Origin of the sequence: Bacteroides sp. 1001136B_160425_E2, from assembly GCF_015559655.1 — a bacterium.
GTDB lineage: Bacteria > Bacteroidota > Bacteroidia > Bacteroidales > Bacteroidaceae > Bacteroides > Bacteroides luhongzhouii.
On sequence record NZ_JADMQH010000010.1, the window covers coordinates 115,343 to 173,013 of the forward strand.

The window sequence follows — 57,671 nt, forward strand, 5'->3', positions numbered from 1 at the left end:
CGTTTATGAATCAATATGTCATCCGGACGCACGATATGTTTGTAAGCCGCCATTGTTTTCTTTCGCGGAGAATATAAAGTCACTTCTATTTCCACAGGCTGTTTGGGATAGGGAAGAAGAAAGGTATTCTCAAATCCTTTAGCTGTTTCTTTAGCTTCGTCTGTTGACAGCCATTCTTGAAATAAAGAAGAGAAAGAAGTTTTGTAGATACACTGTTTGCTGGCAAGGTCTTTCACAATAATTTGTCCGTTGCCTTCCAGAGGAAGTTCGGAGAGATGGTGTTGACGGCCTGCCCAGGTAGGGAGCTGTGAAAGCTCATCCAGATAAATAGCCTGTTGTGTAGCATCCCCGGTAAAGATATAATCCACTCGCAATGTTTTATTCTGAAAATAATCAGCAAAATTCTGTGCGTAACTTCCTATAGAAATACAGAAACACAGAATGATACAGCAAATATGTTTCATATAAATGGTATATTTATGTTTTTCACAAAGGTACGAACTATTGTTGACTTATCCGCTTTCTGCAAATAAAAGTAATAGATTATAGTATTTGTTGTCGAAAAATCGCTAACTTTGCATAAAAGATTCATTGATAAAAACAATTTGATTCAAAAATGGGACATCATCAATTAGATGCTTTAGATGAGCAAATTCTGAAACTGATTGCAGGGAATGCGCGTATTCCTTTTTTGGAAGTGGCAAGAGCATGTAATGTTTCCGGCGCTGCGATCCATCAGCGTATTCAGAAGCTTACTAATCTAGGAATATTAAAAGGTTCGGAGTATGTCATCGACCCCGAGAAAATCGGATATGAGACTTGCGCTTATATTGGTATATATCTAAAAGACCCCGAATCCTTTGATTCGGTAACAAAAGCTTTGGAAGCTATCCCCGAAGTGGTGGAGTGTCATTTCACTACCGGAAAGTACGATATGTTTATCAAAATTTACGCAAAGAATAACCATCACTTATTGAGTATTATTCACGATAAGTTGCAACCATTGGGTTTGGCACGTACCGAAACATTAATCTCCTTCCATGAAGCCATTAAGCGGCAAATGCCAATTATGGTCGACATAGAAGATGAGGATTAATTATTAGTCAGTATTCATGGTCGGGGTACGGTAAAAATCGATTTCCTTACTTTCTCACGTAATCAACAAAAGCATAGGAGCAGAGATGTTTCTCATCCGCAGGATGAGCTTCTCTGCTTTTTTCTTGCCACAGCTCTGGGGACACTTCTGGAAAATAGGCGTCAGCTTCGGGAGCCGTACTGTCTATCTCTGTCAGGCAAAGTTCGTCAGCGAAGGAAAGAGCCTGCTGATAAATGCTTGCCCCTCCTATAATATAAATGTGTTCATCCTCTTGGCAACTTTTCAAAGCCGCTTCAAGTGAGGGAAACACTTCCGCACCGGGACATACTGTATCCGGATTGGAAGATAAAACGATATTTCTGCGATTGGGCAATGCGCCTTTCGGTAATGACTCGAAAGTTTTGCGTCCCATAAGTATGGTGTTTCCGGTTGTTAACGCTTTGAAACGTTTCAAATCATTCGGTAACCAGAAAAGAAGTTTATTCTCGAAGCCTATAGCCATGCGGCGGTCTACGGCAGCAATGATTGATACTTTACTCATCTTTTTTACACGGCTACTGCTCCTGCAATATGCGGATGCGGATCATAGTTTACTAACTCGAAGTCCTCAAATTTAAAATCGAAGATGTTTTTCACATCCGGATTGATTTTCATTTGTGGCAATGGACGAGGCTCCCTAGATAACTGGAGCTTTACTTGTTCCAAATGGTTCAGGTAGATATGGGCATCACCGAAAGTATGAACGAAATCACCGGCTTTCAAACCTGTCACTTGTGCCATCATTTGCAGTAATAATGCGTATGAAGCAATGTTGAAGGGGACGCCGAGAAATATATCGGCACTGCGTTGATATAGTTGCAGGCTCAACCGCCCGTCTGCTACGTAAAACTGAAAGAATGCATGGCAGGGAGGTAGATTCATATTGTTCAAATCTGCTACGTTCCAGGCGCTAACGATGATACGGCGTGAATCCGGATTGTGTTTGAGTGTCTCCACTACTTCGCTGATCTGGTCGATGAAGCCGCCGTTGTAATCAGGCCATGAACGCCATTGATAACCGTAGACATGACCCAAATCACCGTTCTCGTCCGCCCATTCGTTCCAAATACGTACTCCATGTTCCTGCAGATATTTCACGTTTGTATCTCCTTGCAAAAACCAAAGCAATTCGTATATGATTGATTTCAGATGCAGTTTTTTGGTTGTCAGACACGGGAAACCGTCATCAAGGTTAAAACGCATTTGATGACCGAAGATACTGATCGTTCCGGTTCCGGTACGATCCCCTTTTTCCGTGCCTTCGGTTAGCACACGATTGAGTAAATCCAGGTATTGTTTCATAATGAATAATTTGCAGTGAAAATGATTCTCCGTACAAAATTACAAAAATGGAGTGAATAAATTAGCAAACCAGCCGACGAACTTTTTCCAGGGAGAACGCTTTTTCCAAAACTCCGGTGTCAGCTGGGTGCAATGCTCGATATCGTTTCGGAACATATTATTCAATTCACTGGTTGTTCTTTTATCAAAAATAAAGGCATTTGTTTCGTAGTCATATCGTAGGCTACGACTGTTCAGGTTGGCAGTACCGACTGTGCAGAACAAGTCGTCCACCATCATAATTTTCGAGTGATGGAATCCCCCGTTGTACATGTAGACAGTAGCTCCTCTTTTCATCAGTTTATGTAACTTATAAAGTGCGGCATCCGGGGTAAAAGGGATATCGGAAGCCGAGGAAACCATGATGGTTACATCTACTCCCCGGTCGATTGTCCGGTTCAACGCCTTTTTGATAGAAGAGGTCGGTACAAAATAAGGATTGACGATATGGACATTCTTTTGTGCCGAGTAGATGCTCATGGCATAGGCATGACTTAACATACGGCTATTCTTTTTCGGGGTACGGTCTACGATTGCTACAACGATATTTGTGCTGTCTGTCTGTCCCTCATGTTGGGGAAAATAAGCTTCTCCTCCTATATTCTGTTTAGTCTCTTTGTTCCAGATAGTCAGGAAAATCTCCTGCAAATCATTGACAGCATCCCCTTCGATACGCATGTGCATATCACGCCAGGTTCCGATTTTGGGTAGTCCGTTGATATAATAATCGGCGATATTCATTCCGCCTGTATATGCCACTTTTCCATCGATAACAGCAATTTTGCGATGGTCGCGGTGAGCGGCATGATTGATATAAGGGAAAGTGAACGGGTCAAACTTAACGATTTCGATTCCTTGTTCACGTATTTTCTTGAGGTGTTTCTTTTTAAGGGGCTTGTTGTTCGACCAGTTGCCGAAAGCGTCAAACATGGCTCGTACTTCAACGCCTTCTTTCACCTTTTCGGCTAACAAAGTGAATAACGCATTGGCGATGGAGTCATTTCGGAAGTTGAAATATTCCAGATGAACATGGTGTTTAGCTTCCCGGATGGCTTCAAATAGATCGATAAACTTTTCCCGTCCGCTTTTTAGCAGTTTTACTTTATTATTATCAGAGATAGGGATTCCCGACTCTTCCAAGAAATGCAGTACTAGGGAATCGCTTGTTAGTCCGATTGAGTCTCTGGGCTGCGTCATCAGACTGTCGATGACATCTGCCTGAACATGTAATAAAGACAGGAACAGAAATAAAATAAATATACGTAGTTTCAAAACTCTTCTCTCTATTTTAGTTTACAGAAGAACAAAGATACGATATCTATGTTTGGGCCCCTTTCCTATTAAGGGTAAATTTATCATTCTTTAACGAAAAGAGAAACTTCTAGGAACTAATTATGCCATAGAAGCGACCTTTCGTGTAGCCATAAATAATAGTACAACAGCTGCGATAATTATTGACTTTGGATCAAGGCTGGTAGTGCCATGATTAATCATACCGATAAATACTTCTCTTATTGTTTCCCAAGCTGCTTCCAATCCGCCTAACCATACAAAAAGTACGGCGGCCACAGCCATTACGAAGGCACTCCAGATACGAGCCAAGTGGTTGCTACGACCGGGTAAATGGTGCATGACACGGCGACTGAATCCGTTGTCAGCTATTTCCTGCTTGTTTTCTGCGAAGAAATCACGCAAGAGCTTATCATTGTCTATTTCTGCCATAACCGTTTTGTTTTAAATACGTTGCTAATTTTTCTTTTCCACGTGACAGGTGGCTTTTCACCGTTCCTGACGGTACTCCTACAATACCTGCTATTTTGTCGATGCTGATGTCCTCCATATAGAACAACATAATGCAGGTTCTTTCCACTTCCTTAAGCATTCTGAGTGACTGGTAGACATCCATTTTCTGTCCTACATTCTCTTGTTCGGTACTGTTAATGGCGTCTATTTCTTTTGTATCCAAGTCGGCTGTCTCTTTCCGGCTGCGAATATAATCATAAAAAACATTATAAGCAATACGGTACAGCCACGTAGAGAAGCTTGACAAATTTCGAAAAGAGGCAATGTTTGTATATGCTTTGATAAACGTATCTTGTGCAAGGTCGTCACTCAATTCGCTGTCGCCGCAAGTCAGGTTCAGGAAGAATCGTCGGATGGGCGACTGGTACTTCCCGACCAACTGGTCGAAGGCCCTGGTGTTCTTGAACACCACGACCTGTGCGACTAACGATATATCATTGAGTTGGCTCATTTATTCTCGTCGTTCTTTTCTTCGTTTACTCCATTATCTTTCTCTCCGGATTCGGAAGGGATGATTTCGAAGCCATCGGTTTTGACGTTATCCTGATTCTTTTTTTCATTTTTATGGGTAGTATACATCTGGGGAGCATTTATACCTTGAGTCTGTTGTTTGCTGCCGATAATCCATTGTCCGATACCCATAAATGTAACAAGTAAACCAATAGCTCCAATTCCGAATTCACCGGTGATTGCCCAAAGGAAGATGAAAAGACCGACACCTGTAAAGGTGTTCTTGATGCCTTGTGAACGTGAGTCAACCGTTTTGTTTTCACGAATAAATTCTTCTGGCAATGGCTGACCTGCTGCGAGTGCCTGTTCGGCAAGGCGATAGCGTGCTTTCCGGTTTTTATAACGGAAAAAGAAGATTACAAACAGAATGAATACCGGAAATCCGAATACGGCAATGATCGATATGATTGCTATGAGAATACCTCCATTAATACCAAAACCATGGAATGGGAAATCGTCGTCGTCCGATTCGAATGTAAAACTGGCCTTACCATGACCTGTACTGACATTACTAGAGTTTGCATCTACTTCTGTGGAATCAGTATCCGCTGTATCTACACCGATGACTGTGACAGCAGTATTGTTTGTATTTGCTTTGTTATCCTTGGCCACAGTTACTTTGACTGTTCCGACGGAATCGCGGACAATGGTGGTTTTGTTTTGGGCAATAGCCAGTGTGCAAGTGGTCAGTACAACCATCAATGCTAATAGAAAATTTTTCATATCAATAGTTTTTTTATTTATTTCTTTGTCTGTTAGACGTAGTTAATATCATAGAAAGTTGCAAAGAGACGAAATATTTTTGATATTTGCGGAAATTAATCACGAGAAATGGAATTACCTGCTTCTTTTATAGACTATACCCGCGCCCTGCTGGGCGATGAAGAATACGCCAAATTAGCTGTTGCCATCCAACAAGAACCACCTGTCAGCATCCGGTTGAATGATGGGAAATTGAAAACAGAAAATGGAAAATGCACAATTGTACAGCAAGCAAGTTGTGCTACTGATTTTCAACTTTCAACTTTTAATATTGAATTAAATCAAGTCCCTTGGTCTTCCGAAGGGTTTTATCTGGATGAACGTCTCACTTTCACGTTTGATCCATTGTTTCATGCAGGCTGTTATTATGTTCAGGAGGCTTCTTCTATGTTTGTGGAGCAGGTGCTCCGGCAGTATGTCACCGGACCGGTGAAGATGCTGGATCTTTGTGCAGCTCCCGGTGGAAAGTCAACTCATGCCCGCAGTGTGCTTCCTGAAGGGAGTTTGCTGGTGGCTAATGAAGTCATTCGGAACCGTTCGCAGATCCTTGCGGAGAATTTAACGAAGTGGGGACATCCGGATGTGGTAGTAACTAATAATGATCCGGCAGATTTTTCGGCTTTGCCGTCTTTCTTTGACGTGATTCTTACAGATGTTCCCTGCTCCGGTGAAGGTATGTTTCGTAAAGACCCTGTCGCTGTAGAAGAGTGGAGTCCCGAGAATGTAGAAATCTGTTGGCAGCGGCAGCGGCGGATTATTGGAGATATTTGGGACACGTTGAAGCCTGGGGGAATTCTTATATATAGTACGTGTACATTTAATACGAAAGAAGATGAAGAGAATGCACGTTGGATTCAACAAGAGTATGGAGCTGAACCGTTAACTGTGCAGATACAGGAAAACTGGAATATAACAGGAGATCTCCTGGCGGATAACTGTGATGGTTCTAAATCTTCTATTCCTGTCTATCATTTTTTCCCTCATAAGACGAAAGGAGAAGGTTTTTTTCTGGCAGCTTTTCGGAAACCGGAGACAGGAGACGAGATTCCGGTAGCTTCTTTCTCGAAGGAGAAAGCTTCTAAAAAGAAAGATAGGAAAGGGGGGGCAGCATCTTCTCCTGTTTCGAAAGAACAGCTGAATATAGCAAAAAGTTGGCTGAATAATGAAAATTCGGACCAGTATATTTTGTCGGCGGAAGGAACAAGTATCCGGGCTTTTTCACGGCATTATGCTGATGAATTAATGGCGATGAAACAATGCCTGAAAATCGTATCGGCAGGAGTGGAGATAGGAGAAGTGAAAGGAAAGGATTTGATACCTGACCATGCATTGGCGATGTGTAGTTCACTTTTATGCCGGGAAGCTTTCGCTACGGAAGAAATAAGTTATAAACAGGCCATCACTTATTTACGAAAAGAGGCCATTACCTTGCCGGTAACAGCCCCTCGTGGATATGTTTTGCTTACGTATCGGCATATTCCTCTCGGATTTGTGAAGAACATCGGCAATCGTGCCAATAATCTCTATCCGCAAGAATGGCGTATTCGTAGTGGATACTTGCCGGAAAATATACGCATATTATCGGAAGACACTGTTGATTAAGGCAGTATTCCTGCAGGTATTTCCTGTTCGGAAAGGGTAAAACTCAATTGTCTGCCTGTGCCTGGTTCGCCTTCAGCGAGCTCTTCCAGCGTGTAGGAGGGAGGTGGCGCAGGTGATGTCCGTGTTTCTCCGATGGGGGGAGTATTCCAATTCAAATTTAAGCTTTTATCCAGCCGGTGAAATGCGTATGCATTCCCCCACAAGATGAATTTATGATCGGAAACAGGTGTTGCTGCATCTTTGGAAAAGGTGAGAGTCAGTATGGCTTTCTCATTATTTCCTTCTTCTTTTTCCAGTTTATAACTTCCTTGAGTTATTAAGGTAAGTCCGGATGAAAAAGCTGTTTGTTCTCCCTGTTTGAAAAAATAAGCATCCCGTGCGTGGTTGTTGATTAGAAAAATGTCGGAAATACCAGGCAAAAGATTTGCGTCTCCGTTTGGTAAGTTAGACAAGTAGCTGCGGAGCAACTTTATATCTTCGTAATTGTCGACAACCTTGATTGGCAGGGTGCAGGTCTCTTGTGTAGCGTTATCCGTTACTTTTAGATAAGTTTGCCCGGTGAGAATACCGGTAACATAAATCATACGTCCGGCAGGTACTCCGGTCCAGCCGGTTTCGGTTCCTGCGCTTGCGATGCGTGTGTCTTTAACTTCAAGCGAGTAATCACCATTTCCGCTTTCCAGTCCAAGGTAACGTCTGCCACCCATGGGTACTTCATATTCACTGTTGTAAAAACGAAGTGGATTTTCTTCATCCTCTTTACATCCACTGAATAGTGTAAGGATGCAACATAACATTAATAGATAGAATTGTTTAGGTTTCATAATCTGTATTTTATGTTCGTTGCAAATGTAACATATTATTTTGAAATATTTAGTTGGAACTTGAAGAAAATGAGAGGGGATATATATGGGCACGGATTACATGGATTATGCTGTTGCTTTATGGCAATCATATTTCTAAAATCCGTGAAATCCGTGTAATCCGTGCCTAAAGGGCTTTATGTACTTATTTATAGCTTACTCTTGTAAATCCGTGCCATTGCTTTCTGGTACTGATTTTCCAGTTGCAGATAATTTTGATGGCTTTGGTAGATGACAGAAACTTCAACGAAATATTCGATCATGCTAATCTGTCCACCTGTCAGAGCCTGTTTCAGCAGTGACAGATCTTGTTGCGACTGGAAAGTCTTGCTATATTCTTCCATCGAAGCATGCAGTGTTTTTGCTTCCCGGTAAAGCTGTGCCAATTCAGATTCCACTTGCAGGGTAGCATTATCCTTTTGCAAATCAATGTTAAGAGCTTGTGCTCTAGCGATTTTTACTTTATTCCGATTTTCGAATAGCGGGAAAGAGAAACCTACCACTACACCGTTGAAAGGTACGCCTGTTTCTGTGTTCCGACGGTAGCCGAGTTCCAGTTTTGGCAGCCATTGGGATTTATTGACAGCAATCTGTTTACGGGCGACAAGACTCTCGTTGCCGAGTGCCATAAGAGTACGGTCCGTTGCCATGACTTCCGACTTCAATATTTGATAATCAGTGGGGAAAGGTATAGCCGGATATTGGTTTTCCTCGAAAACTACCGGAATATTACCATTCAGCGTATTCAGCTCCTGCTGTTTGTTGCGGAGTGCTGTTTCGTTCAGAGACGCTTCTGTTCTGACATTCAACAGTTCCAAATTGATTTTGTTGGTTTCGAGAGCATTTGCATCTCCTGTTTGAAGACGTTTGGCATACATCTTTGCAAGTTCTTCCGCATTGCGGAGGCGTTCTTCCAAAATATGCTTTTGCTGACGAAGCATGATAATGTCTAGGCAAAGTTCTTTCGCCTGTAACAGCTTCTCTTGACGGAAAACATCCGACTGACTGTCAAAAGCTCCGGCTTTCAGACGGTTCAACTTGTTACGTGTAGCATATAAACTAGGGAAATCAAAGCTTTGTGAAACAACCAGTTCGCCGATTGTTTCGCTTTTATCTTTCGCTCCCCATAGATGTGCGTAAGAAAGAGTAGGATCAGGCAGGTTATTATCCGTTTTAGCTTCCAGCTTCTGCGAAGTAATCAGTTGCTCGTTTGCCTGCAACTCCTTATTGTTCGTTTCGATATTCTTCAATACCTGTTCAATTCCGTTTTGGGCTTGCACTTCGCCTATGGTTAAGAAAAGAAGTGCAGCGCTTATGGTCATGATTTGTTTCATTTCTAATTTCTTTATTTATTACAAGCTATTGTTGATAGATACTTTATGATAAGGCATCTATTTGTTTGGCACCGAGGAACGCCCCGTTTCTCACCGAGAAACACTTGGTTCCTCACCGGGGAACGATGGTTTCCTCACCGAGGAAAAACATCACCCGCTACAGGCTTTCCTGGGCCTTTTTCCGATGCATCATCAGATAAACAATCGGAACGATAAAACCGTTTAGAAAAGTAGACGTTAATAATCCTCCTAAAATCACTTTTGCCATCGGACTTTGAATTTCGTTACCGGGCAAGTCGCCGCCCAGTGCCAATGGAATCAGTGCCAGTGCAGAAGACAATGCTGTCATCAAAATCGGATTCAGACGGTCGAGAGAACCTTGAATCACACTATCATACACATTCAAACCTTCTTCCTTTTGCAAATGATTGTAGTGGCTGATGAGCAACATACCGTTACGCGTTGCAATACCGAACAAGGAAATGAAACCGATGATAGCCGGAATACTGACCTCTCCTGTTGTAATCACCAAAGCAAATACACCACCGATCAGTGCCAGCGGAAGATTCAGCAAGATGACACCAGACTCTTTCACGCTACGGAACTCATTATACAATAATAGGAAGATTACTACGATGCTGATAAATGAAGTCAGCGCCAATGTCCGGCTGGCAGCCTGTTCACTTTCAAACTGTCCGCCATATTCGATGTGATAACCTTCGGGCAATTGTACCGATGTGTCGATGCGCTTCTGAATATCATTTACGACACTACGCAAATCGCGGTCGGCCACATTGGCAGAAATCACAATTTTACGTTTTACATTCTCGCGGTTGATCGTATTTGGTCCCATGGCTGATACCACTTCGGCTACATAGCTCAAAGGAACTTTCCGGCCGTCGTTCGTGTCTACCATTAAGTTGCGGATTTTTTCTATTTCATCCCGGGCATCATCCTTTACTTTCACGATCAGATCGAAACTCTTGCCTTGTTCATAAACCTGCGAGATCACTTTTCCAGCCAAAGCAACGTTCACATATTCCGAGAACTCCGGCAGAGTAATACCGAACTTAGCCAACATTTCCCGTTTAGGTTGTATTTTCAGCTGTGGACGCTCAATCTGTTGCTCCACGTTCAGGTCGGCAACACCGGGAATATCACTGATAGCTCCTTTAATTTGATTACCGAGTGAGAACATCTTATTCAGGTCGTCTCCGAACAGCTTGATAGCGATATTCGCTTTCGTACCTGATAACATAGCGTCGATACGGTGACTGATTGGTTGTCCGATTTCTATATTTGCTCCGGTGATAGTACTCAATTTCTCACGTACATCCGCTACCAGTTCACTGCGCGAACGATCTTTCAGTTCAAACGGAGCTTCTATTTCGGAAACGTTTACCCCTAACGCGTGCTCGTCCAGTTCGGCACGTCCCGTTTTTCGGGCTACGGTTTGTATTTCGGGAATCGTCATCAATAACTCTTCTGCCCACTGTCCCATTTTATTGCTTTCTTCCAGTGAAATACCCGGTAGAGAACTGATATTGATGGTGAATGACCCTTCATTAAAGGAAGGAAGGAAACTGCGTCCGAGTGTAAAGAACACTCCGAGCGCAACCACAAAGAGTGCGATCGTACTTCCAAGTGTCACTCGTTTGTGTGTCAGCACCCAAGTCAGTGCCTTTTCATACCCCCCTTTCATCCAACGAGCAAGGGGAGCTTCTTTCAGTTCCTTGTTTGTCTTATTGCTTCCTAATAGATAAGAACAGAGCACCGGAGTCAGCGTCAGAGCAACTACTGTCGACGCGAACAATGCCACGATAAAGGCAACGCCCAGCGGAACCAACATTCTGCCTTCCATTCCGCTAAGGAAGAACAACGGGACAAAGCTGACAACGATAATCAGTGTAGAATTAAGTATAGGCATCCGCACCTCTTTCGAAGCATTGAATACCACCTCGAGTGTACTTAATCTTTCCGCTTCTGCTTTCTGACGGTTCTCACGCAGTCGTTTATACACGTTTTCCACATCGACGATGGCGTCGTCTACCAACGAGCCGATGGCTATCGCCATACCTCCGAGACTCATGGTGTTGATTGTCAGTCCCATGTAGTGTAGGGTCAAAATCGAAACGAGCAGGGAAAGAGGCAGTGTTACCAATGAAATCAATGTAGTGCGCACATTTGCCAGAAACAGGAAAAGTACGATTACTACGAAAATACCTCCTTCAAAGAGTGATTTTTTCACATTGCCGATGGAGCTTTCGATAAAGCGGCTTTGACGGAATATGTCCGTTGAAACTTTTACGTCCGGTGGCAGGTTTTTTTGAAGATCTTTCAAAGATGCTTCCAGTTTATCTGTCAGTTCCAGCGTACTGGTAGCCGGTTGTTTGGTAATGGTCATCAATACGGCCGATTTTCCACGCTCGGAAGCAGTTCCCAGTTTCGGAGCTTTCGGTCCGATGGTTACGTCTGCAATATCTTCCAGCGTAACAGGGAAGTTGTTCACTGTCTTTACTACCGCTTTGCCAAGTTGCTCTGTTTTAGAAGTTGAAAGTACACCACGTACGATATATTCATTTCCAAATTCGTAGAGCACGCCTCCGTTTGCGTTCAGGTTCATATCCTGTGTCGCAGCCATCACTTCTCCCATTGAAATACCGTAATGACGCATCCGTTCGGGATCCAGCTGAATCTGATATTCTTTGATATCTCCTCCGAGCACGGCAACCTGCGCCACTCCTCCGGTAGACAATAGACGGGGACGGATAGTCCAGTCGGCAATTGTACGAAGATCGAGCATTGAAGTAGAGTCGGCAGTCAGACCGACAATGAGCATTTCGCCCAAGATGGAAGATTGTGGTCCGAGTGTCGGTTTACCGACGTTGACCGGCAGTGATTCACTGACCACAGCTAATTTCTCGCTAACAATCTGGCGAGCGAGATAAATATCGGTTCCCCAATCAAATTCTACCCAGACAACGGAAAATCCGTTGGTAGAAGAAGAGCGGACACGGCGTACACCCGTAGCTCCGTTTACGGCAGTTTCAACAGGAAAAGTGACGAGCTGTTCAACCTCTTCCGCAGCCATACCGTTGGCTTCGGTCATGATGACTACCGTAGGTGCGTTCAGGTCGGGGAATACGTCTACTTCCGTATGCATGGCGGTATACGTTCCCGCAATTAGCAGGAGGATGGCCGCGCAGACTACAACCAACCGGTTGTGTAGGGAGTAATGTATAATTTTATTAAGCATGATATTTCATTAATTGAGAGTTATAAATAACTTGATAGATGCGCCGCAAGAAAATCCGGCTGCGGCACCTCGCCGCTTTAATGTTCGTGACTATGTGCCGGGATGGCATTGCTTGCGCTTGCCAGTCGAACCTGATAAGCACCTTCGGTCACTACACGGTCGCCAGCCTTCACTCCGGTCAGGATCTGAACACTTTTACCGTTGTCGGCTCCTATCGTTACTTCCTGTTTTTTATAACCCTCTTCGTCCAGTTGCAGGTAGATAAAGAAGATACCTTGTTCCTCTGTCAGTGCCGTGCGTGGGAGAGAAAGTACGTTTTCCATCGTTGAAGAAAGCAAGAACACCTCTACGAATGATCCGGGGATCACTTCCCCTTTATTGTCGAACTCAAAAGTGACAGGCACATAAAAAGAGTTATCTCCGGCAGCTTTTCCAAAAGAGAGAAGTTTGCCGTTCAATGCTTTCAACTCGTACACCTGATTATTATAAGGAGTCTGGAAATTGGCGGAACTGATTGTACGGAGGTATGGATAATACTTTTCCGACACTTCGGCACGGAGGAAAAGACGACGATTCTGCGTTACGCTCACCAGCGGTTGCCCGATGGTCACGTAGTCACCTTCTTTCACAAGAATGCTTTTCACATATCCTGCAATAGGAGCTGTAATACTTTGGCCGATAGCCGAATGATTCTTGGAAAGGGCTTCGTAACTAAGGCGGGCATTTTCATAACTTTGCTCTGCCTGTGCAAAATCCTTGTCAGATACAATCTTGTTTTTAACAAGCTCTTTCATACGTTCGTACTCCTTCTTAGATACCTCGTAGGCAATGCGGGCACGTTGTACCGGATCACCGTCGGCGATATTCTTTGAAGAAATGGTGACTAGTGGCGTGCCGCTGCCGACGCTCATTCCTTCCGTTACTTTTCCGCGGAAAGATACAACGCCGGCCACTGTAGCTACGGCAACCGATTCATCACCTTGAGCAGCCAGCACCTGTCCGCTGGTTTTAATCACTTGCCGGAAAGGTGCAGGTTCGATAACGCTCACCTTAACGCCGGCTGCTTCAGCTTTTGCCTTCGGAAGGATGATTTCATCAGTGTGCGCTTCGACAGACTCGTTATGTTCATCGGCCGCTTCATGGTTGTGTTCTCCGTTACATTTGCCTTCATGAGAATGTTCGGAACCCTCTGCCTCGTGATTATGTCCTTCTGTGGCATGATCGTGTTCATTGTGTGTGTGTGTGACGGTACTATTATTACAGGAACCCAGCACGAATAAGCCTAGGATTCCTACGAAAATAAGTTTTTTCATAATGATATTTTCCTACTAAATTTTACTGTTTTTTGTACGCTACAAAGATAAGGTAACGTAAATGCGACTGATTTGCATTCACGCTTTTACGCAAAAACAGAGTAGGGAGGGGCACGAAGAGGAGTGGCACGGTGTATATCCGTCCCATGCAGAGAGTCTCGGTAGACGTAATAGTTCTTGATCCGTCTCTCTTGTGGCCGTAGTAGATGTTCGATGATTACATCCGTGAACAGGGTAGCGATGAATACGTAATCCGGTCCGCTATCCGTATGTACGGATGGAGTAGGAGAGTAGAAACGAGTCATACATTCGCTGCTGCAACATGAATCGTTTCCCGGGTGATGATGATGCGTGGGACATTGCTGTTCTACAGGCAAGTCCTGCTTCATGCAAATCATTCCGTTGGGATGATGGTGATGGGGAATAACGGCTGCCACCAACATTATAATGTTGATTAAAAACAGCAGAGTTACTATAATTCTTTTCTTCCCTTTCATCCTTTCTTTTAGAGGTTATCAGCTTTTTCAGAGTATTTAAAATGCAAATATACAAATACTTTTATTCCGCCTGCAGCCGATATCCTCTTTTTATTATTTATTATTTCTTTTCCAGTTCTTGCAACGAATCCATTTTCTTCTTTTCGAGGAATTCATAGATACCGCAAAGATGTTCCGTCACCTTTTGATTTCCGAACTCATACACTTTGGTTACCAGTCCGTCGAGGAAATCACGGTCGTGTGAAACAACAATCAGTGTGCCGTCAAAATCTAGCAAAGCCTGTTTCAGAATATCTTTCGTCTTCATGTCCAGATGATTCGTCGGCTCATCCAGAATCAGGAGGTTAACAGGTTCCAACAGCAATTTAATCATGGCAAGGCGGGTACGCTCTCCACCCGAAAGCACTTTTACCTTCTTCATCGATTCCTCGGGACCACCAAACATGAAAGCACCCAGTAAATCACGGATCTTGTTCCGGATATCCCCCTTGGCTACATCATCAATCGTTTGGAAAACCGTCAGGTTTTCATCCATCAATGAAGCTTGATTTTGGGCAAAGTATCCGATTTGTACATTATGTCCGAGAGTCAGTGTACCGTCGTGCTCAATTTCTTTCATGATACATTTCACAAGAGTAGATTTACCTTCACCGTTTTTACCGACAAAAGCTACTTTATCACCACGCTCAATCGTCAGATTGGCGTTGCGGAACACTACTTTTTCTCCGTATGCCTTTCCAACACCCTCCATGATAACCGGATAACTGCCCGAACGGGGTGAAGGCGGGAATTTCAGTCGCAATGCAGAAGTATCTTCCTCATCGACTTCGAGCAATTCCAGCTTTTCCAGCATTTTGACGCGGCTCTGTACCTGCAATGTTTTTGAATATGTTCCTTTGAATCGTTCGATGAACTCCTTTGTTTCAGCAATAAATTTCTGCTGTTCGTCATAAGCCTTCTGCTGTTGTTCACGGCGGTCCTTGCGCAGTTGCAGATATTGGGAGTAATTCACCTTGTAATCATAAATACGTCCCATCGTCACTTCGATGGTGCGTGTTGTAATATTATCCACGAATTTACGGTCGTGGCTGATTACGATAACTGCTTTTCCATTATTAATAAGAAAATCTTCCAACCATTGAATAGATTCAATATCCAAGTGATTCGTCGGCTCATCGAGCAAGAGTACGTCCGGTTTCTGCAACAGCAACTTAGCGAGCTCGATGCGCATCCGCCATCCACCGCTGAAGTCACTCGTCTGGCGTTGAAAATCACTCCGGATGAACCCTAATCCGAGCAATGCCTTTTCCACACCCTCTTCATAATTAGTCGCGTCAATCGAATAAAACTTCTCGCTCAAGGCAGACACTTCCTCGATCAGCGCCATGTAACTGTCGCTCTCGTAGTCCGTCCGTGTTTCGAGCTCTTTGTTCAGTTTTTCAATCTGCGCTTCCATTTCATGCAGATGTGAAAATGCCTGGGCCGTTTCGTCAAACACTGTTCTTCCGTCTTCCGTCATCAGATGTTGAGGCAGATAGGCAACTACGCAATCTTTGGGCGCGGAAACTTTTCCACGTGTCGGTTGTCGTACGCCTGCCAAAATTTTCAGCAGCGTACTTTTCCCCGCCCCATTTTTACCCATCAGTGCGATGCGGTCTTTTTCATTAATTACGAAAGATATATCACTAAATAAAGCAGTGCCGCCAAACTCTACGGCTAGTCCGTCAACAGAAATCATACTATTCTTTTAAATTGAGGCGCAAAGATAGCGAAATATATGAATCTTTTTTATAACTTGCGGGCTGAAAAGGGAGATTGATCCAAAAAAACAGATAAAAAAACAATATATAAGCGATATGGAAAGCGAACAAATGAATGAATTCAGACCCTTAATTTTGGTGGCTGAGGACGATGACAGCAACTTTAAATTAATCAAGGCTATCATAGGCAAAAAGTGTGATATCGAGTGGGCTAAAAATGGGCAGGAAATGGTGCAGTTGTTTCAACAACATCAGGAAAGAGCCAAAGCAATGCTGATGGATATCAAGATGCCGGTGATGAACGGATTGGAGGCAACGAAGATAATTCGTGAGTCTAATACCGAAATTCCTATTATCATGCAGACAGCCTATGCTTTCAGCTCGGATAAGGAAAACGCAATGAACGCAGGAGCAACTGAAGTATTGGTAAAACCTATTACCTTGAGTATTCTCCGCACTACTTTGAGCAAATATTTACCCGATTTGCAGTGGTGAAATTGATTCGTACGGGATTTTTTAAATTTATTTAAAAAGTGCTTAAACATTAAATACGGAATAAAGTAGAAAAAGAGTATGACCGGGTAGAAAAATGGTATGGAACATTCATCTGATGAAATTGGATAAAATAAAATAGGCGAACCTCACGGTTGGCCTATTTTTGTTCGCCTCTGTTAATTTGTTAGAGTACAGAGACGACTCCATGTAAAGTCTCTCCTTTGAGAGATTTTAAGTTCATTATTTGTTTCCGCCAGCCCACCAGACAGCTTCGCTATATACATACTGGCCATCACCGAAAGCTGCTTTCACTTCAGGATTTGCCAATACGTCGTCTGCTCCATAACCGAAGCGCAATGGGAACTTATTGTTGTTCAACGGGTTTTTCAGTACAATGAAATTTTCTCCTGCACCTTTCAAACGACGGTAGTCGTTATAGGCTTCCAGTGATTCGCCGGATGCACCGAAGAAAGCGAGGTATTTCTGTATCATTGTTTCTTGCAAAGGGTTGGCATCGAATAACGGTTCTACTTCGTCCGTGAAATAGGCTTCTGCCACATCTGCACCCAAATCACTGTCACCATCTGCTACCCAAGTATCAACGGCATCTATAATTGAGTTTTCCAGATTCTTGAATCCGGCAGTGATTGCATCCTTTAAAGCAGTCTTAGCTTCGTCCAGTCTGCCTCCTAAGCGGCATAATGCTTCTGCTTCGAGGAATTTCACTTCGTGATAACTGATTAAAAGGGTAGGAGCCGACATTGCCCATGATATCATTGACATACCATAATTGTTCTGCAACTCTTGCGGGGTTCCGTTAGGAGCCGCTTTGATACTTGCGATGTCTGTAGCTTGCGTACCACTTGCATAGCCGGCAGGGAAGTTTCCGCTGGGGTCGGGTTCCAGAAACGCCTGCGGTGCTCTAGGGTCATTGCGTTCAACAAATTTTTCAATCAGACTTGCGCTAGCTGCCAAACTGTTACGGCTGTAGCTAAAGGCCCAAAGCGGATTTAGCTGTGAGTCAGCATCATAAATAGCCAGTTTACATTCTTCACTTGCATTAGCAAATGATTTGCTCACATAAGTGAGAATATTCTGAAGATCTGTTGTCTTGTTGGCACTTTTATTGAGCAAACGCATTGTATAACGTGCTTTTAACGCATAGGCCGTTTTGAGCCACATACTTGCTTGTGTACTGGTGTTTGAGCCATAGATCAAATCTTTAGAACCGACTGCGCCGGATAACCCTGTATCTTTGGCAGTACCGTTATTCAGTAGAGTGATAGCATCATCCAGATTCTGCATCACTTCTTGGTAAATGCTTTCCTGCGTATCTATTTTAGGCTGCATATACATTGGTGTGCCGTCCGGATTGAGGATACCAGTCTGGCTGTACGGTGTGTTTCCGAACACATCGGCTGCCACTGCTCCGTTGTAGGCGAGCAAGATTTTAGCAATCGCTTCCGTCACTACATTTCCTTTTTCCGAGGGATCTTCTTCGCACTTTTTGATAACGATTTTAGCGTTCTTGATATTTGCGTAGACGTTGATCCATGCGTTATTGTAAGTAGTAGCCGTTGTAGGCTCTCCGCTACGTGCTTCCGCACGGTAAAGCTGGTTTGATATACCAGTTTCATGTTCCATGTAAACAGAGGAATAGAGTGAAAAATCTCCTCCCACAGTGCTAAATCCAGTGTTTACACCTAAGTCTGTTATCAAAAACTTAGCGGGTGCATCCAACGGATTGTTAGGGTTTTCATTGATTTTATCCATTGCATCTTCCGTACAAGCAGAAGCAATGGCAGCAGTCAAGAAAGAAACTGCCAGCAATTTTCCTATTGATTTATATTTTTTCATTGTCTTGCAGATTAAAATTTAATGTTGAAACCAAAGCCGAAACTAGCTGTCTGCGGCATTGAATAATCTTCAAATGCTCCTGCCATGTTGTTGTTACCCTGACTGGCTTCCGGATCGAGGTCAGGCAATTGAGCCCAGATTAGGATATTTCTGGCAAATGCGTTTACAGAAAGTTCCATTGAACGTTTTTGAAGAATTTTGTAGTTGACAGCCACTTCACGCAGTTTGATGAAAGAGTTGTCATATACTGAAGATTCGTCGATATCGTTCAGACGGCTGTAATATACCTGTTGTGCGTTTGCACCAGTGATGGCGATATCATTTTTAGTTCCATCGGTTTTGTATCCGTCGAAGATGATGGTACCTTCGCGGTTTTCCGTTCTCTTGCTGACACCGTAGTAGTCTGCAAGTCCGGTTGTTCTACTGTACATCTGACCACCCTGTTTCCAGTCGAGTACTGCACTGATTGTACACTTCCATAAGCGTAATGTGGTGTTGAATCCCATCAGGAAGTCCGGAGAAACTTTACCGATTACCTGTGCTTCACCAGCGATAGGAAGACCGTTTTCGTCCACCAGGCGATTGCCGTTTTCATCTCTCTTGTAACCTACACCATAGATTACAGGGAATTTTTCACCTGCTGAAGCGCGTACCTGTGGAGTAACATAACCACCCAGAGAGATATTTTCTACTCCCGGTGCCAGTTCATCTACGTAGTTGTCGATTTTGGTCCAGTTGAATGCAAAATCCCAGTTGATATTCTTCGTACGGATGGGGTTGAAGCCGAGAGTGAATTCATGCGTATTGGTATGAATCTTACCGCCGTTGGTGAGCAGCTTGCTAGCACCGGTAGAAGAAGCCAAAGGCACTTCAAAAATCTGGTCTTTCACATTCTGACGTGAGTATGTATAGCTGAATGTGATTAAGTTATCGAGGAAGTTTATGTCAGTACCCACTTCATACGAACGTGTGTTCTGTGGTTTCAGTTTCGGGTCAAAAATCGTGTAGTACGGAGTATAGGCGGTAGTACCTTTCATAGGATACATGATTGGAGTCAGCATATAGAAACCACCTCCGTATGTCGGAGTTGAGTAGTAGTTTTCGAGGAAATTTCCTGCTTGTCCTACTTCCGCATAAGATACTCTCAATTTAGCGTGATTAACAACATTGTTTTTCAATGCATCCAGTTCCGTCAGGATAAAACCTGCTGAAATAGAAGGATAGAAGAACGAGCGGTTGTTGCGTGGCATATTAGATACGTAGTCCTGACGTCCGGTGAGGGTCAGATAAAGCATATTTTTGTAAGAAGCCGATACGTTACCGAAGAATCCCACCGTGCGGTTTTTCCACGTCTCTTCCTCTGTCTGTTGAGTAGTGGCATTGTTGATGTGGTTCCATCCCGGGAAGTTGTAGTTCGTACCATATTCATAATACTTCTTTCTGTTGCTTTGGATAATTTCGTTACCCAATACGGCGTTCAGTCCCCAGTCCTCATTGATGTGCCAGTCGTAGTTGATGGTCAGCAAAGAGTTGTATGTAGCGTTCGTCCAACCGTAGTTTTCGATTTGTCCGCGACCGCCACCCGTGTTACTACCGTATCCGTAGCTGTCTACATAGTGAGTGGTGTAAGCATCCACGCCGACCATGTATTTTGCGTTCAACTTGTGGTTAGTTGTACCGAAATCAGTCTGATAGCTTGCGTATACATTTCCGAAGAAACGGTTAGTATCTTCTGTGAATTTGTTGTTTTCCATCGCCCAATAAGCGTTGTCAAAGCTACCACGGAAAGAGTTCTGTGTGTATTGGTTACCGTCTACATGGCTTGGAATCCCGGCAAGATCATAGCTGGGAGGAGCTGCGTAAACCGTTCTCAACAGACCGTTACCGGAAGTCACTGCCTTGTCGATAGAAGTAGTGATATAATTGGCTGTAAATCCGGAACTCCAGTTGTTGGTCAGTTTGGTGTCGGCACTAACTTTTACATTATATCTGTCCATACCGGTGCTTGAGATAATACCGTCCTGATGTGTATTTCCCAATGAGATAGAGTAGGAGCTTTTTTCGAGCATCTGTGCAACATTCAGTGAGTTGCTCCAAGTGATTCCTGTATCAAAAAAATCTTTGGCATTGTCGTATGCTTGTGGAGTGACCCATGGGTCAAGACCGGCTGATGCACGTTGAGGAACATAATATTTTCCTTGTTGCTTACCATACTGTTGAGTGTATTTGTTGTCCGTGTTACCACCGTATGTTGCGTCGTTGGGAAGTTCGGAAATCTTGGGTCCCCAAGAGGTTCCTGATGTGGCACTGAATTTTCCACCCGAACCTTGTGCGTATGTTTTCTGAAACTCCGGCAGACGGCCGACTACATCGAAGCTGACATTAGAAGAGAAGCTAACCTGCGGTTTGCCTTTTTCCAGTCCTTTACCACTTTTGGTTGTGATGATAATCACACCATTGGAAGCACGGATACCATAAAGTGCAGAAGCTGCTTGTCCTTTTAGGATGTTGATACTTTCAATATCATTAGGGTCGATATCTACCGCACGGTTGGCGAAGTCTGCCCCGCTCACACTACCATTGTTCTGTATATCTGTGCTAACGTCCGGCGTACTGGTTACCGGCATTCCGTCAATAACGTAAAGCGGAGTGTTGTCACCCGAGAAAGAACGTGCACCACGAATGGTAATCTGTGAAGAAGCTCCTGGCATACCACTTGAAGGCTTAACGTCCAAACCGGATACTTTACCTTGCAGCGCTCCTGCCAGATTGGAGTTGGCAGCTTGCGTCAACTGATCTGATTTTACGTCCTGAACGGCGTAACCCAGTGCCTTCTTTTCACGCGAGATACCCATAGCTGTCACTACAACCTCATCCAGTGCCTTCGCGTCACTTTTTAATACGACTTTTATTACTCCCGGTTTGATGGAAACGTCCTGCGAAATCATTCCTACATAAGAAATGCGCAAAGTTTTAGCAGAACTTGGTACATGAACGCTTCAGTTTTCATCATTGTTAATAGTTATTTAGTATTCTTGGAGATATAAAATGATAAAAAGATACCGTTTTGGAGGAAATAATGTTCTTTTTTTCTTGGAAAGGCGGCTTTTTGCGATATCTTTATGATAGAGCTTTTCTTTTAAAATAAGCTAATTTGGAAATGTAATATTTGAACTTGTTATTTTTAGGTGGCTTATTGCTTACAGAATGATATTTTTTAGTTAAAAACGTAACGCTTTTTTTAATCTGTCGTAATTAGTGTTATCTTTGCAACCTGTTAGAGAGAAAAAATCTGTTTATAGGTTAAATTTAAGAGAGAATTTATGAAAAGAAAATTGATGTTCTTAATGACCTTCCTTTTTATAGGTATAGGTCTGGTGACAGCGCAGACATCCAGAGTTACCGGTTTGGTTACTTCTGAAGAAGATGGACAACCTGTCGTAGGTGCTTCAATATTGGTGAATGGCACTACCCTTGGTACTATCACTGATATTGATGGTAAGTTTACAATCGCAAATGTACCAAGTTCTGCTAAGACTTATTGATTTTTTTTCTTCCTGTTTTTTCGTACTTTCCTCTTCTATCTTATTGTTTTTCAGTGATTTTGTTTCATTTTTCGCAAATATACCCATTCTTTCGGTTTCTTTTATTGAAACTTTCCTTATCAGTTCTTATTTATTTAGTCGTCTCTGTTTCTCATTAATTTTGAGATGGGGGGTAATATTCTACCCGAATTTTTAATGAATTTCCCGGTTTACGTTCTTTTATTCTGCCACGATAACTTCGACATCGTAACCTATGAAAAGACCGCTCTCTATGACATCGGTAATAGTTTTAAGTTTCTCTATATATAACGAATCGGCGAATCTGTTTGTATGTTCGTTTCAATTTCAGATGGGAAAAGTCTCTTCGACGGCCATTCAATCATTTAAATAGTTGATAAACGATTCGTTAATTTTTAACTTTGTTGCGTTAAACGTTAACGAACCTCTGCTTTTTATTAAACCGTGTTATAAGTTAGGCAGCTTGGCCCCGGAAATTTGGAGATAACCGAAAAGTCCGTATCTTTGTACTGTGTTTTTCATAGTATTAGATTTAAGGTTAACAAAGATTGGCTGTCTGGGATAGATAGCCTTTTTTTTGTCCCTACTATTCCTTATAGAATCAGCCAGATGGCAATGATATGTCCGATGCTGCCTCCCAGACAAAACAAGTGGAAAGTGGCATGCATGTATGGTTTGCGCAACGAATAAAAAACAGCTCCCACGATATACGAAACTCCTCCGCCAATCAGCCACCAGAAAGCGGTAGTGGCTCCCAACTCTGCCAGATGATCTAACAAAGGTTTCATGGCTACTAATATACAGGCGCCCATACCTACGTAACAAGCAGTTTCGAGATTACTATGTTCTTTCAGTTTTTTGAAGCTAAGAATGAAACCGACGATAGCCGACAGCCAGACGAAAGTAAAAATTCCCCATCCCCATCCGCCGGCATGCCGCAGAACGAGCAGGGTAAAAGGAGTGTAGGTTCCGGCAATGTGCAAATAGATAGCTCCATGATCGAATTTACGGAGCAGCTCTTTCAGCTTTCCCGGACGGCTGCCGTGATACCACGTAGAACTGACATAAGAAGAAAGCATCCCCGCCAAGTAGACAGATACACAAGCAACTGCCCACTGCGGCTCTACATTTTCGGAAGCCTTTTTCAATAACAAATATCCGGCCACGATTCCAAGCAGAATGCCTATTCCATGACTAAGGGTATTTGCCCATTCTTCTATATTATTGTATCGTTTGTTCTTCAATGTTCCTTTTTTTGAATTGTTAAGCCACAAAAATATTGAGTCGCAAAGATACTTTATTTTCCGTAAAGCATTTCCCCCCTTATTCTTTTTTTAGAATGATTTTTCCACTGTATTGCCCGGCTACTTGCTTGCGGAAATCAAGAAATTTTTGTAGTATGTTCATAAAGATAAAAAATAGAGAAAAGTGCATCACCTTTCTCTATTCAATTTTTATTTTATGTATAAAATATATTATACCAAATGTCCGATCCATTCTTCACGGTCGCCGGGGAGAAGGTCGATAACAGGAACTTCTACCATTGTGTAGCATCCCGGTTGTTGCTTCATCGAAGCACGTGCCACGCATACCAGCACTTGTGCTGTCAGTGCGGGGTTGTTAATACGCATATTAAATTCGAACAACTGATTCTGTGTTTTGCCGGATACACCTTTGCGGGTGAGATTCACACCATGACCCATATCCAATAGAGCGTCTACGCTCGGAACGAGTTTCACGTGCGTTTCATCATTCACGAAGTAAGGATCTGCTTTGATGGCAGCCGCTACCTCTTCGAATTTATATCCGTCTTTCAGTTCGATGTATACCATGCGGCGGTGGATTCCTGTGCCGGTAGGAATAGTCATGGAAAGAGCGGCTTTCACCCCGTCGATAGCTTTTACGGCTACTGTGTGTCCCATGCTCATACCCGGACCGAAGTTGGTGTAAGTGATTCCTTTCGGAGCAATCGCTTCCAGCAGGGTGCGTACGATAGAGTCGCTTCCCGGATCCCATCCGGCAGAGATGATCGATACGGCTTTATGTTCTTTGGCGGCAGCATCCAGTGTGCGGCGTAAGTCTACGATACCAGTGTGGATATCGAAACTGTCTACCGTATTAATTCCCATTGCCAGATATTCTTTTGCATATTTCTCAACGCTGCGGGTTGGCGTGCAAAGAATAGCTACGTCTACATCCCCCAACTCTTTTATGTCCTTTACTACTGCATAGTTTGCCAACTCTTCCGGTTTGTTCTCTGCTCCTGCACGACGAACGACTCCGGCTATTTCGAAATCAGGTGCCGCCTGAAGCGCTTCTAGTACATAATGCCCAATGTTACCATAACCAACGATGGCAGCTCTTACTTTTTTCATTCTTTTCTTGGTTTTAATGAACAAATTTCTTTCTTTTGCTTGCAAAAGTAAACAATTTACTACTAACTTTGGTTCATTCGCTTTAATATTTTATTTTTTTTCACTAGCAGGCAATACCGGTCCGCATGAAAGCAAATCAGGGTGTGATGTATTACATCGAAAAAACTCTGTGGCCTCTGTGTCCTCTGTGGTGAAATTGTTTTATCTTTGTCCCTGTTATGATAGAATATATTAGAGGCGAACTTGCCGAACTGAGTCCGGCAACCGCAGTGATTGACTGTAACGGGGTGGGATATGCCGCCAATATATCCTTGAATACCTATTCGGCTATTCAGGGAAAGAAAAACTGTAAGCTATATATTTACGAGGCGATTCGGGAAGACGCGTATGTGCTTTACGGATTTGCCGAGAAACAGGAACGGGAGATTTTCCTGTTATTGATTTCCGTTTCCGGAATCGGGGGGAATACGGCACGTATGATTCTCTCGGCGCTCTCACCTGCCGAACTGGTGAACGTAATCAGTACCGAAAACGCGAATCTGCTGAAAACGGTGAAAGGTATCGGGCTGAAGACTGCACAACGGGTGATTGTCGATCTGAAAGATAAGATAAAAACAATGGGAATGTCTGCTGCCGGTGGAGGTGCTTCCGCAGGTTTGTTGCTGCAACCTGCCAATGCGGAAGTGCAGGAAGAGGCAGTGTCTGCATTGACAATGCTTGGTTTCGCTGCCGCGCCTTCGCAGAAGGTGGTGTTGGCTATCTTGAAGGAAGAGCCGGATGCTCCGGTAGAAAAGGTTATCAAACTGGCTTTGAAACGTTTGTAGTATGAAACAACAGAAAATTTATATGAAGGCATGGCTGGATGCTCACGGTCGTGTAAAGGCGGTGGATACGGATGAGTGGTATCTGGATTTCGCTAATCAGCTGTTGCCATTGGTGACTGAATCGTATATATATGGTGGGAAAGACATGGAAGAAGACCAGAAACGAGTGGCTTTGACATGTGCTTTATACTTGGAAGACTGTGTGGCAGACGGAGGAAATTGGCGTCAATTTATTCACTGGCATCAGGAAAACTACGGACGTTACCTGCCTTTCTACGCTTTGACGGACGAATATCTGCCGGATGAAATCAACCGTGAAGATGTTGTTTTCCTTTTGTGGGCAATCAATTCACCGGTTGGTGATGATTTTGACGGAGTGGAGAACCCGATGGACGCAGATTTGCTGGAGTTTGCAGATGCGCTATACAACCGTTTGGATGCTGCGTTTGAATTGGCTCCTATCAGTGATTATCTTGCAACGGACTGGCTGATGGAAACGGAACTGATGCAAAAGAAGCGAATGCCTCTGCCGGTAGCTTTGCCGGGAGAAAAAATGCCTGCCAACGTAGAACGTTTCCTTGAAGCAAGCAAAGGTGAACCGCTTTTATACTTCGACTCTTACGATGCGCTGAAATTTTTCTTTGTGCAATCATTGAAGTGGGAGGATGAAGAAGATTCTCTGTTGCCTGATTTGAACGCGTTTGATAACTTCGTGGTTTTCGCCAATCCGAAAGGGTTGTTGATCGGTCCTGACGTGGCCGAATATTTTGTTGACAAACGCAACCCGCTTTACAATGCTGAACTAGCAGAAGAGGAAGCATACGAGCTGTTTTGTGAAGAAGGTTTGTGCCCGTTTGATTTGTTGAAATATGGAATGGAACATGATCTGTTGTCAGAAGCACAGTTCCCGTTTGAGAACGGAAAAGAGCTGTTGCAGGAAAACTGGGATTTTGTGGCTCGCTGGTTTTTGGGTGAATATTACGAAGGAGAATAAGAAGAACAAGAATAAGATATAACTACTGTTTATATAAGTGTTGTCTATGCCAATCAAAAAAAGTAACAATCCTTTCGTCGGAAAGACAAAGTCCGCAGCCGGTAAAAAGAAGACAACCGGAAAACGGGTCGGAAAATCAAAACAGGAAAAGGCTAATAATCAATTGAATAGAAGGGTAAAATAAGGATGTGGAGGCTACGCCGTTTTTGCTTGCCAGGCTACGCCGTTTAATGATGACAGACTACGCCTTTTCTCCATACCAGGAAACGCCTTTTCTCCTACGCAGAGAATAAAGAGACTCATTATACATTTGACGGGAATGGTTGTCGTTTATGAAAAATAACAACTATTCCCGTCAGTTTTATTGTTAACCGATAGCTTTTTCTGCTAAATAGCTTCTCTTTTGACGGTTATGAGTGTTACTGTGGATAGCTTTCTTTTTGCCAAATGGATTTCCTTTTTATTAGTCGGTAATTTTCTCCTGTGCCTTCCGTTCTTTTTTCTTATTGATAAATCCGATTTTCAGATTAGCTTCCTCTTGTTCTTTTTTAATCTGTTCCATCGCAGAGAGGATTTGCGCTAATTCATAAACATTTGCTGCGGCTTGCCGGTCGGTGGGACTCATCGTTGTTTTATAGGTACGGTCGCCTATATATTCCACACGGATATTTTTGTCTTTATTGAGATGTAGGAATTCGATTACATTTCCGTCTTCTCCCAGTTTGTAATCAGCTTTTTCTATTTTCTCGTTCATATCGGTTGTTTCGTAGCTGTCTTTGGAGCTTGGAGTTTCGGCAAAACTGCCGTCAGGAGCAATCACTTTCACTTTGTTGTGGTGGATATTGCCGGCACCGCAATAGATAGAGGTCATACTCATGATGCCTTGCTCGTTCACTTGGAAGCGGAGGTACGAACGGTGCATATTTTTCTCAATGGTCTGTGTAGGCCAGAGGTAGTTGCCTACTTGTTGATATTCGGCATCTTTTTCTAGTGTGAATTTGTCTTTGATGGCGTTGAATTCTTTCGTTTTTGCTTGAAAGGCGCTGTCCAGATAAGCAAGTGTTTTTTGCTGTGCCTTTGTTTCAACATCAAGCATCAGTGCCTGTCCCGCCTTACGTGCTTCGAACGCTTTGGGATACAAAATCTTGATACTGTCAATTTGCAACTTAGCTTCTTCATAGTCGCCACGTTCGTAGGCAGCCTTGGCAACCATCAGTTTTTCATTGGCTTTTTTCTCAAGGCCATTTCCGCAGGCAGCTAATGCCAGCGTACCACAAAAGAGGATAATCAGTTTTTTCATCACAAATTCTATTTACTAGTTTTATTATTTACATGAATAAGCAGTGTCCGTTTGCCATTCACTGTTCATCGTTCTGTTCTTCATTCACTTTATTAGCGGCAAAAATACAAATATATCCCTTATTTTTGTAATTTTGTCCCCTCAAAACTTATAACTAAAAAGAATGATAGAGTTGACTCAAGAGGAATTGAAGCAGCATTTTAGCGAACCCATCTTCGGACAGATAGCCGAAACGGCTGATGCGCTCGGCATGGAGTGTTACGTGGTAGGTGGTTACGTTCGTGATATTTTTCTGCAACGTCCCTCTAAAGATATAGATGTAGTAGTTGTAGGAAGTGGAATTGCAATGGCAGAAGCCCTTGGAAAACGGTTGGGACGTGGTGCTCATGTTTCTGTTTTCAAGAATTTCGGAACAGCACAAGTAAAATACAGAGGTACGGAAGTAGAGTTTGTAGGTGCGCGTAAGGAGTCTTATCAACGGGATTCGCGCAAACCGATTGTTGAAGACGGTACGCTGGAAGACGATCAGAACCGTCGTGATTTCACGATCAATGCTCTTGCCGTATGTCTCAATAAAGCACGTTTTGGCGAACTGGTGGATCCCTTCGGAGGCATGGAGGATATGAAGGAAAAGACAATCCGTACTCCGCTCGACCCGGATATCACTTTCAGTGATGATCCTTTGCGCATGATGCGTTGCATCCGTTTTGCTACGCAGCTGGGCTTTTACATTGACGATGATACTTTTGAATCGCTTTGCCGGAATAAAGAACGGATTGAAATCATCTCCCGTGAACGTATTGCGGACGAATTGAATAAGATTATTCTTTCTCCGATTCCCTCAAAAGGTTTTATTGATTTGGAACGTAGCGGTTTGCTGCCGTTGATTTTTCCGGAATTTGCTGCCTTGCAGGGTGTGGAAACCCGGAACGGACGTTCGCATAAGGATAATTTTTATCATACATTGGAAGTGCTGGATAATATCAGCAAGAAGACTGATAACCTTTGGTTACGCTGGGCTGCTTTGCTGCATGACATTGCCAAGCCTGTCACGAAACGTTGGGAACCTAAAGCGGGATGGACGTTCCATAATCATAACTTTATCGGTGAAAAGATGATTCCGAATATCTTCCGCAAGATGAAGTTGCCGATGAATGAGAAGATGAAGTACGTGCAGAAGCTGGTCAGCCTGCACATGCGTCCGATTGTTATCGCGGATGATGTGGTGACAGACTCGGCTGTACGTCGTTTGCTTTTTGAGGCGGGAGATGATATTGATGACTTGATGATGCTCTGTGAAGCGGATATTACTTCCAAGAATATGGAACGTAAGCAGCGTTTCCTGAATAACTTCCAGTTGGTTCGACAAAAACTGAAGGATTTGGAGGAGAAAGACCGTGTCCGTAATTTTCAGCCACCCGTGAGTGGAGAAGAAATTATGGAGATTTTCGGTTTGGAACCTTGTCGTGAAGTCGGTGTTCTGAAAAGTGCTATAAAGGATGCTATCCTGGATGGAGTGATTCCGAACGAATATGAGGCAGCTCATGCTTTCATGCTGGAGCGGGCTAAGAAGATGGGGCTGACACCGGTGCGCTGATATAGGGTGGATCAAAAAAACTTCCGTAAATATTCTCAACTGTACTTATCCTTATGAGAAAAAATACTCATAGTAACGAGAAAAAATACTCATTACTATGAGAATTTTTTCTCATTGCAATGAGTATATACCCTTGTCAGAATAGGCTGAAACAGTTCATAAGCGTACCGAAACGAGCTGGTTTTAATCTAAAACCGCACTTGTTCAACTTAATTCAATGATTTCTTCATTGCAGTTCGTCAGTTTTTCTATTCCTTCGTTGGTTACCACCCAAGAGTTTTCAATACCTACCGGACCTACACCCGGAATAACGATTTTCGGTTCGAGGGCAAAGACCATGCCCGATTCTAATGGTTGTTTCATGCGGGGAGCCAATACCGGAGCTTCATTAATTTCGAGTCCGATACCGTGGCCGATAAACTTGGCTTGTTGTCCTGTTCCCATGAATTTGTCGGCAAATCCGGCTTCTTTGGCTATTTCGGCAGCTGTGTCATAGAGCACTTCACAAGCAATGCCCGGTTTGGCAATGGAAGCAATTTTTTCCTGAATATCCAAACAAACCTGGTGGGCGGTGTAAGCCTCTTCTGGCAGTTTGCCTATTGAGAATACACGGCTCATGTCGTTCATGTAGCCGTTGAAGTTGCCTCCTAAGTCCACCATAACGCTCTGACCTTCCTTTAGCGGAGTTTTATTCGCTCCTCCCGGCAAAGCAGGATCAAGTCCCTGTCCACCTAAAGCAAAATCATAAGGAGAGGGGTATCCGGCGTTCTCTCCGGTCAGTACGCTACCCATGAATATTTCCATGCTGCGTCCGAATACCCGGAAAATTCCGAGGCAACCTTGCAAGCGCATCAGGCGCTCTATTTCAATGGAAAATTCGATGTCTGTCATACCGGGGCGATATACGCTTGGAATCTGCTCGTATGCCTTGGCGTGGGCAATGCCCGAACGGCGGAACATCTCAATTTCTACAGGTGTTTTCACGCTGCGTGCCTGGCGGATCAACGGGGTGCCATTTACAACTTCTACTTCCGGAAACAGGTTGGCCAGACGGCAATATTCCGTATAAGGGAGCTCGTCACCTTCTAACATCAGTTTGGTTGGCATCGGCAATCCTTGTTCTTTCAACAGGTCAAGGATTTGTTCCGGTTTGCGAATCGAGAACGAATGTTCTCCTGTGATATTATTAGGGCGTTTGAAAAACAATAGTGCAGGCGAATGAAGAGGGAGGTAAAGATAGCCACTGACTACACAGCCATACGTGTAAATTAAATTTGCATTACAAGTGATAAGTGCGGCGTCGATGCCCTGTGACACCATCAGACTGCGAATCTTGTCACGGCGAAATTTCAATTCGGGTTGTAGCATTTTTTATTTATTACATGATTATTAATTACAAAACTATCAATGGTAAATTATTAGTTGTGAGTTATTTATCTGATATAACAAATTCACAAACCATTATTTAACCTATCATGCCACAAAGATAATTAATTCCAGCGAAAATAATGTTAATCTCAAAAAAATAGCGCCACCCGCGTCCTGTCACAGGAGGCGAGCAGCGCAAACCACAAATACAAATACAACTAAACAAAGTCTTCTAAATAACGCCTTGTCCCATCATTGCGTGAGCTACTTTCATAAATCCGGCAATGTTGGCACCCTTCACATAATTAATGTATCCGTCGGGTTCCGTGCCGTACTTCACGCATTGTGCATGGATGCCGTGCATGATTGCATGGAGCTTTTCGTCCACTTCGGCAGCACTCCAGCTTAGGTGCATTGCGTTTTGAGACATTTCCAGACCGGAAGTGGCAACACCGCCTGCGTTGACCGCTTTACCCGGAGCATACATTATCTTATGTTCGATGAAGAGATCGATTGCTTCGGGGGTACATCCCATGTTGGAAATTTCTCCGACGCAAAGTACGTCATTTTTTATGAGATTTTGGGCATCTTCTCCATTTAATTCATTTTGGGTAGCACAAGGAAGCGCGATGTCTGCTTTCACTTCCCACGGGCGCTTGCCTTCTACAAAGGTAGCATTCGGATATTGTTCTGCATAAGGTGCAACAATGTCATTACCCGAAGAACGAAGTTCGAGCATATAGTCTATCTTTTCACCGCTGATACCATCCGGATCGTAGATATATCCGTCCGGGCCGGAAATTGTAATCACCTTGGCACCCAGTTCGGTAGCTTTGGTAGCTGCTCCCCATGCAACGTTGCCGAAGCCAGAGATAGCGACTGTCTTACCTTTTATGTCAATACCTTTTGCTTGTAGCATCTGATTTACAAAATACAGACCACCGAAACCGGTAGCTTCCGGGCGAATCAACGAGCCTCCGAATTCTAATCCCTTACCGGTGAATGTACCTGTAAATTCGCGAGTCAGTTTCTTATACATGCCAAACATATAGCCCACTTCACGTCCGCCTACGCCGATATCACCGGCAGGTACATCCATATCCGGTCCGAGGTGACGCCATAGCTCCAGCATGAAGGCCTGACAGAAACGCATGATTTCGGCATCACTCTTACCGCGCGGAGAGAAATCGGAACCCCCTTTTCCACCACCCATAGGCAGCGTGGTCAGTGCATTTTTGAATGTCTGTTCGAAACCGAGGAATTTCAGAATGGAAAGATTGACGGAAGCATGAAAACGGATACCGCCTTTATAAGGGCCTATCGCATTATTGAATTGTACGCGATAACCGAGGTTGGTCTGTACCTCACCTTTATCATCCACCCACGTTACACGGAAAGTGAAGATACGGTCGGGTTCTACCAATCTTTCTATGATTTTAGCTTTTTCAAATTCAGGATGTTGATTGTATATATCTTCGATAGAAAGAAGAACTTCCTTCACTGCTTGAAGATATTCAGATTCACCGGGATGCTTAGCCTCCAAAGAGGACATGATTTTCTGGATGTTCATGATACTATATTTTAAAAGGTTAATTCTGATAAAATGTCAACTAATTCACTGCAAATATAGGAAAATTTTTCAAAGTTGCTTGTTTTAATGCAGATATTTTGATTAAATAATGATAAAATGTCAATTTCTTCTGCTGAAAAACACAAAGCCCCGCAGCCTGTAATGTAAAATACAGGTTACGGGGCTTCTATGTGTTTATAAATAGGAAGTGTCGCTTTAGAATTTTGGTTTCATTCCTAAATTATACATGATGAATCCGTAAATATCAGCTTGTTCTTCCAGTACTTTAGCCATTGGTTTGCCTGCGCCATGCCCGGCTTTACTGTCAATACGGATCAGTGTCGGATTGGTACCGTCGTTGTCAGCTTGCAGGGTAGCGGCAAACTTGAATGAGTGGGCAGGGACTACACGGTCGTCATGGTCGGCAGTAGTGACCAGTGTTGCCGGATATTTCGTGCCCGGTTTCAGGTTGTGCAGTGGAGAGTAGCCTTTGAGGTATTCAAACATCTCTTTGCTGTCTTCGCTTGTGCCGTAATCACTAGCCCAGTTCCAGCCGATAGTAAATTTATGATAGCGGAGCATATCCATCACACCTACCTGCGGGATCGCTACGCGGAACAGGTCAGGACGCTGTGTCATGCAGGCACCTACCAACAGACCACCGTTGGAACCTCCTACAATGGCGATTTTATCTTTATTCGTATATTTCTGGTCGATCAGATATTCGGCGGCAGAGATGAAATCGTCGAATACGTTCTGTTTCTGCATTTTAGTTCCGGCTACGTGCCAATCTTCACCGTATTCACTACCACCGCGCAGGTTTACTTGTGCGTAGATACCCCCATTTTCGAGGAATGGAATGCGTGTGGCGCTGAAGCCCGGGTTGAGGCTGATGCCGAAGCCGCCATATCCGTAGAGGAATACAGGGTTCTTGCCGTCTTTCTTCAAATCTTTCTTATAAGTAAGGAACATCGGAATTTTTACGCCGTCTTTGCTGGCGAAGAATACTTGTTCGGTCACAAAATCATCCGAGTTGAATTGTACTTTCGGGGCACGGTATAGTTCGTAGGTGTTCTGATCCATGTCGTATTTGTAGGTAGCACCCGGTATGGTGAATGAAGTGAATCCGAAGAAACATTCTTTGTCGTCTTTGTTGCCGCTAAAGCCTACGGAACCGAGTGACGGCAGTTGGATTTCCTGAATTTGTTTACCGTCGAGACCGTAAACGTATGCGTGGTTCGAGGCATCTTTGTCATAAGTAAGGAATAGTTTGCCACCGATCACTTCCGCATTTGAAAGAACAGCTTCCGATTCGGGTACGAGCTCTTTCCAGTCCTCCAATTTCGGACGGTTGATGTCAGCTACCATAATTCGGTTTTTCGATGCGCCGTAGTTGGTATAAATATAAATCTGGTCGCCGATAACTTCAATCGGATAATATTGGTAGTCGAGGTCTGTAGTCAGTTGGATGAAGGGTGAATTCGGCTTTTTCAGGTCCCGTATAAACAGGTTGTTACCTCTTCCGGCGCCGGATTCTGTCAGGAAGAGAATCCGTTCATCTTCACTGGTGCTTGATGTGTAGAAACGTTTCGGATAAGCAGGGTTCTGATAAATCAGTTTATCTTTTGACTGTGGCTCACCGATTTTGTGATAATAGATTTTGTGATTTTCATTCACGTTAGAGAACTCTTTTCCTTTGGTCGGCGCATCATAGGCACTGTAATAGAAACCGTCTCCCTGCCAGGCGGCACCGGTAAACTTGGCCCATTCGATGTGGTCTTCCAGCAGTTTTCCGCTTTCGGTATCCATTACATAAATTTCAGACCAGTCCGAACCGCTGCGTGAAATACTGTAAGCGGTGTACTTGCCGTCGTTTGAGAAATAAAGACCGGTCAGTGCCACTGTTCCGTCGTCCGAGAGCTTGTTCGGATCGAGGAAAACACGCGGTTCGCCGTCCAGTGAGTCCTGCACATAGAATACACTCTGGTTCTGCAGACCGTCATTTTTACTGAAATAATACTTCCCATGTTTTTTGATCGGGGCACTGATCTTCTCGTAATCGGCCAGTGTCGTCAATCGTTTCAGCAGGTTTTCGCGGAACGGAATCTGGCTAAGATACTCATTCGTTACTTTGTTTTGTGCTTCTACCCAGGCAGTAGTGGCTGCACTGGTGTCATTTTCCAACCATCTGTAAGGGTCGGGAACTTGTGTGCCGAAGTACACATCTACAGTGTCTACCTTTGCCGTCTCGGGGTAGACCAGCTTTTTTTGTTGGGGAGCGCATGACATCACCATGATTCCACTCATTAATAAAGTTACTTTTTTCATGTGAATAAAAAGTCTTTTTGAATAAACTTAAAGTTACAAATCTACAAAATAATAAGAGATAAACAAGTAAACTTTATAAAGAAGATGATGGAAAATGAGATTTAAAGAATTAACTTTGCAAAATGTGATTCTGCAAATAGACGATTTGAAATAAGAAAGGAGAATGACTTTATGCTTAGTAAATATAAATTAAACCAGCTTTACTTCAAAGATACACAGTTCGCCAACCTGATGACAAGGCGAATTTTTAACGTGTTGTTAATCGCCAACCCTTATGACGCTTTTATGCTGGAAGATGACGGGCGCATTGATGAGAAGATTTTCAATGAATACACCTCTTTATCTTTGCGTTATCCGCCTCGTTTCTCGCAGGTATCCACAGAGGAGGAAGCATTGGCGCAGTTGGAAAATATGTCGTTCGACCTGGTGATTTGTATGCCGAGCACAGGAGATAATGACAGTTTTGATATTGGTCGTCATATCAAAGAGAAATATGAGCATATTCCTATCGTCATTCTGACTCCTTTTAGCCATGGTATTACCAAACGGATTATCAATGAAGATTTAAGCGCGTTTGAATATGTGTTCTGTTGGTTAGGCAATACCGACCTGTTGGTGTCTATTATCAAATTGATAGAGGACAAGATGAACCTGGAACACGATGTGCAGGAAGTCGGTGTGCAGTTGATTCTTTTGGTGGAGGATGGCATTCGTTTCTATTCTTCTATTTTGCCGAATCTGTATAAGTTCGTGTTGAAGCAGAGTCAGGAGTTCTCTACTGAAGCCTTGAATGCTCACCAGCGTACGCTTCGTATGCGCGGGCGTCCTAAGATTGTACTGGCACGTACGTATCAGGAGGCAATGGAAATTTATCATAAGTATCAGAATAATATATTAGGAGTAATCACCGATGTCCGTTTCCCGAAAGTGGAGCGGGGGGAGAAAGACGGTCTGGCAGGTATCAAGCTGTGTGCCGAGATACGCAAGAACGATCCGTTTGTTCCGTTGATTATCCAGTCGTCCGAATCGGAAAATTCGTCTTATGCCGCTAAGTATGGTGCCAGCTTTATTGATAAGAACTCAAAAAAGATGGACGTTGATTTGCGTCGTATTGTCTCCGATAATTTTGGTTTTGGTGATTTTATATTCCGGAATCCGGATACCGGGGAAGAGATAGCCCGTGTCCGGAATCTGAAAGAATTGCAAAACATTCTTTTTGCCGTGCCTGCGGAGTCTTTCTTATATCATATCAGCCGGAATCACGTGTCGCGTTGGTTCTATTCTCGTGCCATGTTCCCGGTAGCCGAGTTTTTGAAACCGATTACCTGGAATAGTCTTCAAGATGTGGATGCTCACCGGAAAATCATCTTTGAGGCCATCGTGAAGTATCGTAAGATGAAGAACCAGGGAGTCGTGGCAGTGTTTAAGCGAGACCGTTTCGACCGTTATTCTAACTTTGCCCGTATCGGGGATGGTTCTTTAGGAGGAAAAGGGCGTGGACTGGCGTTTATTGATAATATGGTAAAGCGTCATCCGGAATTTGAAGAGTTTGAGAACGCACGTATTGCTATTCCTAAAACGGTGGTGCTTTGTACGGATGTGTTTGATGAATTTATGGACACTAATAATCTGTATCAGATTGCGCTGTCAGATGCGGATGATGCTACGATTCTGAAATATTTTCTGAAGGCAAAGTTGCCTGACCGCTTGGTGGAGGACTTCTTTACTTTCTTCGATGTAGTGAAATCTCCGATTGCCATCCGTTCCTCATCTTTGCTTGAAGATTCTCATTATCAGCCGTTTGCGGGAATCTATAACACATACATGATTCCTTATCTGGATGATCGGTATGAAATGTTGCGCATGCTTTCGGATGCCATCAAAGGGGTGTATGCATCAGTCTATTTCCGTGACAGCAAAGCGTATATGCAGGCTACTTCGAATGTGATCGATCAGGAAAAGATGGCTGTTATCTTGCAGGAGGTAGTTGGCAATCAATATGGCGACCGTTATTATCCGTCTATGTCGGGTGTGGCTCGTTCACTGAATTATTATCCTTTAGGAGATGAAAAAGCCGAAGAAGGAACGGTTAATCTGGCTTTGGGATTAGGGAAATATATTGTAGACGGTGGTATGACCCTTCGTTTTTCTCCCTATCATCCCAATCAGGTGTTGCAAACCAGTGAAATGGAAATCGCTCTGAAAGAGACCCAGACCCGTTTCTATGCTTTGGATTTAAAAAATGCCGGACATGATTTTTCTATTGACGATGGTTTCAATTTACTGAAACTCCATGTCAAAGAGGCGGAAAACGATGGTGCCCTGCGTTATATTGCCTCTACGTATGATCCGTACGATCAGATTATCCGAGATGGTCTGTATCCTGGGGGGCGCAAGGTGATTACTTTTGCCAATATCCTGCAACATGATGTTTTCCCGTTGGCTCGTATTCTGCAGTTGGTCTTGAAATATGGTGAACAGGAGATGCGCCGTCCGGTTGAAATTGAATTTGCAGCAACGTTAAGTCGCGAACATGATAAATCCGGAACCTTCTATCTGTTACAGATACGTCCTATCGTAGACAGTAAAGAAATGCTGGACGAAGATTTGAACGAGATACCGGATGAAGATGTGATTCTCCGCTCATATAATTCGTTGGGACACGGTATCATGAATGATATTTATGATGTGGTCTATGTAAAGACCGATAATTATAGTGCCTCCAACAATCAGGCAATTGCTTGGGAGATAGAAAAGATCAACCAACAGTTCCTGAATGAAGGAAAGAATTATGTATTGGTTGGTCCAGGACGTTGGGGAAGCAGTGATACATGGCTCGGTATTCCTGTGAAGTGGCCTCATATCTCGGCTGCCCGTGTGATTGTGGAAGCCGGACTGACCAATTATCGGGTGGATCCCAGTCAAGGGACACATTTCTTTCAGAATCTGACTTCGTTCGGGGTTGGATATTTCACTATCAATGCCTTTATGAATGATGGTGTGTATAATCAGGACTTCCTCAATGCGCAACCTGCGGTGGAAGAAACGAAATATCTTCGTCATGTCCGCTTTGAGAAACCGATGATGGTCAAGATGGATGGAAAGAAGAAGCAGGGTGTGGTTTTGATGCCTTTTTAAGTGGAACTCGCAATAATTTTATGTGAAACAAATTTTGGAAGTACTAGGAGGGGCGTTTTTTATGTGTTGGAATTGATAAGATTCTTTTTTCTGACCGTTGGTCTTTTTAACTAAATTAAAATATGACTTAAATCTTCCGTAGCGTACTGTATAGTGTGAATATTAACCTTAAAAAGTCTATATAGACAGGAAATATGGCCTTATGATCTTAAAAATAGGACATAAAATACAAAGAATTGACCTTGTGTAAATTATTATAAAGCTGTTACTTTGTACTCGTTTTTGTGATCAAATAGATTATTAATTAATTATGAAAATTATGAAGAAGAGTTTATTGTACTTGTTTATGCTTGTTTGTTCTGTTAGCATATTCATGAGTTGTAGTGATGATGACGATGAAGTGAAATATCCGATAGATACAGAATTGGCTGGAGGCTATGTTGGTAATCTGTCTGTGAATGTGGATGGTAATCAAATGGGAACTACTGAAAATCAAAAAATTACAATTTCACAGTCTAATAAGGGAACTAACCAAATTGCATTATCATTGAAGAATTTTACTTTTTTGGTAAATGTTGGTGATATTGAAGTTGATCCTTGCACTGTGAAAGCTATAGATGGTGGTTATGCTTTTGAAGGTCAACAGAATCTAGATTTGGTACAGCCACTTGGTAATTGCCCTGTTAGTATTTCTGGTACTGTGAAAGGTAGCAATATTAATATTGAAATAGGTGTAAAAGTTGGTGCTCCTTTAAATCAAAATGTAAAGGCTACTTTTGTTGGTCGTAAATTGACAGGTAGTGAAAGTTCGGAAGCTAAAATAACAAGTTTTATTATTGACGATGAGGCAGTAGTAGAACAACCAGTTATAAATGAAGAAGCTGGTACGATTGTTTTTGCTGTTAATGAGGAAGTAGAATCTTTAAAGTTTACTCCTATTATTGAAATATCTGAAGGAGCAACTATTACTCCGGCTTCCGGCGTAGCACAGGACTTCTCGAATAATAAGAAAGTGACTTATACTGTGACGGCGGAAGATGGCACCGTGAAAGTTTATACAGCTTTTGTGGAAGGTACTCGCAAGGTATTGAAATATTCTTTTGAAGATTGGAAGGAAGGTACTAAGAATGATGAACTGTTACCCAAAGATTTGTGGGCAGGAAGTGCTGCAGGAGCAGGTATTTTAGGTGGTACTTTGTTGAGAAAGGAAACTAGAGAGGATGGTACGTATGCGGCTAAACTGATAACTTTTGAATATCCAAATGAGCCAAATTCATTAGTTCCGAAGATTACTGCCGGTTCTATTTTTATTGGTAAATTTGATATGATGCCTGCTTTACAAGGTGATAGGTTGAGTTGTACTAAATTTGGTCTTGATGCAGAAACAGTTAGTTTAGGTGGAAAACCGCTTCGTTTTAAGGGTGTTTATAAATATGAATCAGGTTCTAATTATCTTGACGCTTCTAATTATGAAGATGTAAAACCGGTTGATATTAAAGATAAAGGACAGATTCAAGCCGTATTGTATAAAGTGCAAACAGGTGAGGATGGTAAAGAGATTGTATTGACAGGTCACGATGTGAACACTTCGGAATTAAGAGTTGCTGTTGCTAATATTATCGTTGAGGATATTAAAGAATATACTCCTTTTAACATTGAATTTGAATATTTACAAGAGTATGACCGAACCGCAAAATATAAATTTGCTATAATTTGCTCTTCAAGTAAAGATGGTGATTTATTTAAAGGTGCTGGTGGTAGTACTTTGATTGTGGATGAATTTGAAGTAATATGTGAATAAGATTATTATAATATAAGTTGGCATACATTTGATGTGTGTTTATTGTATAAACGAGGGTGTCTATGAGGATATCCTCGTTTTTCTGTAAAATCCTGTATATATATATCAAATAAATATTAAATAGATTTCCCTTACTGTTTTTGGACAGTGGGGAGTTTTTTTGTAGTGAGGGAGAATTATTGTTTGTTTATGACAATCATACCCAAAATGTCATTCAATATACGATACAGAAAAGGATTTGTTCACTATAGAATAACATCCGGATATAAAGTTTCAATGAATTTGAACTCAGCAAATACTACATAATGGAAAAATATCTATCATACTATCATTTATTTTTATATTAAGCTAACTGTCAATAAGATAAGTATGATAGATGATTTTTCAAACAGGTATCTATCATATTTTTGTCGCAAAAAACGGGTATCTATCATATCCATACTGCATCCGTTTTAGTGTAGTATTAGGGGAAACACCCATATGAAGCCACAATAATATCCACTTTATAGGATGATAACCTGTATTTGGCAGCTAAATAATCCATTGGAAACGGTAATCTTTTTATAGCCTACATATGTAGGCTGTACAGCCCGCAGCTGTAAACCGTACAGCCCACGTATGCAGGCTGTTTGTCACACAGATGTGGGCTATAAACTTATCGCTGTCAAAGTGGGATTATTAAGCCATACAAGTCGGATTTATATAGGTTTATTGCAACAAAAACAAGCCATCTTACGCCTGTTTGAACCTTATTGGGCTATTTTATTGATGAGAGATACTCGCTTTTTGGTGGTATAGAAACGCGGAAACGCTTACGATATTACCATAAATAAAAAACTACGAGAAGAATTCCCGTAGTTTTCTATTGACACAATATTCTGGATCGTTTAGTATGAAACAATATGCTAAAATGCATATCCAAATCCCACGTTCAAATAAATAGGATACATGGCAAATGAGATTGTATCAAAATCTTTTTTGAAAATATCATTCAGCCCCCACGTTAAGTCAGCGTATACATTTAGATGTTTAAATGCTCTCCATTCACCGCCTAGTTGTAGTCCCCATTGAAATTTTCGGAGATTTTCGGAGAAATCATAGGTAGCTATGCTTTCCCCAGAGAAAACAACTCGTGAACCAGTTTGGTCTGGGGTACGTAAATGGCCGTCGTATACATGTCCGGAGAATCCCCCTTCGATGAGGTATGATATGTATGGACCTGCAGACAATTTCCAACGCTTGCTTATCTTATAGTTAGCAACCACCGGAATTGTCAGATACGAATTTTTAACTTTGGTCTTTACTCCTCCTGTCCATAATCCTTGTAATTCTCCACCATTGGTGTTGATAATTTTCATACCGTAATTTTTTACGGTAGCTTCGGTGGTCATATTCTTATTTTCAAGTCGCACTCCTACAGTCATCCCCCATTTGGGATCGAACCACTTCGTCGCATTACCTTCAATTGAAATTGCGATTCCTGGTGCATAACTATCAATTTTACGGATTTCTTTTGGTAGAGGTAATGGTGAAGTTCCACCAATATTGAAACCGGCTTTTATACCATATTCCCATCCATGTAAATAAGACCAGATGATACCTTGGTTTCTTTCTTCCTGTGCTTGAGCTGTGAATATGCTTACAAATAGCAGCACAACTATGATATTGATTGATTGATATTTTTTCATTGTGTTAGTTTTTTTATTCTTTACAAATAAGTTCTAGCTCATCAACGTATAGAGTGCTACCAACAGCCCCTCTAAAATAGGCGCCATCTACGCTGGATGATAGTACAATACCTAATTTATATTTACCGTTTTGTAGTTTCGTATCGTCAATTTCTCGTCCTTTTACTGATTCGAAATATAAAGTAAACTCATTCCATTCATCTTCTGATTCAATGATATCTTCAGGTTTTATTCGTGCTAATAATACTAATTTATCAGAGTTGAATACGTCATCACCATTGAGCATGATAGAATTATTCTCTGCCTCATACATAACAGCATAAATATCACATTTATCCCTTTTTCCGGTTTGTGGCTGTCCTTCTACAGAATAAACTTCCCCAGCTTTAAATTTATAATGTCCTTTGAGTGCTATGGGATGTTTATAAAATTGAAAACCAAAGTTCGTTGCTTTTCTAGGATTTGTCAGTGCATTTTCTACTTCGAATGTTCCGATAAATAAATTCCCAGCAGCAATATACATTTTTACCATTGCACCAAAATCTCCAGTGTTACGGGTTTCTAGCTTTACAGCCTTACCTTTAAAGCCATTTGTAACTTGTACTGTTGGGTAATCTATTCTAGAATTAGCCATACCTGTTAATTTAAAACCTGGATTACCGCTTGACCATTGTAGTACTTTAGATATTTCTTGCGAGGTTGCTGGTGTAAATTCGTAAAATGTATCGTATTCACTGGAGGTTGTCAGTAATTCTTCAAAACTGAAAAGGGTAGGTAATTCCGCTAAAATCACATTTACGGTATAAACAGGCTGCCATTGACCGTCTTCTGATGTAACGGTGAATTTACGGGAGTGCGGTTCTTCGCTGAAATCATAGGTAGATTCAGTATCGCCTGTTATTGGAGTATTTACTTTAATTGTAGCTCCTTGTGGAAGTGTAAATTTTAATTTTTGTTTGGAAAGGTCGGCTCCTTTATTTACATATACATTAATTACTTTAGAATCTGCATCGATATTTGCCAGTTGCACATCATCGCCTGAACAAACATCAATGGCTGCTTCTGAATTTAATGCTTCATCCTGTATGCAGGAGGATATTGCACATGTAAAGATGAAATAGGCTATTAAAGTCTTAATTTTCATTTGATTTTCCTTTTTAGTTTACTAATTTAGTATCTTCTATAAAACTTGGTTGCAAAGTTAAGTTTCTTTTTTGAAATGCAGCACTTCATCACTTAAGTAATTCAATAAAATTAGTGCCTTTTTAAAATTGATGTTATAAATGAATTATTCCTTTTTACATCCCTGCACTGTTTTTATAACAAATCTAACTTCCTTGTTATAATCAGCTTGTACTGTTGTTTCATTTCTTGGGGCAAGAAAGAAATATCTATGAACTCCAGTCACTTGTCGGTAACCTTTATGAATTTAGAAAATAGATTGTCCATGATCTTTTTCTCCAAGCTACAACCATTCATTGCAACTTCAAAATCAGAACGCTTGATTTTGCGTCTTTTACCGTTTAGTGTCAAAGCCAATTCTTCGGTGTCCTCCGGCATGAGGAGTGCCGTAGAGAGCATGTCATATCCCGGGGGCATCGAATAATAGCCTTTACGCTGACTATAATTTTCCAGCTTTTCTCGGCAATATCCAAGAGTCAGCCTTCGGGAATGAGACCGTCAAAGAATGGGAATAATATTAGACTTGTATATGGCTTTTCAGAGATTGGCAATGTGAGACTGACAGGTTCGGCATCGCTGGATTTAATGTAGGCTGCATCATATTGAAAGGTGTAGCCATTTTCATCTTCTGTAAGCAGTCCTGCCAACTGGTCTTGGTTGTATATGTGTGCTTGTCTCATAGCTTGTTGAGTTTACTTATTGGTACAACCCCCACTTCCATTCCAAAGAGACTAAGCACTTGATTTACTTTATCAAGACGCAAAGTTTGTTTTCCCTGCTCAAGTTCGCGCACAAAGCGCAACCCAACTCCTGATTTTTCGGAGAGTTCTACTTGGGTCAAGTTATGTTCTTTACGCATTATCTTTACGTATTCTGATAATGATTTATCGTTCATATTATACCCTTTTGGGTATAAATCTGGTTGTGGATTTATGGATTATACCTTATAGGGTATAAGAAAACTGGTACTCTTTCTTCAGGAAGAAGGAGTACCAGTAGAGGAAAGTGATAGCAGATTACTCTTTCAAAGCCTCTTGCAAATCAATTCCCAATGCCTTGGCAACTCCTGTTCCGTATGCGGGATCAGCTTTGTAGCAGTTGCGTACATGACGTTGTTTGATAAATAGTTCAGCGTCTCCCATAGCACGAGCTGTATTTTCGAACAATAATTGTTGTTCTTCAGCTGGCATCAGTCGGAATAAGTCGCCCGGTTGGCTATAATAGTCGTCATCATATTCCCGTTCATTGTAGTTGTAAACTTCACCGGTAACTTTGAGAGGCGGTTCTTTCATAGTAGGAGAATCCTGCCATTCGCCGTAACTGTTTGGTTCATAACCTTTAGTGTCACCGTAGTTTCCGTCTACGCGCATAGCACCGTCACGATGATAGGCGTGGAAAGGACAACGAGGTTTGTTGACCGGGATTTGTTCGGCATTCACTCCAAGACGATAACGTTGTGCGTCACCATACGAGAACAAACGTCCCTGCAACATTTTGTCGGGAGACAGACCGATACCATCTACTATATTCATCGGGTTGAAAGCAGCCTGTTCCACTTCGGCGAAATAGTTTTCCGGGTTGCGGTTCAGTTCAAGGATACCGACATCTTGCAGAGGAAAATCTTTGTGCGGCCATACTTTAGTCAAGTCAAACGGGTTGATGCGATAATTGTCCGCTTCTTCTTCCGTCATTAACTGAATCTGGAATAACCATTTCGGATAATCGCCCTTTTCGATGCTCTCGAAGAGATCACGCTGATGAGATTCACGGTCTTTAGCAACAATTGCTTCCGCTTCCTGGTCAGTCAGATTCTTGATCCCCTGCAAGGTGCGCAGATGGAACTTGACCCAGATACGCTGATTTTCTGCATTGATAAAACTATAAGTATGACTGCCGAATCCGTGCATGTGGCGATATGAATAAGGAATACCACGTGGACTCATGGTGATAGTCACCTGATGCAATGCCTCCGGCAAGAGCGTCCAGAAGTCCCAGTTACTGTTCGGGCTACGCATATTCGTTTTCGGATCTCGTTTGATAGCATGGTTCAGATCCGGGAATTTAAGTGGATCACGTAAGAAGAATACGGGAGTATTGTTACCAACCAAGTCCCAATTACCTTCTTCCGTGTAAAATTTCATGGCAAAACCACGGATGTCACGTTCTGCATCGGCAGCTCCACGTTCTCCGGCTACGGTGGAGAAACGGACAAAACATTCTGTTTGTTTTCCGACTTTACTGAAAATGGCGGCACGGGTGTACTTTGTGATGTCGTGAGTGACGGTAAAAGTGCCGTATGCTCCTGAACCTTTAGCGTGCATACGTCTTTCCGGAATCACTTCACGATCAAAATGGGCAAGCTTCTCAATGAGCCAGGGATCTTGTAACATGACAGGCCCGCGTTGACCTGCGGTTTGCGAATTTTGATTGTCGGCGATAGGGCGACCGTTCGCAGCAGTGAGTTTTTTCTTTTCCATAAATGGATTTTTTAGTCGGATACAAGTATAAACAGACTGTCGCCTTTTTATTCTTTTATCCGGGGTTTATAATATGTAACAAAGATAGGCTTCTTTTGCTTGCTTGTCAAACAGATAATTTCTATCTAAAGATAGATAATAACTATGAATTATGTACGTATTGCCTGTTATTTTTTTGCATAAAAAAACTCCCGCACTTCCTTTCGGAAGGCGGGAGTCTTTAAATAAACTATAGCTTATATATCTTTCGCTGATTATACGATACCTTGTGCCATCATTGCTTTAGCAACCTTCATGAATCCGGCTACGTTAGCACCCTTCACATAGTTTACGTATCCGTCAGCTTCTGTACCATATTGAACGCAAGCTTCGTGGATATTTTTCATGATGCTTTTCAGCTTTTCGTCTACTTCTTCAGCACTCCAGCTCAATTTGATAGAGTTCTGAGTCATTTCAAGACCTGATACTGATACACCACCGGCGTTAGCAGCTTTACCCGGAGCGTAAAGGATCTTAGCGTCCTGGAATACTTTGATAGCTTCTGGAGTAGAAGGCATGTTAGCTCCTTCAGATACAGCGATACAACCGTTTGCTACCAGCTGACGAGCGTGGTCGCCATTCAATTCGTTTTGAGTTGCAGAAGGAAGAGCGATATCACATTTTTCACCCCAAGGTTTAGCTCCTTCTACATATTTGCAACCATATTTTTCTGCGTATTCACGGATACGGCCACGGTACAGATTCTTCAGTTCCATGATGTAATCCAGTTTTTCGCGGTCGATACCATCCGGATCGTAGATATAACCGTCAGAGTCAGAGCAAGTAACTACTTTACCACCCAGTTCGATTACTTTTTCTATTGTATATTGAGCAACGTTACCGGAACCGGAAACCAGACAAACTTTACCTTTCAGGTCAGTGCCTTTTGTTTTCAGCATTTCCATCAGGAAGTAGATGTTACCATAACCGGTAGCTTCCGGACGAATCAGTGAACCACCGAATTCGCGGCCTTTACCTGTGAATGTTCCGGTAAATTCATGAGCCAGTTTTTTATACATACCGAACATGAAACCTACTTCACGGCCACCAACACCGATGTCACCGGCAGGAACATCAGTTTCAGGACCGATGTGACGCCACAGTTCCAGCATGAATGCCTGTACAAAGCGCATTACTTCGGCATTTGACTTTCCACGAGGAGAGAAGTCGGAACCACCTTTACCACCACCCATCGGCAGAGTAGTCAGTGAGTTTTTGAATGTTTGTTCAAAGGCAAGGAACTTCAAGATAGAAAGGTTTACAGATGCGTGGAAACGGATACCGCCTTTGTAAGGACCGATCGCGTTGTTGTGCTGAACACGGTAACCCATGTTGGTCTGAATATTACCTTTATCATCCATCCAAGTCACGCGGAACTGATATACTCTATCAGGAATACACAAACGTTCGATCAGGTTTACTTTATCAAACTCCGGGTGTTTGTTGTATTCTTCTTCAATAGTAGAAAGTACTTCTTCTACTGCCTGATGATACTCCGGTTCATTGGGAAATCTTCTTTTCAGATCGTCTAATACCTTTGCTGCATTCATAATCTTTTTTTTCTTTAATTGGTTGATATAAAAATAATGTGCTAATTTGACAATTTGCTAATGTGCCGCTTGACTGTGTGCTTTCGTATTATATAGCAATTTACACACTTGCATATGGGTACATCGGATTTTTATTTTCGGTTGCAAAAGTAAAGATAAAAATTGAACTGGCAAACATTTTATAAAGAAAAATGCGATAAAACATCAAAATTGATATTTTATCGCATTAAAAATAGGAAAAAAGATATTTATTTGTTCTTTTTGATCGACTTATAAACAGGAATAAATACTAATGCTGCCGAAATGACAAGCATTACTATCGTCATCCCGTCAATTCGTTCGGCTTTCGTCAGAACTAAATAGCAAAGCGCCAACCAAAGCAGGCTGATACAAACTATTTGTGATTTGGATAACGGACGCTTCATTTAACTCCTCTTTTCTTTTTGTCAACAATGGCATCGATCACGGCTACGGCTGTGATATTCACAATGTCACGGACAGAACTTTCGAAATCGGTGAAGTGGATAGGTTTGTTCAATCCCATCTGGATAGGGCCGATGAATTCTGTATCCGGGTCCATTGCCTGCAACAGTTTGTAACCGGCGTTTGCTGAACTTAGATTCGGGAAAATCAATGTATTTACGTCTTTACCTTTCAGGCGGGTAAACGGATATTTGGTATCACGCAATTCGCGGTTCATGGCAAAATTTACCTGCATTTCACCGTCGATAGCCAATTCCGGATATTCTTCCTGCATGTGAGCAACTGCTTCGTGCACTTTCACTGGGCTACCTGCGGTGTCAGCGCCGAAGTTAGAGTATGACAACATAGAGATAACCGGTGTGTGATTGAAGAAACGAACTGTTTTGTCGGACAGTTTGGCGATATCAATCAATGTTTCCGTATCGGGATGACGGTTAATCAATGTGTCTGTCAGGAAGTAAGTACCTTTCTTGGAGTTCAGGATATGCATGGTACCGAAGTGTTTGAAGCCCGGTTGGATGCCGATCACTTCTTTTGCCACTTTGATCGTATTGCTATATCTTGTATAAAGTCCGGTGATGAATGCGTCTGCATCCCCCGTTTCCACCATCATCATACCGAAGTAGTTGCGTTCGAACATCTTATCGTTGGCTTCTTCGTATGTAAATCCTTCGCGTGCACGTTTTTCTGCAAGGATGCGGGAGTAACGTTCGCGACGGTCTGATTCGTTCGGGTGGCGGAGATTCACGATTTCAATTCCTTCCAGGCTAAGATCCATTTCTTCTGCCAGTTTTCCGATAGCTTCGTCGTTTCCTAATAAGATAGGATGACAGATACCTTCGGCTTTTGCTTCAACGGCAGCTTTCAGCATATTCGGGTGGATACCTTCGGCAAATACGACACGTTGCGGTGAGCGGCGGGCAGTATCATACAGTTGGCGGGTCAGTTTGGATTCGTAACCCATCAATTCTCGCAGGTGAACACAGTAAGCGTCCCAGTCTTTGATTTCTGTGCGAGCCACTCCGCTTTCCATAGCAGCTTTTGCCACTGCGCATGAAACTTCAGTGATGAGGCGTGGATCTACCGGTTTCGGGATAAAGTATTCCGCACCGAAAGAAAGGTTGTTTACGTGGTAGGCTGCGTTGACTACATCAGGTACCGGCTGTTTTGCCAGGTTGGCAATAGCGTGTACGGCTGCAATCTTCATTTCTTCGTTGATTGCTTTTGCTTGAGTGTCCAAAGCACCGCGGAAGATATATGGGAAACCGATTACATTATTAATCTGGTTCGGATAGTCGGAACGTCCGGTAGCCATCAGTACGTCAGGACGTGCTGCCATTGCATCTTCGTAAGAGATTTCCGGTGTCGGGTTAGCCAATGCGAATACGATGGGCATCGGAGCCATGCTGCGTACCATATCTTGGCTCAACACATTTCCTTTTGACAGGCCGAGGAATACATCCGCGCCTTTGATTGCTTCTTCCAGCGTGTGGATATCTGTGCGGTCGGTTGCAAAATATCTTTTCTGTTCGTTCAGATCGGTACGTGTCTTGCTAATAACACCTTTGCTATCCAGCATGACAATATTTTCGAGGCGCGCGCCCAAAGATACATATAATTTAGTACAAGATACTGCGGATGCACCGGCACCGTTCACGACGATTTTTACATCCTCGATTTTCTTTCCTGCCACTTGCAGGGCATTTACCAAACCGGCGCTGGAGATAATAGCAGTACCGTGCTGGTCGTCGTGCATTACAGGAATGTCCAATTCTTCTTTCAGGCGACGTTCGATTTCAAAACATTCGGGCGCCTTGATGTCTTCCAGATTGATCCCTCCAAAGGTAGGAGCGATTGCTTTCACTGCCGCAATGAATTTCTCCGGATCTTTCTCATCTACTTCGATGTCGAAAACGTCGATACCGGCATAGATTTTGAAAAGCAGTCCTTTACCTTCCATTACAGGTTTGCCGCTCAAGGCGCCTATATCGCCCAGTCCGAGTACGGCTGTACCGTTAGAAATAACAGCTACAAGATTTCCTTTAGCTGTATACTTGTATGCATCCTGCGGGTTCTTCTCAATTTCAAGACATGGTTCGGCTACACCGGGGGAATATGCGAGTGATAAGTCGGTTTGTGTACTATAAGGTTTGGTAGGCACTACCTCAATCTTGCCAGGTTTGCCCTGTGAATGATAGAGCAAAGCGGCTTCTTTCGTTATTTTAGCCATGGTATTTATGTAATTTGTTAATAAGTTATCAATTGCCCGCAAATGTAGGAATAAAAGTTAGAAATTGTAGCTGTTGATTGGTAATTTCTATTAATTTTATAGCAAAATGGCTGAATTTATGATATGATATACATAGGTTATGCGTTTATATCCTATTCTTTTTTAAAAGCTTAGATATTGATTTATTGAAATTTTAACAAGCGCTTTGCTTGTCGGCTTTAGTTATTTCGTTATTTTTGAGTCCATATATGATTTAACTTTATTTGATAATGATTACCACCCAACAACTTCAACTATTGAAGGAAGGAAATAAAAATGCTTTTGAAGCGTTGTATCGTGCATACAATGCTCGCATTTACAGTTTTGTCCTTTCTATGGTAGGCAATGCTGGGGTGGCAAAGGACATTACACAGGATATTTTTCTCCAAATCTGGGAGAAGCGGCTCAATATTGATTTGGATGGAAATTTTGGCGGGTATCTTTTTAAAATATCCCGAAATATGGTGTATCATTACGTGAGGCGCGAACTCCTGCTTCAAAATTATGTGGATAAATTATCGAATGAATCGGCTGACGAATCTGTAGAGATAGATGAAGAGTTGGATTATTTATTTTTAGAAGAATATATCCTGAAACTTTTGGAAGAACTGCCTCCTGCCCGTCGGGAAGTTTTTATGCTCTACTGGAAATCCGGGCTGAACTATCGTGAGATAGCTGAACAGTTGGATATATCCGAAAAGACCGTTGCTACACAGGTACATCGTTCTTTGGATTTCCTGCGTGACAAACTGGGGACGATTGCCTTTTCTGTTTCTCTCTTCCTGCACCATATCTAATGCTTAACCTTTAATAAAAGTTAATATCTAACTTATCTTCATTTTCTTGTAGTCCTTTTCTGTCTCTCAAGGCTAGTATATATAGAACAGGAAAATTATGGAGCAACACGATTACATAGTACTATTGGAAAAATTCTTCAAGCAGGAGGCCTCTCCTGAAGAAAGAAGGATACTTATTGAATGGATTCGCAAACCGGGAATTCGTGATGAGTTTAATTCGCTTTGCGAGCAGATGTGGAAAGAAGCAGCTGTCGAAATAGATAAGACAGTGGAAGAAGAAATGTGGAATCATCTGCAGCGGCATTTGGATGAACCCAAAATTCTGTATCCGAAGAAGCGGCGTTGGCAACCTATTATATATAAGGTGGCGGCCACTATATTATTACCGGTTTGTTTGGGGCTGGCCACTTATTTCGGAGTAGGACATATAAATAAGGTATCACAGGATCCTTTCATGGTTGCAGTAGATTACGGGCAGAAAGCGAACCTGACTTTACCTGATGGAACGAAAGTCTGGTTGAATTCGGCTACTCATCTTTCTTATGATGCGGAGTATAACAAATCCGACCGAAAGATTTATTTAGACGGAGAAGCCTATTTTGAGGTGGCAAAGAACAAAGACAAGCGCTTTATCGTCTGTTGCAATGATTTGGAGATAGAAGCGTTGGGAACAACCTTTGATGTGAAGGGATATGGGGACGATCTTTCCGTCACGACACTGCTGGCGGAAGGAAGTGTCAGGGTTTCTAATAAAACGAATGCCACCTTGTTGAAACCCGGCGAAAAGGTAGAGTATCATAAGAACAAGCAGACATTTACTAAATCGCCTATCTCGGATCTGCGGGAAATCGACTTTTGGCGGAACAATATGTTGATTTTTAATTCAGCGCCTTTAGCAGAGATCGCGACCACGTTGGAGCGGATGTACGGAGTGAAAGTCGTGTTTGACTCGGAGAAGCTGAAGAATGTGCCGTTTTCCGGAACCATCCGGAACAGCAGTTTGCATAATGTATTTTACATTATAAGCCTTACTTATCCTTTGACCTATGAGTTAGAAGGAGATACGGTGAGAATTGGAAGTAGTATTAACTAAAAAAGACGATTTATGGAAGACACCTCATAATAAAACAAAGAGGGTAGAATTATGTAGCAGCATAATTCCACCCTGAAATAAAATACGGTTTATACATGATAGTAAAAAAGAAATTTTTCCTTATGCGGATAAGGGAAAGGGAATCCTTTTTGTTTCATGATTTCACAAAGATAATAAAAAGTCTAATTTTCAGACTTATATTTTAAAGAATTTAAAGCTAATTACTAATGAGAAAACAATTACATATCATATTCAGGCTTGTTATGTTCTGTTGTATCTTGTTGTTTGTGTCTCAAGAGGTAAGTGCGCAGATCACTTTCTCTGTAAAAAATCAGACAATACGCCAGACGATACGAGTGATTGAGAAGAAGGCTGATTACAGCTTCTTTTATACGGATAAGCTTCCCGGATTAGATCAAAAGATTTCATTGAAAGTGGACAATGAAAGCATCGATTCGGTTTTAGAAAAAGTTTTCAAAGGGTCACCTATTAGTTATAAGATAGAATCGGGCAAGCAAGTAGTGCTTACCCTGAAAACCGAACAAAACACCTCCCAGAAAGGAGATAAGAAAACAATAACCGGTGTTGTAGCCGATCGGAGGGGGGAACCTTTGATTGGTGTTACCGTGAGAGTGGAAGGGGAGAATATTGGGACCGCTACTGACATCGACGGACGTTTCTCTTTGGAAGCTCCCATAGGGGCAAAAATCAGTTTCTCCTATATCGGTTACGTTTCCCAGTCTCACACGGTCAATAAACAGAGCATATATAATGTGTCTTTGAGTGAAGATTCGCAAGTGCTGGAAGAAGTTGTCGTGGTGGGATACGGTTCTATGAAACGGAAAGATATTACGACGGCAGTATCAGTGGTTTCTACGGCAGATATTGAAGAACGTCCGATCATGACAGCTGCACAAGCCATTCAGGGAAAAGCAGCCGGTATTCAAGTCGTGCAGCCATCGGGTATGCCGGGTTCCGGGGTAACCATCCGGGTGAGAGGTGCTACTTCGGTGCAGGCATCTAATGAGCCGTTGTATGTGGTAGATGGTTTGCCGTCGGATGATATTTCGAATATCAGTCCGAATGATATTGAAAGTATGCAAATCCTGAAAGATGCTTCATCTGCAGCTATTTATGGAGCACGTGCGGCAAACGGAGTGGTGTTGATTACGACCAAGAGAGGAAAGATCGGTGCGCCACAGGTGAAAATGAGTGCTTATGTGGGTTTTTCTAAATTAGGGAAGAAGATAGATGCCTTGAATACAGAGCAATATAAAGACTTGATGAAAGACTTGAAAGCTGTTTCGGACGTTGCTCCCAATATCCCTGAAAATGAAACACGCTATGTGGATTGGACTGATTTATTCTTCGGTACGGGCGTTAATCAGAACTATCAATTATCCGTGGCAAATGGAACCGAAAAATTACAATATTTTGTATCCGGAGGTTATTCCGACGAACAAGGTATTGTGGAGAAAGCACATTTTAACCGGTATAATTTTCGTGCGAATTTGGATAGTGAGCAGACAAAATGGTTAAAGATGGCACTTAACTTTGCATATTCGCATACAGGAGGACAGTGGGTGAACGAAAGCCGCAGTTCTTTGCGTGCCGGTTCCATCTTGTCCGTAGTGAATACTCCTCCGTTTATGCAGAAGTGGAACCCGTATGATCCGAATGAATACGACGAACAGGCTTATGGTGCACGTATTCTGAATCCGCTGGCTGCCAATGCTGCAGACAGTAACACAAATACAGATCATATTAATGGTTCACTTGGCTTTACGGTTGACATATACAAAGGTCTGAAATTCAAAACCACTTTTGGCATTGAACTGACTAATGAACACTGGGATTATTATCTGGACCCGATTTCAACTTCGGACGGACGCGGTACAAAAGGACGTGTGGAAGAGAGTTTCTCACGAAATTTCGAATGGCTTTTTGAGAATTTGCTAACCTATGATTGTTCCTTCAACAAGCATAACTTTTCACTCTTGGGAGGAGCCACCCAACAGCGTGCGCAATATAACGCATCCTGGATGGCTGGTTTTGATCTGGCAGAGTCCTATCCCGATATTCATTCTATCAGTGCCGCCAATCAGTTGGATAAGGACGCTTGCGGTTCTTCTGCCTCCGCATGGACGCTGGCCTCTTTTTTGGGTCGTATAGCCTACAATTATGACAGCCGTTATTTGCTGACGGTCAACTTCCGTGCCGACGGTTCTTCCCGTTTTGCTCCGGGACACCGTTGGGGTACTTTTCCTTCTGTTTCGGCAGGTTGGAGAATTTCAAGCGAAAAGTTTATGCAACCTTTGCAAGACATCGTAACCGATTTGAAGCTACGCGCCGGATGGGGGATGAACGGTAACCAGGGCGGTTTTGGAAACTACGCTTACATGGCTTCCATGAGTGTTAGTAAACTACCGGTTTCAGAAGGTAATTTATATCCGGGACTTGCCATAAGACCCGGTTCGGCAGCCAATAAAGAACTGACTTGGGAGAAAACAAGCCAGTGGAATCTGGGTCTCGACCTGACAATGTTTGATTCTCGTTTATCCTTCTCGGTGGACGCTTATTACAAAAAAACAACCGACTTATTACTGACAGTCAGCCTACCGGAGAATGTAGTGCCAAGCAGTGTGACAAGAAACGATGGCGAAATGGTGAATAAAGGTATGGAGTTCACTGTCTCTTCCCAGAATTTTAAAGGTAACTTCCAGTGGAATACTGATTTCAATATCTCTTTCAACCGGAATAAGTTGACGAAGCTCGGCTTAAATAAAGTCTATTATTATGCTGAAATGTATGAATCCAAGGAGAAAGCTGTCATCCTGAAAGAAGGTCTTCCATTGGGAACATTCTTTGGATATATATCGGAAGGCGTCGATCCGGAAACTGGAAATATCATCTATCGTGACCTGAATGGTAACGGCTTTATCGATCCGGAAGATCGCACTACCTTGGGAAATGCCCAGCCTAAATTCATTTACGGTATGACGAATACATTCTCGTATGCCGGCTTCGACCTGTCTGTTTTCTTGCAGGGAAGTCAGGGCAATAAGATTTTTAATGCGTCACGCATCGATATGGAAGGTATGACTGACTTTAGAAACCAGTCGGTTCGTGTATTGGATCGTTGGAAACGACCGGGTATGATTACCAATGTCCCCCGCGTTGGTAATACAGAGAACAATCACAACTCCTCCCGTTTTGTAGAAGACGGATCTTATCTGCGCTTGAAAACAGTCACTTTATCCTATAATTTCCCTAAGAAATGGTTGAATAAAATACATTTGTCCAGGTTGCAGGCTTACGTCACCGGACAAAATCTTTTCACATTGACAAAATACAAGGGATACGATCCTGAAGTAAATGCTTTTGGCGGTGACTCCGTTGCTCAAGGAGTGGACTATGGTACTTATCCTCAATCGAGGGCGGTAATATTTGGTTTGAATGTTGAATTTTAATAGGTGCGAAAATGAAAAACATAATAAAGTTAGCTTATGTCGTACTCTGTGTCTTATTCGTTTCATGCAGTAATTTTCTGGATGAGAAACCGCAATCGGATTTTATGCAGGAGGGTACCGGAACGGAAGATCAGGAGTCTAAATACGGAAGTCTGGCAGATGCGCAAGCCGAGTTGCAAGGTGTGTATGAAAGCTTTAAGGCAGATATATTCCAGTCGGAAAATTATACCATCGGAGATGTTCAGTCCGATAATTGCTATATTGGTGGAGACGGTGTGGCCGAACAAGAATTTGATCTGTTGAAACTAACCTCTACCAATTATAAGGTAGAATTGGTCTGGTCACAGTATTATTCAATGGCGGGCACTGCAACCAGTGTGATTGAAAATACGAAAATGATGGATCCTGCCTCTACCGTAGCAGAAGAGCGTAATCGGGTTATCGCAGAAGCAAAATTCTTGCGGGCATGGGCCTATTTTGATATCGTCCGTTTATGGGGAGACGCTCCGATGGTGTTGGATTTGATTCCGACCATTACAGCCGAGAATCTGGATAAATGGTATCCGGTGATGTATCCGGAACGCTCTGTCGCAGATAAAATCTACGATCAGATACTGGATGATCTGAACGAAGAAAATACCATTCGTTATCTGGCAAGCAAAAATAAAGGAGTTTTCCAGGCCACCAAAGGCGCCGCTTATGCTTTGCGTGCCAAGGTGTTGGCAACCAGAGGAGAGAAATCAACACGCGACTATGCCAAAGTGGTTGAGGCTTGCGACAAAGTGATAGCAGAGGGTTATACGCTGGTCGGCAACTTTGATGAGTTGTGGCAACCTGACAAGAAATTCTCTTCAGAAAGTATCTTTGAAGTCTATTACACCTCCGATGCTCCCAACTGGGCTTATTGGGTGTTGCTGAAAGAAGACGACGGCTCGGTGACCTGGAGACGTTATTGTACGCCTACTCATGACTTGGTTGCTAAATTCGACAAGGAGAAAGATACTCGTTATGCATCCAGTATCCTTTGGAAATCGGTTCCTTATGACACCTATTGGCCGGCGGACAGTTATCCGTTGTCTTATAAGATTCGCGAGAAGACTTCCAACATTATTCTGATGCGATTGGCGGATATACTCCTGTTGAAAGCCGAAGCACTGGTAGAGTTAGACCGCACTCCGGAAGCGATTCGAATCGTAAACGGCATTAGAGAACGTGCGGGTTTTGCTCCCTCTTCTCTAGATGAGAATATGGGACAGGCTAGGGGCCGCTTGGCGGTAGAGAATGAACGTCAATTGGAGTTGTATATGGAAGGTCAGCGCTGGTTTGACCTGGTACGTAATAACCGTTTGCTGGAAGTGATGCAGAAACATAAAGACAAAGATGGCAGATTGCTGTTTGCAGGTTTGCAGGCTTTCCGGCAGTTGTGGCCGATTCCTCAAGGAGAGAAAGATAAAAATACCAATCTGACTCAAAATGAAGGTTATTAATGAAAAGAGGAACGTAAAACTTTAAAAGAAAAAATGATGAAACACAATAATCTGTTTTTATGGCTGCTGGGGCTAACCGTTTGCTGGCTGGCTTCATGTAGCGAAGAAGATGGTCGGGTGAAGTATCCATATTCATGTCCTGAACTATCAGGACTACAATTCTCGACTACCGATCAGACTCCTGCAGCTGATTCTCTTTATTTCTCTGTAAAAATTCACGATCCGGAGACTCCTTTGTCTACGTTGGAAGTGAAATTGATGGTAGGTGAAACCCTGGTAAGTTCGCAGTCGATCCGTACGAAAGGCACTGATGTGTCGATTGTTGAGAAAGGAATTTATATCCCGTTTGAGGCTGACTTGGAAGAGAACCAGGAAGCTAAAGTAGTATTGACTGCCATCAATGTGGAAGGTAGTGAAGTCTCTCAAACGTTTGATTTTCATATCGTCCGTCCACAGATTCCGGAAGTGCTCTATCTTCACTATAATGGTGAGGTGGTAGAAATGACCCGGAGCGCAGAGAATCCTTATCTGTATCTTACGGAAGTTTCCGGCTCGGAAGAGGGCTATCCGATGGAGCTGACTGGAAAAATCTCCACTACGGAATCATTGGACGATGCGGAATTGATTTGGGGAGCTGCTGAAAAGAGTAATACAGCTGTCCTTATTGAAGCGTCGGGACCCAGCTTTGCCTTTGATTACCGGGATTGGTTTGTTGAACAGATCACTTTCGACGTGATGACTTTTAAATTGGGTGTCGTCGGTTTCCAGAAGAACCTGAAAATTAAAGAAACCGAGTTGATAGCCAGTGAAGGACTTTTCCGTGCCCAGATTAGCTTTACTCAAGGTGAAGAATTTGAAATGAGTGGATTTGAAGATGTGGAACATGCTTACAACCGCGATTTCTTTAGTTATAATCCGGACAATGGTAAGTTTACCTTCCTGCGCAAATCAGGTACTTGGGAAATCTATTATTCTTCTAAATATAACTATATTTGGGTTGCCCGGATGGGCGATGTGGCACCTGCTTGCTTCTGGCTGGCTGGACATGGATTCACTAGTGCTCCTATCTGGAATACGGATTATGATACCAATGATGGCTGGAATATGGAAGATATATTGCAGTTAGGATATATTGTCCCGATTGGTGAACAGAAGTATCAGACTACCGTATATTTGAGTAATACTCATAAATGGGAGTCTTTCGAAATCGAAATTTACAGCGATTTGCAATGGAATAAAAATAAAGGTATGGAGTTGCAAGCAGGTTCGTTGTCCGGTGATACGGATGGAATTGAAATATCGGCTTCCAATGGAATAACGAGTGGCGACGGCTTCGTACCTGGCTATTACCGTCTGACTTTCGATACTTCGCAGGGAGTAGGCAAAGAAACATTGCACATCGAACGATTGAGTGATTAATGTCTGAAAGAGTGATATATAGAAAAATAGGAAAGCCTATGAGAAATATACTATATACGATAGGGGGAAGTCTGTGTCTCCTGTTGTTCATGACCGGCTGTAAATCGGCTGACGGGGCGAAAGCCCCCGTGTCATTGACTTGGGAGATGGGAGCTGCCGAAGTGCAGCCCGGCTACTATGAGAACTCATTTATTCTGAAGAATATATCAGATGCTCCTTTGGGAAAGGACTGGATCATCTATTATTCGCAGTTGCCTCGTGAGATTCTTCAAGACGAATCTGCATCGGTCAAGGTAGAGGTAGTAAATGCGAACTTCTTCCGGATGTATCC

The 57,671-nt window shown here is 42.7% G+C and carries 42 protein-coding genes and 4 pseudogenes (2 of these 46 running past the window's edge); 15 read left to right on the forward strand and 31 right to left on the reverse strand.

Going from position 1 to position 57,671, the window contains the following annotated elements; genetic code table 11:
- Window positions 1-464 carry the beginning of an IgA Peptidase M64 gene (locus I2I04_RS11725; RefSeq protein WP_195655085.1) on the reverse strand. 814 nt of this gene lie to the left of the window's left edge, so the window shows 464 of its 1,278 coding nt (coding positions 1-464); it begins with the start codon at window positions 462-464; its stop codon lies beyond the left edge, outside the window.
- Between the two features lie 152 nt (window positions 465-616).
- On the opposite strand from I2I04_RS11725, the gene I2I04_RS11730 reads away from it, so the two are divergent.
- A complete protein-coding gene (locus tag I2I04_RS11730) occupies window positions 617-1,096 on the forward strand; it encodes an Lrp/AsnC family transcriptional regulator (RefSeq protein ID WP_004297952.1) in 480 nt (159 codons plus the stop codon).
- Between the two features lie 46 nt (window positions 1,097-1,142).
- On the opposite strand, the gene I2I04_RS11735 is transcribed toward I2I04_RS11730, so the two are convergent.
- The 6 genes from I2I04_RS11735 to I2I04_RS11760 all read right to left on the reverse strand — a co-directional run bounded on the left by I2I04_RS11735 (window position 1,143) and on the right by I2I04_RS11760 (window position 5,512).
- On the reverse strand, window positions 1,143-1,637 hold the full coding sequence (locus I2I04_RS11735) for a dihydrofolate reductase (RefSeq protein WP_195655086.1): 495 nt from the start codon (window positions 1,635-1,637) through the stop codon (window positions 1,143-1,145).
- Between the two features lie 5 nt (window positions 1,638-1,642).
- Window positions 1,643-2,437, reverse strand: a complete 795-nt coding sequence (locus tag I2I04_RS11740) for a thymidylate synthase (protein ID WP_055236357.1) — start codon at window positions 2,435-2,437, stop codon at window positions 1,643-1,645.
- Window positions 2,438-2,476: 39 nt separating this feature from the next.
- Complete coding sequence (cls, locus tag I2I04_RS11745; RefSeq protein ID WP_195471044.1) at window positions 2,477-3,748, reverse strand: cardiolipin synthase; 1,272 nt, start codon at window positions 3,746-3,748, stop codon at window positions 2,477-2,479.
- A 120-nt stretch (window positions 3,749-3,868) separates the two neighbouring features.
- Window positions 3,869-4,198 (reverse strand): DUF5056 domain-containing protein, encoded by a 330-nt coding sequence (locus I2I04_RS11750; RefSeq protein ID WP_143257892.1) that lies wholly within the window; start codon window positions 4,196-4,198, stop codon window positions 3,869-3,871.
- On the reverse strand, window positions 4,179-4,730 hold the full coding sequence (locus I2I04_RS11755) for an RNA polymerase sigma factor (protein ID WP_143257893.1): 552 nt from the start codon (window positions 4,728-4,730) through the stop codon (window positions 4,179-4,181). The genes I2I04_RS11750 and I2I04_RS11755 overlap by 20 nt, the downstream gene beginning before the upstream one ends.
- Window positions 4,727-5,512 carry a DUF6249 domain-containing protein gene (locus tag I2I04_RS11760; RefSeq protein ID WP_143257894.1) on the reverse strand — a complete coding sequence of 262 codons (786 nt, stop codon included), beginning with the start codon at window positions 5,510-5,512 and terminating at the stop codon, window positions 4,727-4,729. Before I2I04_RS11760 ends, I2I04_RS11755 begins: the two co-directional genes overlap by 4 nt.
- A 108-nt stretch (window positions 5,513-5,620) precedes the next feature.
- Here I2I04_RS11760 and I2I04_RS11765 point away from each other — a divergent pair, with 108 nt between their 5' ends.
- Complete coding sequence (locus tag I2I04_RS11765; RefSeq protein WP_195471040.1) at window positions 5,621-7,153, forward strand: methyltransferase RsmF C-terminal domain-like protein; 1,533 nt, start codon at window positions 5,621-5,623, stop codon at window positions 7,151-7,153.
- Here I2I04_RS11765 and I2I04_RS11770 read toward each other — a convergent pair.
- The 6 genes from I2I04_RS11770 to I2I04_RS11795 all read right to left on the reverse strand — a co-directional run bounded on the left by I2I04_RS11770 (window position 7,150) and on the right by I2I04_RS11795 (window position 16,154).
- Window positions 7,150-7,977 carry a hypothetical protein gene (locus I2I04_RS11770; RefSeq protein ID WP_195471038.1) on the reverse strand — a complete coding sequence of 276 codons (828 nt, stop codon included), beginning with the start codon at window positions 7,975-7,977 and terminating at the stop codon, window positions 7,150-7,152. The genes I2I04_RS11765 and I2I04_RS11770 overlap by 4 nt on opposite strands.
- Window positions 7,978-8,165: 188 nt before the next feature.
- Window positions 8,166-9,350, reverse strand: a complete 1,185-nt coding sequence (locus I2I04_RS11775) for a TolC family protein (protein WP_143257897.1) — start codon at window positions 9,348-9,350, stop codon at window positions 8,166-8,168.
- 157 nt (window positions 9,351-9,507) lie between these two features.
- On the reverse strand, window positions 9,508-12,606 hold the full coding sequence (locus I2I04_RS11780) for an efflux RND transporter permease subunit (RefSeq protein ID WP_195655087.1): 3,099 nt from the start codon (window positions 12,604-12,606) through the stop codon (window positions 9,508-9,510).
- Between the two features lie 77 nt (window positions 12,607-12,683).
- Window positions 12,684-13,919 (reverse strand): efflux RND transporter periplasmic adaptor subunit, encoded by a 1,236-nt coding sequence (locus I2I04_RS11785; RefSeq protein ID WP_143257899.1) that lies wholly within the window; start codon window positions 13,917-13,919, stop codon window positions 12,684-12,686.
- A gap of 86 nt (window positions 13,920-14,005) precedes the next feature.
- The gene (locus tag I2I04_RS11790; protein ID WP_008024755.1) at window positions 14,006-14,416 is read right to left on the reverse strand and encodes a DUF6769 family protein; all 411 of its coding nucleotides are present in this window, start codon (window positions 14,414-14,416) and stop codon (window positions 14,006-14,008) included.
- Between the two features lie 100 nt (window positions 14,417-14,516).
- Window positions 14,517-16,154, reverse strand: a complete 1,638-nt coding sequence (locus I2I04_RS11795; protein ID WP_195655088.1) for an ABC-F family ATP-binding cassette domain-containing protein — start codon at window positions 16,152-16,154, stop codon at window positions 14,517-14,519.
- A 118-nt stretch (window positions 16,155-16,272) separates the two neighbouring features.
- Here I2I04_RS11795 and I2I04_RS11800 point away from each other — a divergent pair, with 118 nt between their 5' ends.
- Window positions 16,273-16,671, forward strand: coding sequence for a response regulator (locus I2I04_RS11800; RefSeq protein WP_143257901.1), 399 nt, complete (start codon window positions 16,273-16,275; stop codon window positions 16,669-16,671).
- Window positions 16,672-16,911: 240 nt separating this feature from the next.
- Here I2I04_RS11800 and I2I04_RS11805 read toward each other — a convergent pair whose 3' ends face one another.
- Both I2I04_RS11805 and I2I04_RS11810 read right to left on the reverse strand, forming a co-directional pair.
- On the reverse strand, window positions 16,912-18,528 hold the full coding sequence (locus tag I2I04_RS11805; protein ID WP_195655089.1) for a SusD/RagB family nutrient-binding outer membrane lipoprotein: 1,617 nt from the start codon (window positions 18,526-18,528) through the stop codon (window positions 16,912-16,914).
- A gap of 11 nt (window positions 18,529-18,539) precedes the next feature.
- A pseudogene (locus tag I2I04_RS11810) lies at window positions 18,540-21,521 on the reverse strand (SusC/RagA family TonB-linked outer membrane protein); the annotation flags it as partial.
- A gap of 330 nt (window positions 21,522-21,851) precedes the next feature.
- Here I2I04_RS11810 and I2I04_RS11815 point away from each other — a divergent pair.
- On the forward strand, window positions 21,852-22,073 hold the full coding sequence (locus tag I2I04_RS11815; protein WP_143257904.1) for a carboxypeptidase-like regulatory domain-containing protein: 222 nt from the start codon (window positions 21,852-21,854) through the stop codon (window positions 22,071-22,073).
- Window positions 22,074-22,292: 219 nt separating this feature from the next.
- On the opposite strand, the pseudogene I2I04_RS23235 reads toward I2I04_RS11815, so the two are convergent.
- From I2I04_RS23235 to I2I04_RS11825, 3 genes and pseudogenes are all read right to left on the reverse strand, one after another.
- Window positions 22,293-22,388, reverse strand: a pseudogene (locus I2I04_RS23235) (ribose 5-phosphate isomerase A); the annotation flags it as partial.
- Between the two features lie 296 nt (window positions 22,389-22,684).
- The gene (trhA, locus tag I2I04_RS11820) at window positions 22,685-23,335 is read right to left on the reverse strand and encodes a PAQR family membrane homeostasis protein TrhA (RefSeq protein WP_195655091.1); all 651 of its coding nucleotides are present in this window, start codon (window positions 23,333-23,335) and stop codon (window positions 22,685-22,687) included.
- Between the two features lie 231 nt (window positions 23,336-23,566).
- Window positions 23,567-24,466 carry a diaminopimelate dehydrogenase gene (locus I2I04_RS11825; RefSeq protein WP_143257907.1) on the reverse strand — a complete coding sequence of 300 codons (900 nt, stop codon included), beginning with the start codon at window positions 24,464-24,466 and terminating at the stop codon, window positions 23,567-23,569.
- A gap of 218 nt (window positions 24,467-24,684) precedes the next feature.
- Between I2I04_RS11825 and ruvA the strand changes: the two genes are divergently transcribed.
- Both ruvA and I2I04_RS11835 read left to right on the forward strand, forming a co-directional pair.
- On the forward strand, window positions 24,685-25,290 hold the full coding sequence (ruvA, locus tag I2I04_RS11830; protein ID WP_143257908.1) for a Holliday junction branch migration protein RuvA: 606 nt from the start codon (window positions 24,685-24,687) through the stop codon (window positions 25,288-25,290).
- A 1-nt stretch (window position 25,291) separates the two neighbouring features.
- Window positions 25,292-26,284 (forward strand): DUF3843 family protein, encoded by a 993-nt coding sequence (locus tag I2I04_RS11835; RefSeq protein WP_195655092.1) that lies wholly within the window; start codon window positions 25,292-25,294, stop codon window positions 26,282-26,284.
- 463 nt (window positions 26,285-26,747) lie between these two features.
- Here I2I04_RS11835 and I2I04_RS11840 read toward each other — a convergent pair whose 3' ends face one another.
- Window positions 26,748-27,584 (reverse strand): hypothetical protein, encoded by an 837-nt coding sequence (locus tag I2I04_RS11840; RefSeq protein WP_143257910.1) that lies wholly within the window; start codon window positions 27,582-27,584, stop codon window positions 26,748-26,750.
- Window positions 27,585-27,747: 163 nt separating this feature from the next.
- Between I2I04_RS11840 and I2I04_RS11845 the strand changes: the two genes are divergently transcribed.
- The gene (locus I2I04_RS11845) at window positions 27,748-29,181 is read left to right on the forward strand and encodes a CCA tRNA nucleotidyltransferase (protein ID WP_008024730.1); all 1,434 of its coding nucleotides are present in this window, start codon (window positions 27,748-27,750) and stop codon (window positions 29,179-29,181) included.
- Window positions 29,182-29,385: 204 nt separating this feature from the next.
- On the opposite strand, the gene I2I04_RS11850 is transcribed toward I2I04_RS11845, so the two are convergent.
- The 3 genes from I2I04_RS11850 to I2I04_RS11860 all read right to left on the reverse strand — a co-directional run bounded on the left by I2I04_RS11850 (window position 29,386) and on the right by I2I04_RS11860 (window position 34,447).
- Window positions 29,386-30,549 (reverse strand): M24 family metallopeptidase, encoded by a 1,164-nt coding sequence (locus I2I04_RS11850; protein ID WP_195655093.1) that lies wholly within the window; start codon window positions 30,547-30,549, stop codon window positions 29,386-29,388.
- A 232-nt stretch (window positions 30,550-30,781) separates the two neighbouring features.
- Window positions 30,782-32,119, reverse strand: coding sequence for an NADP-specific glutamate dehydrogenase (gene gdhA, locus I2I04_RS11855; RefSeq protein ID WP_008024724.1), 1,338 nt, complete (start codon window positions 32,117-32,119; stop codon window positions 30,782-30,784).
- A 216-nt stretch (window positions 32,120-32,335) separates the two neighbouring features.
- Window positions 32,336-34,447 (reverse strand): prolyl oligopeptidase family serine peptidase, encoded by a 2,112-nt coding sequence (locus I2I04_RS11860; RefSeq protein WP_195655094.1) that lies wholly within the window; start codon window positions 34,445-34,447, stop codon window positions 32,336-32,338.
- Between the two features lie 171 nt (window positions 34,448-34,618).
- Here I2I04_RS11860 and I2I04_RS11865 point away from each other — a divergent pair, with 171 nt between their 5' ends.
- Together I2I04_RS11865 and I2I04_RS11870 are read left to right on the forward strand one after the other, a co-directional pair.
- The gene (locus tag I2I04_RS11865; protein WP_195655095.1) at window positions 34,619-37,585 is read left to right on the forward strand and encodes a PEP/pyruvate-binding domain-containing protein; all 2,967 of its coding nucleotides are present in this window, start codon (window positions 34,619-34,621) and stop codon (window positions 37,583-37,585) included.
- A gap of 319 nt (window positions 37,586-37,904) precedes the next feature.
- Window positions 37,905-39,386, forward strand: a complete 1,482-nt coding sequence (locus tag I2I04_RS11870; RefSeq protein ID WP_128859321.1) for a PCMD domain-containing protein — start codon at window positions 37,905-37,907, stop codon at window positions 39,384-39,386.
- Between the two features lie 905 nt (window positions 39,387-40,291).
- On the opposite strand, the gene I2I04_RS11875 is transcribed toward I2I04_RS11870, so the two are convergent.
- From I2I04_RS11875 to I2I04_RS11915, 9 genes and pseudogenes are all read right to left on the reverse strand, one after another.
- The gene (locus tag I2I04_RS11875; protein ID WP_195655096.1) at window positions 40,292-41,074 is read right to left on the reverse strand and encodes a porin family protein; all 783 of its coding nucleotides are present in this window, start codon (window positions 41,072-41,074) and stop codon (window positions 40,292-40,294) included.
- A 13-nt stretch (window positions 41,075-41,087) separates the two neighbouring features.
- Entirely contained in the window at window positions 41,088-42,218 is a 1,131-nt protein-coding gene (locus tag I2I04_RS11880; protein WP_195655097.1) for a PCMD domain-containing protein, read from the reverse strand.
- 173 nt (window positions 42,219-42,391) lie between these two features.
- A pseudogene (locus I2I04_RS23515) lies at window positions 42,392-42,700 on the reverse strand (HipA domain-containing protein); the annotation flags it as partial.
- A gap of 35 nt (window positions 42,701-42,735) precedes the next feature.
- Window positions 42,736-42,936, reverse strand: a pseudogene (locus I2I04_RS11890) (HipA N-terminal domain-containing protein); the annotation flags it as partial.
- On the reverse strand, window positions 42,933-43,151 hold the full coding sequence (locus tag I2I04_RS11895) for a helix-turn-helix transcriptional regulator (RefSeq protein WP_195655098.1): 219 nt from the start codon (window positions 43,149-43,151) through the stop codon (window positions 42,933-42,935). The gene I2I04_RS11895 and the pseudogene I2I04_RS11890, both read right to left, overlap by 4 nt.
- A 121-nt stretch (window positions 43,152-43,272) precedes the next feature.
- Window positions 43,273-44,733 carry a catalase gene (locus I2I04_RS11900; RefSeq protein ID WP_008641219.1) on the reverse strand — a complete coding sequence of 487 codons (1,461 nt, stop codon included), beginning with the start codon at window positions 44,731-44,733 and terminating at the stop codon, window positions 43,273-43,275.
- A gap of 254 nt (window positions 44,734-44,987) precedes the next feature.
- A complete protein-coding gene (locus I2I04_RS11905) occupies window positions 44,988-46,322 on the reverse strand; it encodes an NADP-specific glutamate dehydrogenase (RefSeq protein WP_004317274.1) in 1,335 nt (444 codons plus the stop codon).
- A gap of 248 nt (window positions 46,323-46,570) precedes the next feature.
- Window positions 46,571-46,747, reverse strand: a complete 177-nt coding sequence (locus I2I04_RS11910; RefSeq protein WP_004317275.1) for a hypothetical protein — start codon at window positions 46,745-46,747, stop codon at window positions 46,571-46,573.
- Entirely contained in the window at window positions 46,744-49,035 is a 2,292-nt protein-coding gene (locus I2I04_RS11915) for an NADP-dependent malic enzyme (RefSeq protein ID WP_195655099.1), read from the reverse strand. The genes I2I04_RS11910 and I2I04_RS11915 overlap by 4 nt, the downstream gene beginning before the upstream one ends.
- A 269-nt stretch (window positions 49,036-49,304) precedes the next feature.
- Here I2I04_RS11915 and I2I04_RS11920 point away from each other — a divergent pair, with 269 nt between their 5' ends.
- The 6 genes from I2I04_RS11920 to I2I04_RS11945 form a co-directional block, all read left to right on the forward strand.
- On the forward strand, window positions 49,305-49,871 hold the full coding sequence (locus I2I04_RS11920) for an RNA polymerase sigma factor (RefSeq protein WP_143257922.1): 567 nt from the start codon (window positions 49,305-49,307) through the stop codon (window positions 49,869-49,871).
- 97 nt (window positions 49,872-49,968) lie between these two features.
- Window positions 49,969-50,964 (forward strand): FecR family protein, encoded by a 996-nt coding sequence (locus I2I04_RS11925; protein WP_195472502.1) that lies wholly within the window; start codon window positions 49,969-49,971, stop codon window positions 50,962-50,964.
- 227 nt (window positions 50,965-51,191) lie between these two features.
- Complete coding sequence (locus tag I2I04_RS11930) at window positions 51,192-54,434, forward strand: TonB-dependent receptor (protein ID WP_195655100.1); 3,243 nt, start codon at window positions 51,192-51,194, stop codon at window positions 54,432-54,434.
- A gap of 11 nt (window positions 54,435-54,445) precedes the next feature.
- Entirely contained in the window at window positions 54,446-55,921 is a 1,476-nt protein-coding gene (locus I2I04_RS11935; RefSeq protein WP_143257925.1) for a RagB/SusD family nutrient uptake outer membrane protein, read from the forward strand.
- A 33-nt stretch (window positions 55,922-55,954) separates the two neighbouring features.
- On the forward strand, window positions 55,955-57,340 hold the full coding sequence (locus tag I2I04_RS11940) for a DUF5016 domain-containing protein (RefSeq protein WP_195655101.1): 1,386 nt from the start codon (window positions 55,955-55,957) through the stop codon (window positions 57,338-57,340).
- A 38-nt stretch (window positions 57,341-57,378) separates the two neighbouring features.
- Window positions 57,379-57,671, forward strand: the 5' portion of a protein-coding gene (locus I2I04_RS11945; RefSeq protein WP_195655102.1) for a family 20 glycosylhydrolase. Its footprint extends 2,218 nt past the window's final position; only the first 293 of its 2,511 coding nucleotides appear in the window; the start codon lies at window positions 57,379-57,381; its stop codon lies beyond the right edge, outside the window.

Bases quoted from the DNA above. Each gene is read 5' to 3' on its own strand.
- I2I04_RS11730 (WP_004297952.1), top strand. From the start codon at position 617: ATGGGACATCATCAATTAGATGCTTTAGATGAGCAAATTCTGAAACTG.
- I2I04_RS11735 (WP_195655086.1), bottom strand. From the start codon at position 1,637: ATGAGTAAAGTATCAATCATTGCTGCCGTAGACCGCCGCATGGCTATA.
- I2I04_RS11740 (WP_055236357.1), bottom strand. From the start codon at position 2,437: ATGAAACAATACCTGGATTTACTCAATCGTGTGCTAACCGAAGGCACG.
- I2I04_RS11750 (WP_143257892.1), bottom strand. From the start codon at position 4,198: ATGGCAGAAATAGACAATGATAAGCTCTTGCGTGATTTCTTCGCAGAA.
- I2I04_RS11755 (WP_143257893.1), bottom strand. From the start codon at position 4,730: ATGAGCCAACTCAATGATATATCGTTAGTCGCACAGGTCGTGGTGTTC.
- I2I04_RS11760 (WP_143257894.1), bottom strand. From the start codon at position 5,512: ATGAAAAATTTTCTATTAGCATTGATGGTTGTACTGACCACTTGCACA.
- I2I04_RS11765 (WP_195471040.1), top strand. From the start codon at position 5,621: ATGGAATTACCTGCTTCTTTTATAGACTATACCCGCGCCCTGCTGGGC.
- I2I04_RS11770 (WP_195471038.1), bottom strand. From the start codon at position 7,977: ATGAAACCTAAACAATTCTATCTATTAATGTTATGTTGCATCCTTACA.
- I2I04_RS11775 (WP_143257897.1), bottom strand. From the start codon at position 9,350: ATGAAACAAATCATGACCATAAGCGCTGCACTTCTTTTCTTAACCATA.
- I2I04_RS11780 (WP_195655087.1), bottom strand. From the start codon at position 12,606: ATGCTTAATAAAATTATACATTACTCCCTACACAACCGGTTGGTTGTA.
- I2I04_RS11785 (WP_143257899.1), bottom strand. From the start codon at position 13,919: ATGAAAAAACTTATTTTCGTAGGAATCCTAGGCTTATTCGTGCTGGGT.
- I2I04_RS11790 (WP_008024755.1), bottom strand. From the start codon at position 14,416: ATGAAAGGGAAGAAAAGAATTATAGTAACTCTGCTGTTTTTAATCAAC.
- I2I04_RS11795 (WP_195655088.1), bottom strand. From the start codon at position 16,154: ATGATTTCTGTTGACGGACTAGCCGTAGAGTTTGGCGGCACTGCTTTA.
- I2I04_RS11800 (WP_143257901.1), top strand. From the start codon at position 16,273: ATGGAAAGCGAACAAATGAATGAATTCAGACCCTTAATTTTGGTGGCT.
- I2I04_RS11805 (WP_195655089.1), bottom strand. From the start codon at position 18,528: ATGAAAAAATATAAATCAATAGGAAAATTGCTGGCAGTTTCTTTCTTG.
- I2I04_RS11815 (WP_143257904.1), top strand. From the start codon at position 21,852: ATGAAAAGAAAATTGATGTTCTTAATGACCTTCCTTTTTATAGGTATA.
- I2I04_RS11825 (WP_143257907.1), bottom strand. From the start codon at position 24,466: ATGAAAAAAGTAAGAGCTGCCATCGTTGGTTATGGTAACATTGGGCAT.
- ruvA (WP_143257908.1), top strand. From the start codon at position 24,685: ATGATAGAATATATTAGAGGCGAACTTGCCGAACTGAGTCCGGCAACC.
- I2I04_RS11835 (WP_195655092.1), top strand. From the start codon at position 25,292: ATGAAACAACAGAAAATTTATATGAAGGCATGGCTGGATGCTCACGGT.
- I2I04_RS11840 (WP_143257910.1), bottom strand. From the start codon at position 27,584: ATGAAAAAACTGATTATCCTCTTTTGTGGTACGCTGGCATTAGCTGCC.
- I2I04_RS11845 (WP_008024730.1), top strand. From the start codon at position 27,748: ATGATAGAGTTGACTCAAGAGGAATTGAAGCAGCATTTTAGCGAACCC.
- I2I04_RS11850 (WP_195655093.1), bottom strand. From the start codon at position 30,549: ATGCTACAACCCGAATTGAAATTTCGCCGTGACAAGATTCGCAGTCTG.
- gdhA (WP_008024724.1), bottom strand. From the start codon at position 32,119: ATGAACATCCAGAAAATCATGTCCTCTTTGGAGGCTAAGCATCCCGGT.
- I2I04_RS11860 (WP_195655094.1), bottom strand. From the start codon at position 34,447: ATGAAAAAAGTAACTTTATTAATGAGTGGAATCATGGTGATGTCATGC.
- I2I04_RS11865 (WP_195655095.1), top strand. From the start codon at position 34,619: ATGCTTAGTAAATATAAATTAAACCAGCTTTACTTCAAAGATACACAG.
- I2I04_RS11870 (WP_128859321.1), top strand. From the start codon at position 37,905: ATGAAGAAGAGTTTATTGTACTTGTTTATGCTTGTTTGTTCTGTTAGC.
- I2I04_RS11875 (WP_195655096.1), bottom strand. From the start codon at position 41,074: ATGAAAAAATATCAATCAATCAATATCATAGTTGTGCTGCTATTTGTA.
- I2I04_RS11880 (WP_195655097.1), bottom strand. From the start codon at position 42,218: ATGAAAATTAAGACTTTAATAGCCTATTTCATCTTTACATGTGCAATA.
- I2I04_RS11895 (WP_195655098.1), bottom strand. From the start codon at position 43,151: ATGAACGATAAATCATTATCAGAATACGTAAAGATAATGCGTAAAGAA.
- I2I04_RS11900 (WP_008641219.1), bottom strand. From the start codon at position 44,733: ATGGAAAAGAAAAAACTCACTGCTGCGAACGGTCGCCCTATCGCCGAC.
- I2I04_RS11905 (WP_004317274.1), bottom strand. From the start codon at position 46,322: ATGAATGCAGCAAAGGTATTAGACGATCTGAAAAGAAGATTTCCCAAT.
- I2I04_RS11910 (WP_004317275.1), bottom strand. From the start codon at position 46,747: ATGAAGCGTCCGTTATCCAAATCACAAATAGTTTGTATCAGCCTGCTT.
- I2I04_RS11915 (WP_195655099.1), bottom strand. From the start codon at position 49,035: ATGGCTAAAATAACGAAAGAAGCCGCTTTGCTCTATCATTCACAGGGC.
- I2I04_RS11920 (WP_143257922.1), top strand. From the start codon at position 49,305: ATGATTACCACCCAACAACTTCAACTATTGAAGGAAGGAAATAAAAAT.
- I2I04_RS11925 (WP_195472502.1), top strand. From the start codon at position 49,969: ATGGAGCAACACGATTACATAGTACTATTGGAAAAATTCTTCAAGCAG.
- I2I04_RS11930 (WP_195655100.1), top strand. From the start codon at position 51,192: ATGAGAAAACAATTACATATCATATTCAGGCTTGTTATGTTCTGTTGT.
- I2I04_RS11935 (WP_143257925.1), top strand. From the start codon at position 54,446: ATGAAAAACATAATAAAGTTAGCTTATGTCGTACTCTGTGTCTTATTC.
- I2I04_RS11940 (WP_195655101.1), top strand. From the start codon at position 55,955: ATGATGAAACACAATAATCTGTTTTTATGGCTGCTGGGGCTAACCGTT.